Annotated in this window: 54 protein-coding genes (2 of these 54 cut by a window edge); 28 read left to right on the top strand and 26 right to left on the bottom strand. The window is 63.9% G+C overall.

Annotated features, from left to right (window positions below):
• The 19 genes from WA070_RS16770 to WA070_RS16680 form a co-directional block, all read left to right on the top strand.
• Positions 1 to 837 carry the 3' portion of a pyridoxal-dependent decarboxylase, exosortase A system-associated gene (locus WA070_RS16770; RefSeq protein WP_422635064.1) on the top strand. Its footprint begins 396 nt before the window's first position, so only the last 837 of its 1,233 coding nucleotides appear in the window; its start codon lies beyond the left edge, outside the window; the stop codon is at positions 835 to 837.
• Between the two features lie 134 nt (positions 838 to 971).
• Positions 972 to 1,619, top strand: coding sequence for an XrtA/PEP-CTERM system exopolysaccharide export protein (locus WA070_RS16765; RefSeq protein ID WP_422635063.1), 648 nt, complete (start codon positions 972 to 974; stop codon positions 1,617 to 1,619).
• Between the two features lies 1 nt (position 1,620).
• Positions 1,621 to 3,141, top strand: a complete 1,521-nt coding sequence (locus WA070_RS16760; RefSeq protein ID WP_422635062.1) for an XrtA system polysaccharide chain length determinant — start codon at positions 1,621 to 1,623, stop codon at positions 3,139 to 3,141.
• Positions 3,142 to 3,165: 24 nt separating this feature from the next.
• Positions 3,166 to 4,080 (top strand): AAA family ATPase, encoded by a 915-nt coding sequence (locus tag WA070_RS16755; RefSeq protein ID WP_422635061.1) that lies wholly within the window; start codon positions 3,166 to 3,168, stop codon positions 4,078 to 4,080.
• Between the two features lie 2 nt (positions 4,081 to 4,082).
• Positions 4,083 to 5,672: a hypothetical protein gene (locus WA070_RS16750; RefSeq protein ID WP_422635075.1), complete on the top strand. Its 1,590-nt coding sequence runs from the start codon at positions 4,083 to 4,085 to the stop codon at positions 5,670 to 5,672.
• A 22-nt stretch (positions 5,673 to 5,694) separates the two neighbouring features.
• Complete coding sequence (locus WA070_RS16745; RefSeq protein WP_422635060.1) at positions 5,695 to 7,059, top strand: XrtA/PEP-CTERM system-associated ATPase; 1,365 nt, start codon at positions 5,695 to 5,697, stop codon at positions 7,057 to 7,059.
• A 43-nt stretch (positions 7,060 to 7,102) separates the two neighbouring features.
• The gene (locus WA070_RS16740) at positions 7,103 to 7,951 is read left to right on the top strand and encodes an XrtA system polysaccharide deacetylase (RefSeq protein WP_422635059.1); all 849 of its coding nucleotides are present in this window, start codon (positions 7,103 to 7,105) and stop codon (positions 7,949 to 7,951) included.
• A complete protein-coding gene (locus WA070_RS16735) occupies positions 7,948 to 9,018 on the top strand; it encodes a FemAB family XrtA/PEP-CTERM system-associated protein (protein WP_422635058.1) in 1,071 nt (356 codons plus the stop codon). Before WA070_RS16740 ends, WA070_RS16735 begins: the two co-directional genes overlap by 4 nt.
• Before the next feature lie 68 nt (positions 9,019 to 9,086).
• Entirely contained in the window at positions 9,087 to 10,160 is a 1,074-nt protein-coding gene (locus tag WA070_RS16730; protein WP_422635057.1) for a FemAB family XrtA/PEP-CTERM system-associated protein, read from the top strand.
• On the top strand, positions 10,157 to 11,386 hold the full coding sequence (locus WA070_RS16725; RefSeq protein WP_422635056.1) for a TIGR03087 family PEP-CTERM/XrtA system glycosyltransferase: 1,230 nt from the start codon (positions 10,157 to 10,159) through the stop codon (positions 11,384 to 11,386). Before WA070_RS16730 ends, WA070_RS16725 begins: the two co-directional genes overlap by 4 nt.
• The gene (gene xrtA / locus WA070_RS16720; RefSeq protein ID WP_422635055.1) at positions 11,383 to 12,918 is read left to right on the top strand and encodes an exosortase A; all 1,536 of its coding nucleotides are present in this window, start codon (positions 11,383 to 11,385) and stop codon (positions 12,916 to 12,918) included. The genes WA070_RS16725 and xrtA overlap by 4 nt, the downstream gene beginning before the upstream one ends.
• An 11-nt stretch (positions 12,919 to 12,929) precedes the next feature.
• Positions 12,930 to 14,825, top strand: coding sequence for an XrtA/PEP-CTERM system amidotransferase (locus tag WA070_RS16715; RefSeq protein WP_422635054.1), 1,896 nt, complete (start codon positions 12,930 to 12,932; stop codon positions 14,823 to 14,825).
• Between the two features lie 183 nt (positions 14,826 to 15,008).
• Positions 15,009 to 16,358: a sugar transferase gene (locus WA070_RS16710; protein ID WP_422635053.1), complete on the top strand. Its 1,350-nt coding sequence runs from the start codon at positions 15,009 to 15,011 to the stop codon at positions 16,356 to 16,358.
• A gap of 2 nt (positions 16,359 to 16,360) precedes the next feature.
• The gene (locus WA070_RS16705; protein WP_422635052.1) at positions 16,361 to 17,488 is read left to right on the top strand and encodes a glycosyltransferase family 2 protein; all 1,128 of its coding nucleotides are present in this window, start codon (positions 16,361 to 16,363) and stop codon (positions 17,486 to 17,488) included.
• Between the two features lie 88 nt (positions 17,489 to 17,576).
• On the top strand, positions 17,577 to 18,326 hold the full coding sequence (locus WA070_RS16700; RefSeq protein ID WP_422635051.1) for a class I SAM-dependent methyltransferase: 750 nt from the start codon (positions 17,577 to 17,579) through the stop codon (positions 18,324 to 18,326).
• Positions 18,327 to 18,351: 25 nt separating this feature from the next.
• Complete coding sequence (locus tag WA070_RS16695) at positions 18,352 to 19,632, top strand: hypothetical protein (protein ID WP_422635074.1); 1,281 nt, start codon at positions 18,352 to 18,354, stop codon at positions 19,630 to 19,632.
• Positions 19,629 to 20,774 (top strand): glycosyltransferase family 4 protein, encoded by a 1,146-nt coding sequence (locus WA070_RS16690; RefSeq protein ID WP_422635050.1) that lies wholly within the window; start codon positions 19,629 to 19,631, stop codon positions 20,772 to 20,774. Before WA070_RS16695 ends, WA070_RS16690 begins: the two co-directional genes overlap by 4 nt.
• Positions 20,771 to 21,517: an FkbM family methyltransferase gene (locus WA070_RS16685; protein ID WP_422635049.1), complete on the top strand. Its 747-nt coding sequence runs from the start codon at positions 20,771 to 20,773 to the stop codon at positions 21,515 to 21,517. The genes WA070_RS16690 and WA070_RS16685 overlap by 4 nt, the downstream gene beginning before the upstream one ends.
• The gene (locus WA070_RS16680; protein WP_422635048.1) at positions 21,514 to 23,262 is read left to right on the top strand and encodes an MFS transporter; all 1,749 of its coding nucleotides are present in this window, start codon (positions 21,514 to 21,516) and stop codon (positions 23,260 to 23,262) included. Before WA070_RS16685 ends, WA070_RS16680 begins: the two co-directional genes overlap by 4 nt.
• 13 nt (positions 23,263 to 23,275) lie before the next feature.
• On the opposite strand, the gene WA070_RS16675 is transcribed toward WA070_RS16680, so the two are convergent.
• On the bottom strand, positions 23,276 to 24,967 hold the full coding sequence (locus tag WA070_RS16675; protein WP_422635073.1) for an amidohydrolase: 1,692 nt from the start codon (positions 24,965 to 24,967) through the stop codon (positions 23,276 to 23,278).
• Positions 24,968 to 25,011: 44 nt separating this feature from the next.
• Positions 25,012 to 25,881 (bottom strand): NAD(P)-dependent oxidoreductase, encoded by an 870-nt coding sequence (locus WA070_RS16670; protein ID WP_422635047.1) that lies wholly within the window; start codon positions 25,879 to 25,881, stop codon positions 25,012 to 25,014.
• Positions 25,882 to 25,993: 112 nt separating this feature from the next.
• Between WA070_RS16670 and WA070_RS16665 the strand changes: the two genes are divergently transcribed.
• The 3 genes from WA070_RS16665 to WA070_RS16655 all read left to right on the top strand — a co-directional run bounded on the left by WA070_RS16665 (position 25,994) and on the right by WA070_RS16655 (position 30,850).
• Complete coding sequence (locus WA070_RS16665) at positions 25,994 to 27,241, top strand: threonine ammonia-lyase (protein WP_422635046.1); 1,248 nt, start codon at positions 25,994 to 25,996, stop codon at positions 27,239 to 27,241.
• A 128-nt stretch (positions 27,242 to 27,369) separates the two neighbouring features.
• Positions 27,370 to 28,188 (top strand): arginyltransferase, encoded by an 819-nt coding sequence (locus WA070_RS16660; RefSeq protein WP_422635045.1) that lies wholly within the window; start codon positions 27,370 to 27,372, stop codon positions 28,186 to 28,188.
• Between the two features lie 139 nt (positions 28,189 to 28,327).
• Positions 28,328 to 30,850, top strand: coding sequence for an EAL domain-containing protein (locus WA070_RS16655; protein WP_422635044.1), 2,523 nt, complete (start codon positions 28,328 to 28,330; stop codon positions 30,848 to 30,850).
• Positions 30,851 to 30,916: 66 nt separating this feature from the next.
• On the opposite strand, the gene WA070_RS16650 is transcribed toward WA070_RS16655, so the two are convergent.
• The 4 genes from WA070_RS16650 to WA070_RS16635 all read right to left on the bottom strand — a co-directional run bounded on the left by WA070_RS16650 (position 30,917) and on the right by WA070_RS16635 (position 33,773).
• Positions 30,917 to 31,975 (bottom strand): RcnB family protein, encoded by a 1,059-nt coding sequence (locus WA070_RS16650; protein ID WP_422635043.1) that lies wholly within the window; start codon positions 31,973 to 31,975, stop codon positions 30,917 to 30,919.
• A 138-nt stretch (positions 31,976 to 32,113) separates the two neighbouring features.
• Positions 32,114 to 32,599 (bottom strand): GAF domain-containing protein, encoded by a 486-nt coding sequence (locus WA070_RS16645; RefSeq protein ID WP_422635072.1) that lies wholly within the window; start codon positions 32,597 to 32,599, stop codon positions 32,114 to 32,116.
• Positions 32,600 to 32,663: 64 nt separating this feature from the next.
• Positions 32,664 to 33,089, bottom strand: coding sequence for an alternative ribosome rescue aminoacyl-tRNA hydrolase ArfB (arfB, locus tag WA070_RS16640; RefSeq protein ID WP_422635042.1), 426 nt, complete (start codon positions 33,087 to 33,089; stop codon positions 32,664 to 32,666).
• A 6-nt stretch (positions 33,090 to 33,095) separates the two neighbouring features.
• Positions 33,096 to 33,773 carry an RluA family pseudouridine synthase gene (locus WA070_RS16635; RefSeq protein ID WP_422635041.1) on the bottom strand — a complete coding sequence of 226 codons (678 nt, stop codon included), beginning with the start codon at positions 33,771 to 33,773 and terminating at the stop codon, positions 33,096 to 33,098.
• A 75-nt stretch (positions 33,774 to 33,848) separates the two neighbouring features.
• On the opposite strand from WA070_RS16635, the gene WA070_RS16630 reads away from it, so the two are divergent.
• Positions 33,849 to 34,823, top strand: coding sequence for an acyltransferase family protein (locus tag WA070_RS16630; RefSeq protein ID WP_422635040.1), 975 nt, complete (start codon positions 33,849 to 33,851; stop codon positions 34,821 to 34,823).
• A 122-nt stretch (positions 34,824 to 34,945) separates the two neighbouring features.
• Here the strand turns inward: WA070_RS16630 and aguB are convergent, their stop codons facing one another.
• From aguB to WA070_RS16615, 3 genes are read right to left on the bottom strand one after another with little or no spacing between them, the layout of a single operon-like run.
• Positions 34,946 to 35,794: an N-carbamoylputrescine amidase gene (gene aguB, locus WA070_RS16625; RefSeq protein ID WP_422635039.1), complete on the bottom strand. Its 849-nt coding sequence runs from the start codon at positions 35,792 to 35,794 to the stop codon at positions 34,946 to 34,948.
• Positions 35,795 to 35,811: 17 nt separating this feature from the next.
• A complete protein-coding gene (locus WA070_RS16620) occupies positions 35,812 to 36,186 on the bottom strand; it encodes a DUF2501 domain-containing protein (protein WP_422635038.1) in 375 nt (124 codons plus the stop codon).
• Between the two features lie 26 nt (positions 36,187 to 36,212).
• Entirely contained in the window at positions 36,213 to 37,199 is a 987-nt protein-coding gene (locus tag WA070_RS16615; RefSeq protein WP_422635037.1) for an agmatine deiminase family protein, read from the bottom strand.
• A 98-nt stretch (positions 37,200 to 37,297) separates the two neighbouring features.
• Here WA070_RS16615 and WA070_RS16610 point away from each other — a divergent pair, with 98 nt between their 5' ends.
• Positions 37,298 to 37,750 (top strand): DUF6265 family protein, encoded by a 453-nt coding sequence (locus WA070_RS16610; protein ID WP_422635036.1) that lies wholly within the window; start codon positions 37,298 to 37,300, stop codon positions 37,748 to 37,750.
• Positions 37,751 to 37,903: 153 nt separating this feature from the next.
• Here WA070_RS16610 and WA070_RS16605 read toward each other — a convergent pair whose 3' ends face one another.
• From WA070_RS16605 to WA070_RS16595, 3 genes are all read right to left on the bottom strand, one after another.
• A complete protein-coding gene (locus WA070_RS16605) occupies positions 37,904 to 39,580 on the bottom strand; it encodes a M28 family peptidase (RefSeq protein WP_422635035.1) in 1,677 nt (558 codons plus the stop codon).
• A 210-nt stretch (positions 39,581 to 39,790) separates the two neighbouring features.
• On the bottom strand, positions 39,791 to 40,390 hold the full coding sequence (wrbA, locus tag WA070_RS16600; protein ID WP_422635034.1) for an NAD(P)H:quinone oxidoreductase: 600 nt from the start codon (positions 40,388 to 40,390) through the stop codon (positions 39,791 to 39,793).
• 105 nt (positions 40,391 to 40,495) lie between these two features.
• On the bottom strand, positions 40,496 to 41,215 hold the full coding sequence (locus tag WA070_RS16595; RefSeq protein ID WP_422635033.1) for a pirin family protein: 720 nt from the start codon (positions 41,213 to 41,215) through the stop codon (positions 40,496 to 40,498).
• 121 nt (positions 41,216 to 41,336) lie between these two features.
• Here WA070_RS16595 and WA070_RS16590 point away from each other — a divergent pair, with 121 nt between their 5' ends.
• From WA070_RS16590 to WA070_RS16580, 3 genes are all read left to right on the top strand, one after another.
• Complete coding sequence (locus WA070_RS16590; protein ID WP_422635032.1) at positions 41,337 to 42,251, top strand: LysR family transcriptional regulator; 915 nt, start codon at positions 41,337 to 41,339, stop codon at positions 42,249 to 42,251.
• Positions 42,252 to 42,499: 248 nt separating this feature from the next.
• A complete protein-coding gene (gene ctrA / locus WA070_RS16585) occupies positions 42,500 to 43,207 on the top strand; it encodes a response regulator transcription factor CtrA (protein ID WP_422635031.1) in 708 nt (235 codons plus the stop codon).
• A gap of 342 nt (positions 43,208 to 43,549) precedes the next feature.
• Complete coding sequence (locus WA070_RS16580) at positions 43,550 to 44,266, top strand: pentapeptide repeat-containing protein (RefSeq protein WP_422635030.1); 717 nt, start codon at positions 43,550 to 43,552, stop codon at positions 44,264 to 44,266.
• A gap of 136 nt (positions 44,267 to 44,402) precedes the next feature.
• Here WA070_RS16580 and WA070_RS16575 read toward each other — a convergent pair whose 3' ends face one another.
• The 5 genes from WA070_RS16575 to WA070_RS16555 all read right to left on the bottom strand — a co-directional run bounded on the left by WA070_RS16575 (position 44,403) and on the right by WA070_RS16555 (position 47,166).
• On the bottom strand, positions 44,403 to 44,870 hold the full coding sequence (locus WA070_RS16575; RefSeq protein WP_422635029.1) for a hypothetical protein: 468 nt from the start codon (positions 44,868 to 44,870) through the stop codon (positions 44,403 to 44,405).
• 98 nt (positions 44,871 to 44,968) lie between these two features.
• Positions 44,969 to 45,523, bottom strand: a complete 555-nt coding sequence (dcd, locus tag WA070_RS16570) for a dCTP deaminase (protein ID WP_422635028.1) — start codon at positions 45,521 to 45,523, stop codon at positions 44,969 to 44,971.
• Between the two features lie 7 nt (positions 45,524 to 45,530).
• Complete coding sequence (locus WA070_RS16565; RefSeq protein WP_422635027.1) at positions 45,531 to 45,989, bottom strand: cytidine deaminase; 459 nt, start codon at positions 45,987 to 45,989, stop codon at positions 45,531 to 45,533.
• Complete coding sequence (locus tag WA070_RS16560; protein WP_422635026.1) at positions 45,986 to 46,654, bottom strand: GH25 family lysozyme; 669 nt, start codon at positions 46,652 to 46,654, stop codon at positions 45,986 to 45,988. The genes WA070_RS16565 and WA070_RS16560 overlap by 4 nt, the downstream gene beginning before the upstream one ends.
• Positions 46,655 to 46,683: 29 nt before the next feature.
• A complete protein-coding gene (locus WA070_RS16555; protein ID WP_422635025.1) occupies positions 46,684 to 47,166 on the bottom strand; it encodes a UPF0262 family protein in 483 nt (160 codons plus the stop codon).
• Positions 47,167 to 47,285: 119 nt separating this feature from the next.
• On the opposite strand from WA070_RS16555, the gene WA070_RS16550 reads away from it, so the two are divergent.
• A complete protein-coding gene (locus tag WA070_RS16550; RefSeq protein ID WP_422635024.1) occupies positions 47,286 to 48,773 on the top strand; it encodes a replicative DNA helicase in 1,488 nt (495 codons plus the stop codon).
• A 271-nt stretch (positions 48,774 to 49,044) separates the two neighbouring features.
• Here the strand turns inward: WA070_RS16550 and WA070_RS16545 are convergent, their stop codons facing one another.
• The 9 genes from WA070_RS16545 to astD form a co-directional block, all read right to left on the bottom strand.
• Positions 49,045 to 50,856, bottom strand: a complete 1,812-nt coding sequence (locus WA070_RS16545) for a DUF885 domain-containing protein (protein WP_422635023.1) — start codon at positions 50,854 to 50,856, stop codon at positions 49,045 to 49,047.
• Positions 50,857 to 50,950: 94 nt separating this feature from the next.
• Positions 50,951 to 52,252 (bottom strand): chloride channel protein, encoded by a 1,302-nt coding sequence (locus WA070_RS16540; RefSeq protein WP_422635022.1) that lies wholly within the window; start codon positions 52,250 to 52,252, stop codon positions 50,951 to 50,953.
• Positions 52,253 to 52,364: 112 nt separating this feature from the next.
• Positions 52,365 to 53,150 carry a phosphoadenylyl-sulfate reductase gene (locus WA070_RS16535; protein WP_422635021.1) on the bottom strand — a complete coding sequence of 262 codons (786 nt, stop codon included), beginning with the start codon at positions 53,148 to 53,150 and terminating at the stop codon, positions 52,365 to 52,367.
• Entirely contained in the window at positions 53,143 to 53,583 is a 441-nt protein-coding gene (locus tag WA070_RS16530; RefSeq protein WP_422635020.1) for a DUF934 domain-containing protein, read from the bottom strand. The genes WA070_RS16535 and WA070_RS16530 overlap by 8 nt, the downstream gene beginning before the upstream one ends.
• A complete protein-coding gene (locus WA070_RS16525) occupies positions 53,583 to 53,765 on the bottom strand; it encodes a hypothetical protein (RefSeq protein WP_422635019.1) in 183 nt (60 codons plus the stop codon). The genes WA070_RS16530 and WA070_RS16525 overlap by 1 nt, the downstream gene beginning before the upstream one ends.
• Entirely contained in the window at positions 53,758 to 55,389 is a 1,632-nt protein-coding gene (locus WA070_RS16520) for a nitrite/sulfite reductase (protein WP_422635071.1), read from the bottom strand. Before WA070_RS16520 ends, WA070_RS16525 begins: the two co-directional genes overlap by 8 nt.
• Before the next feature lie 2 nt (positions 55,390 to 55,391).
• Positions 55,392 to 55,688: a DUF2849 domain-containing protein gene (locus tag WA070_RS16515; protein WP_422635018.1), complete on the bottom strand. Its 297-nt coding sequence runs from the start codon at positions 55,686 to 55,688 to the stop codon at positions 55,392 to 55,394.
• Entirely contained in the window at positions 55,685 to 56,473 is a 789-nt protein-coding gene (cobA, locus tag WA070_RS16510) for a uroporphyrinogen-III C-methyltransferase (protein ID WP_422635017.1), read from the bottom strand. The genes WA070_RS16515 and cobA overlap by 4 nt, the downstream gene beginning before the upstream one ends.
• Positions 56,474 to 56,543: 70 nt before the next feature.
• A protein-coding gene (gene astD, locus WA070_RS16505) for a succinylglutamate-semialdehyde dehydrogenase (RefSeq protein WP_422635016.1) crosses the window boundary here: on the bottom strand, positions 56,544 to 57,671 show its 3' portion. Its footprint extends 306 nt past the window's final position; 1,128 of the gene's 1,434 nt are visible here — the last part of the coding sequence; the start codon falls outside the window, past its right edge; the stop codon is at positions 56,544 to 56,546.

Here is a 57,671-nt window from a genome sequence, read left to right as displayed (position 1 = left end):
GAAGGCGAAGGGCGCCGCGCGCTCGCTATCGCCGATCGCATTGGGAAGGTGCCGCGTCTTGCCGTGCGTGTGAACCCGGACTTCGATCTGAAAGGATCGGGCATGCGGATGGGCGGCGGGGCCAAGCCGTTCGGCGTGGACGCCGATCGCGCCGCCGCGCTCGCCCGCGCGATGATCGACGGCGGGGCCGACTGGCGTGGCTGGCATCTCTTCGCGGGCAGCCAGAATCTCGATCCGCTCGCCATCATCGAAACGCAGGGTGCGACGATCGCGCTGGCCGCTCGCCTGTCCGACACGGTCGGGGCCACGCCGCCGCTGGTCAATCTGGGCGGCGGCTTTGGCTTGCCCTATTTCCCCGGCGACGTGCCGCTGGATATCCGGCCCATTGGCGTCGCGCTCGACAGCGCGCTGGAATCGCTGCCCGACATATTGACCGACAGCCACTTCGCCCTTGAGCTTGGCCGCTGGCTGGTGGGGGAGGCGGGCGTCTATCTGACCCGCGTCATCGATGTGAAGATCAGCCAGGGCGAAACCTTCATCGTCGTCGATGGCGGCCTGCATCATCAACTGGCGGCCAGCGGCAATTTCGGCACGGTGGTGCGTCGCAACTATCCTATCGCTATCGCCAACCGCTTCGACACGCCCGCCGCATCGGACCCGGTGACGGTCGTTGGCTGCCTCTGCACCCCCATCGACCGGCTGGGCGACAAGGTGGCGTTGCCGCCCGTAAAGGAGGGCGACCTGATCGCGATCTTCCTGGCCGGCGCCTATGGCGCGACCGCTAGTCCTGCGGCATTTCTTGGCCACCCAAGTCCTCGCGAACTTTTACTTGGCTGATCTGCGAAGCACTTAACTCCTAACGGTATTTTTACCCTTTCCCGGCATGAAGAGGTCGCAAGCCTTGTGCTGACGACCCGCCGCGACTCTTCGGCAGGCCAGTGGCGCATGGCCGGACAAAGAGGGTGAGACACATGCGTTTTCGGCGGATTTCCAGGCTCCTGATCGGTGCATCCTTGCCAGCCGTGGCATTGACCGGCTGTGCATCGGGAGTCGCGACCGGCCCGCAATTGCCCTCCGCATCTCTGGTTTCGACGCAGGAAGGACCGGGTGAGGAATATATCATCGGCCCGCTCGATGACCTGACCATCTTCGTATGGCGCAACCCTGAACTGGGCGCAAAGGTGCAGGTGCGGCCCGACGGGCGCATCACCACGCCATTGATCGCCGACATGCCGGCCGTGGGCAAAACGCCCAAGATACTGTCCGACGACATCAAGGCGGCACTGAGCAAATATATCGAAAATCCGCTGGTGTCGGTCATCGTCAATAATTTCAGCGGCACGTTCAGCCAGCAGGTGCGGATCGTGGGCGCGACCGAAAAGCCCGCCTCCATCCCCTATCGCGCGAACATGACGCTGCTCGACGCGATGATCTCCGTCGGCGGCCTGTCCGAATATGCGGCGGGCAACCGCGCGCGCCTTGTCCGCGCCGACAAGGTGACTGGCAAGCAGCAGGAATTTCAGGTCCGCCTGACCGACCTGCTCAAGAAGGGCGATACCAAGGCCAACGTCATGCTCGCCCCCGGCGACGTGATCATCATCCCGGAAAGCATGTTCTGATATGGCCGGTCTGTACGATGAATTGCTGCTGTTGCTGCATGGCATATGGAGCCGCCGCTGGGTCGCGCTGGGCGTTGCCTGGGGCATCGCCATGCTTGGCTGGCTGGGCGTTGCGCTGATCCCCAACAGCTATCAGTCCAAGGCGCGGGTCTATGTGAACACCCAGTCGCTGCTGGCGGACAAGATCGGCATCACGCAGGTCCAGTCGCAGCAGGATCTCGACCGGGTGCGCAACACGCTGGTCAGCGCGGAGAACCTGGAAAAGGTCGTGCGCGACACCGACCTGTCGCAGAGCGTATCCGGCCCCCGCGACGTGGCGGCCAAAATCACCACGCTGCGCGAAAACATCACCCTGATGGCGCAGGCCGACCCCAGCATGATCGACATCAGCGCATCGTCCGCCGACAGCAGCATGTCGGACGGCGCGAATGCGCGCATCGCGCAGCAGGTCGTGCAGAAACTGATCGACATTTTTCAGGAAGAAAATCTGTCGGGCGACCGCACCCAGACGCGCCAGAGCCTTGGCTTCCTCGACCAGCAGATCGCTGTACGCGGCAAGCAGTTGGAGGCCGCCGACCAGCGCCGCGTCGAATTTGCGCAACGCTATGTCGGGTTGCTGCCCGGCGCAGGCACCATCAGCCAGCGCATGGACGCCGCGCGGATGGAGATCAACAATATCGATTCGCAGATGGTGCAGGCGCAAAGCGCATTGAGCGCGATGAACGGCCAGCTGGCTGGCACGCCGCAGACTTTGCCGGGCGTCGGCGCATCGGGGGGCTTGTCCTCGCTGGGTCAGGCGCAGGCCAATCTGGCGTCCATGCGTGCGCGTGGCTGGACCGCCAACCATCCCGACGTGATCGCGGCCCAGCGTGAGGTTGATAGCCTGCGCAAGACCGGCAGCGGTGGGGGCGCAGGCGGCGGCGCGACGGCCAACCCGGCCTATCTGTCGATCAAATCCATGCAGGCCGAACGATCCGCCACGGTGCAGGCGCTCTCGACCCGCAAGGCGCAATTGCAGGCCGACCTCAACACCATGATGTCCAAACAGGTCGATGAACCCGGCGTCGCGTCCGAGCAGGAAAAGCTCGACAGCGATTATGCGGCGATCAAGGCGCAATATGACAAGCTGATGTCCGATCGGGAGGAAATCCGCCTGCGTGGCGATGTGAAGACCGAAACCGGATCGGTCCAGTTTCAGGTCATCAATCCGCCCAGCACGCCGACTTCGCCCATCGCGCCCAACCGGCCACTGCTGTTGCTCGGCGTGCTGTTCCTGGCGATCTGCATTGGCGTGGGCGTGGCTTTCGCCATGGGGCAGCTCAAGGGAAGCTTCCCTACCGCCGCGCGGCTGGAAAAGGCGATCGGCCTGCCGGTCGTCGGGTCGATCAGCCAGACGCTCAATGCCGCGCAGGTCGCGATCGACAGGCAGCGGATGAAATATTTCGCCGGAGCGAGCGGCGCGCTGGCCGTGGTCTGCGTGCTGCTGATCGTGGTCGAATTTGTTCAGCGCGGGATGGCGTGACCTGTGGGCCTGAAGGAAACAGATATGAACCAGCATAGCCCCATCAAGGGTGGATCGCTGATCGAACGGGCGACGGAAATCTATGATTTTTCCGCCGCCCTGCGCGGTCGCGCCGCACCCGCCGTCGATCTGTCCGCCGACATGCCGCCAGCGCCGGTGGTCATGCCAGTGCCGCTCGCCACACCGGCACAGGCGTTCCGCGCCCTGCCATGGACCGGCCCGGTTCAGCCCATCGACCGCATCAAGCTGGCCGAAGCGGGCTATCTGCGCCCCGATAGCGCTGTCACCGCGATGAGCGAGGAGTTTCGCCTGCTCAAGCGCGACCTGCTCGCCCGGATGCAGGTCAGCGAACGGGGCAACCGCATCCTCGTCTGTTCCGCCCACAGCGGCGACGGCAAGACATTCTGCGCGATCAATCTGGCGCTCAGTCTGGCGGCGGAAAAGGATCGCGAAATCCTGCTGATCGACGCCGACTTCGGCAAGCCCGGCATACCTGAAGCCCTGGGGATCGAAGGCGGTCCCGGCCTGATGGATGCGCTGGCCGATCCGACGATTGCGATCGAAGACATCGTGATCCGCACCGACATACCCTCGCTCGCCGTGCTGCCAGCGGGGCAGCGCAGCAACGCGGACACCGAATATCTTTCCTCCGCGCGCACCGAACAACTGCTCGCCCGCCTGACGGAAGGGCGGCCAGACCGCATCGTCATCTTCGATTCGCCGCCCCTGCTGGCGGCATCGTCGGGCGCAGTGCTTGCCAGCCACGCGGCCATCGCGCTGCTGGTCGTGCGCGCCGACAGCACCGCCGAAAGCGCGATCCGTGAAGCGGCAGGCATGGTGAAGGGCGGGGCGCAGCTTCAGCTTCTGCTTAACGCCGTGCGGTTCCGTGGCGGGGATCGCCGCTTCGGCAGCTATTATGCCAAGGGGGAAGCCCAGTGAAGATGTCCGGTTTCTGGATTACGGGCGCTTCGCTCGCTGCGCTGGCCGCAGCGACCCCCGCCATGGCGCAATCGCGCAGCGGCAAGGTCGATGTGACGCCCTATCTGGGTATCGATCAGGTCGTGCTGGCCCCGATCAAGGGGGACGGCGATGTCCTGACCTACACCAATCTGACCGCAGGCATCAGCGCGCAGGTGCAGACCCGCCGCATGGAGGCGGCGATCGACCTGCAATATAATCACAGCTTCGGCTGGGGCAGTCAGGCCACGGATCAGGACGTGATCAGCGGCATCATCAGCGGGCAATATCAGGTCGCACGCGGCCTGACGCTGAACGCTGGCGGCATTGCGTCGCGCGTGCGCAGCGGCGGCCTGTCGGGCGCGGCCACGCTGCGCAACAGCGCCACCAGCCAGGTCTATGCCGGCTATGTCGGCCCATCCTACGCCACCCGGATCGGCGACATCGCCGTCAACGCCTCCTATCGTCTGGGCTATGCACGGGTCGAAGATGGCGCCGATGGCACCGTCTTCAACGATATTCCCAACGGCGCCTATGCCGATAGCTGGTCGCATAATCTGATGGGGTCGGTCGGCTTCGCGCCCGGCACGCTGCTGCCCGTGGGCCTGACCGCCAGCGCAGGGTATGACCGGGAAGATGCAAGCCAGCTGGACCAGCGGTTCGAAGATAAATGGGGCCGGCTCGACGCGACCTTGCCCGTGTCCCGCACGGTCGCTCTGGTCGGCGGCATCGGTTATGAGGATATCAGCATCAGCCAGCGCTCGCCGTTGCTGGACACGAACGGCACGCCGGTCATCCGCAACGGTCGCTATGTGACGGACAGGGATTCGCCACGCGCGCTCATCTATGATTTCGACGACATCATCTGGGACGTGGGCGTGCTGTGGCGGCCCAATCACCGTACCTCGTTCCAGGCGCGGGTGGGTGAACGCTATGGCGGCATGACCTATCAGGGCAGCTTTACGTGGCAGGGCCGGGACAGCAGCTTTTCGCTGGTCGTGTTCGACGGCATCGACAGTTTCGGTCGCCTGATTACCAGCAATGCGGCATCGCTGTCGGGCAGCAATCTCGACGTCGTGCGCAATCCGTTCACCGGCGACATCACCGGCTGTGCCTTTTCCACGACCGGCGGCGGGCAGTGCTTCAACGATGCTTTGACGGGCATCACTGGCACCAACTTCCGCTATCGTGGCGTCGCGGCGCAATATTCGCGTCAGCACGGGCCATGGGGATGGGGTCTGGGTGCTGGCTATTCGCAGCGCAAATTCATCACGCCGCAGGGTCAGGCCGTCCTGATTCGCGGGTCGAAGGACCAGAACTGGTACGGCCAAGCCTCGGCCAGCTATCGCGTCAGCGCCAGCGACACGATCGACACCGCCATCTACGCCAATTATTTCGACGCCAGCGACGGTCGTTCCAATGTGACCAATTACGGCGGCTACACCAGCTACAACAAGACTCTGTCGCGCCGCCTGTCGGCATCGGCATCGGTCGGGTTGGACGGCGTGAAATCCGACGACATCGACACGATCATCACCGCCATGGGCCAGGTCGGCCTGCGCTACAGCTTCTGACGTCGGCTACGGAGACTACAGAATGTACGATCAATTCTACGGATTGCAGGGCCGCCCGTTCCAGCTGACGCCGGACCCGCATTATTATTTCGAAAGCGCGACTCATCGCAAGGCACTGTCCTACCTGGGCTATGGTCTGGCGCAGGGGGAGGGGTTCATCGTCATCACCGGCGACATCGGCGCGGGCAAGACCACGCTGGTCGGCCATCTGATGCAGACGATCGACCCGGCGCGCCTGACGGCAGTCAAGATCGTATCGACGCAGGTGGAGGGCGACGACATGCTGCGCCTCGCCGCGCAGAGTTTCGGCCTTGCCACCGACGGCATGACGAAGGCAGCCACGCTGCAACAGATTGAAGCCTATCTACATGGTCAGGCGCGCGCAGGCCGCCGCACCCTGCTGATCGTGGATGAGGCGCAAAATCTGGCTATCACCGCGATCGAAGAATTGCGCATGCTGTCCAACTTCCAGCTGGGCGGACAATCGCTGTTGCAGATTTTCCTGCTGGGCCAGCCGGAGTTTCGCGATCTGGTCAAATCGCCGCGCCTCGAACAGTTGCGCCAGCGCGTCATCGCCACCCATCATCTCGAACCGATGACGGCGAACGAAATCGAACCCTATATCATCCACCGCCTCAGCATCGCGGGCTGGGCGGGCGACCCGTCCTTCACGCCCGCTGCCTTCGCCGCGCTGTATGACGCGACGGGCGGCGTGCCGCGTCGCCTGAACGCACTGGTCAGCCGCGTCCTGCTGCTGGGTGCGATCGAACAATTGCATGGCATCGACGCGGATGTCGTCGCTGCGGTCGTGAGCGACATGGGGATGGACACCGACATCGCGCCCGAACCGATCGCGCCCTCCATGCTGGACGATGTGGTCGAGCCGGTCGAAGAGGTGATGGAAACACCTGTCGCGGAACCCGAAGAGGAAGCGCAGCCCGAACCCGAAGCGCCCGTATCGACGTTCAGGCCGCTCTTCTCCGCGCCGTTCCCGATGGACGACGATCCGGTCGAAGACGCAGAGGAACCGACGATGCTGCATGAGGAAGTCGATGAGATCGAAACGCCTGCCGAACCGGCCATCGACGCCGAACAGGTCACGTCACTCCGGTCCGACATGATCGCGGAGATCGAAGGGTTGCGCGCCGAAATCGCGTCGCTGCGCGCGGTGCAGGCGCATGTTCCTTTCGCACCGGCTCCAGTCGAAACCATCGATCCCGAAGCGCTCAAGGGCTGCTTCACCCTGATCGAGGAACGGCTGGCGTCGCTGGAGTTTCGTGCCGAGGAACAGGACACCGCGCTGCGCCGCGTGCTGACCCTGCTGGTCGACTGGGTCGAGCGGGAAGAACGCATGGGTGTCGCCCAGCAGGACAGCGTCGCCGCCTGACACGCGCCTTGCCGCGCCCGTCGCCTCAGGACAAGGTAGAGCCATGATTATGAATGCCCTGTCCGTCGATGTGGAGGACTGGTTTCAGGTCGGCGCGTTCGACCGGACGATCCGCCGCGCCGACTGGGACGGCCTGACTCACCGTGTCGAGGGCAATACCGACGCGGTGCTCGACCTGTTCGCGCAAGCCGATGTGAAGGCCACTTTCTTCACGCTGGGCTGGGTGGCCGAACGCTATCCCGCGCTGATGCGCCGCATCGTCGATGCCGGGCATGAAGTGGCGAGCCATGGCTATGACCATGCCCGCGTTTTCACCTTCACCCCCGAACAATGGCGCGCCGACCTGCGCAAATCCCGCGCGATACTGGAAGATACCAGCGGGCAGGCCGTCACCGGCTATCGCGCGCCCAGCTTTTCCATCGACACCCGCACGCCATGGGCGCACCCCATATTGGCGGAGGAGGGCTATCGCTATTCCTCCAGCGTCGCGCCGATCCGGCACGACCATTATGGCTGGCCCGATTCGCCGCGCTTCGCGTGGAAGCCCGTGCTGGGGTCCGATCTGGTCGAACTGCCCGTCACCACGGCAAAGCTGGGCGGACGTACCCTCGCGGCTGGCGGCGGCGGCTTTTTCCGCCTTCTGCCCTATGGCTTTTCCCGCTGGGCGATCCGGCAGGTGAACCGGCAGGCAGGACGACCCGCGATCATTTATTTCCACCCGTGGGAAATCGACCCCGACCAACCCCGCGTCGCCAACGCGCCGCTGCGCTCGAAACTGCGCCATTACAGCAACCTGTCGGTCATGGCCGCCAAGCTGCGCCGCCTGACCCGCGACTTCGCCTGGACCCGCGTCGACGCGCTGGCCGATGCGCAGGCAGCGACGGCGTCATGATGGTGGGTAACGGCGCGGTCATGGCCGTCACGCAAATGGACCTCACCGATCCGGCGCAGGCACGCGCGGTCGATGCCTTCGTGCTGGGCCATGCCGATGGATCGCCCTTCCACCGCCCCGCCTGGCTGCACGCCATGGAACAAGCGACCGGCAATCGCGCGCTTCTGCTGGCAGCAGTCGGGCCATCGGGGCGGATCAGCGGCATCCTGCCCCTGCACTATGTCCGTAGCCGACTGTTCGGCGCGGCTCTGGTGTCCACCGCTTTTGCCGTCGATGGCGGCATATTGGCCGACGACCAGCGCGCGGTCGCGGTGTTGGCGGCAGCGGCCCAGACGCTGGCGAGCGAGCGCGGTGGCCTGTCGCTGGAGTTGCGCGGCGGCCCTGCGCCGGGCGGCCAATGGCAACGACTGGACGGCGCCCATGTCGGTTTCGTCCGTCCGCTGGCCGTCGATGACGAGGCGGAATTGCTGGCGGTGCCGCGCAAGCATCGCGCCGAACTGCGCAAGGCGCTCGCCAATCCCGCGCTGACCTTCATCGTCGGACGCGACAAGGCGCACATGCGTGACCATTACCGCGTCTACGCCCAAAGCGTGCGCAACCTCGGCACCCCCGTATTCCCCGCGCGTCTATTCCGCGAAGTCATGCACCGCTTTGGCGATGACGCCGATATATTGATCGTGCGCGACGGCGATCGCCCCGTCTCGGCAGTGCTGACGCTTTATCATAATGGCCGCGTCCTGCCCTATTGGGGCGGTGGCATTGCCGACGCGCGGCGGCTGCGGTCCAACGAACTCATGTATTATCGCCTGATGGGCCATGGCCGTGCGCGTGGCATGACCCTGTTCGATTTCGGCCGGTCGAAAGCCGGCAGCGGGCAGGCGGCATGGAAAAAGAGCTTCGGCTTCGATCCCCGTCCGCTCGTCTATCATGGCTGGTCGGCGGACGGCGAACGCCGCGACATCGACCCCAACAGCGCGCGCTATCAGCGCCGTATCGCGCTATGGAAAAAATTACCACTGCCGGTCGCCAACCTCATAGGTCCGTTGATTTCGCGCGGTCTTGGTTGAAACGGATACGAAATGTTCAGCCCTGCCGCTTAAACCGGGGCCAGGGGTGGCAACAGGGAATGACGTCCATGAATGTAATGACCGGCCTGGCCGTCATCGTTGAGGAGGCGCGTCTGACCGATGCTGCCTGCGTTGCTGAACTCGACGCTTGGGTCTGCACGCATCCTCGATCGACGCCCTTCCATCGCCCCGCCTGGATCATGGGCGTGGAGGAGGGCACGGGCCAGAAGGCTAGAATGTTGGTCGCCCGGATGGCGGGCGGCGAGATTATCGGCGTGCTGCCGCTCACCTACATCCGCTCCGCTCTGTTCGGCCGCGCGCTGGTGGGCAGTGGTTTTGCCGTCGATGGTGGCCTGCTGACCACCCATCGCAAGGCTGGTCCCGCGCTGGCGGACGCCGCATGGACGCTGGCGGAAAAGTTCGGTTGTTCAACGCTGGAACTGCGCGGTGGAGAAGCGCCCGGTGGTCCGGTCTGGCAGGAAAAGGCCGACGCCTATCTCGGTTTCTCCCGTCTGCTGATGGTGGATGACGAAGCGGAACTCAAAGCCGTACCCAAGCGCCACCGCGCCGAAATCCGCAAAGGGTTAGGCAATGACCTGATCTTTGAATGTGGCCGCAACAAAAGGCTGCGCGACATTCATTACCGGCTCTACGCCCACAGCGTTCATAATCTGGGCACCCCGGTTTTCCCCCGCGCGCTGTTCGACGCGATGCTCGACCGGCTGGGCGATGACGCCGATATTGCTGTGGTGTCGAAGGATGGCAAACCGCTCTCGGCGGTCATCAGCCTCTACCATCGCGGTGCCTGTATGCCCTATTGGCATGGCGCAGCAGAAGGTGCGCGGGCGATGCGGTCCAACGAAGTCCTCTATTTCCTGCTGATGCGTCAGTCGCGCGAGCGCGGCCTCACCACCTTCGATTTCGGCCGGTCAAAGGTCGGTACGGGGCCCGCTGCCTGGAAAAAGACATGGGGCTTTGAAGGCGAACCGCTCGGCTACTATCTGCGTACCGCGCCGGGCAAGGAGACACGCGACGTCAATCCGCTCTCACCGCAATATCGGCGCAAGGTGGAATTGTGGAAGAAGCTGCCCGAATCGATCGCCAACATCATCGGCCCGCATATCGCCAGAGGGCTGGGATGAGCGGCGAGATATTATTCCTGTGCCACCGGATGCCGTTCCCGCCCGATCGGGGCGACAAGATCCGCTCCTTCAACCTGCTCGCGCGGCTGACCGAGATCGCCCCCGTCCATGTCGGCTGCTTTGCCGATGACGATCGCGACATGGGTTTTGCCGACGACATGGCACAGGTCAGCGCCAGCCAGTGTGTGCAACGCCGCGATCGGTCCAAGATCGTCGCGGGCCTGACCGGCCTCGCCAAACGCCAGCCCCTGCTAGTATCCCTGTTCGACAGTCCCGCGCTCCACCGCTGGGTCGCCAGGACCCTGGCGCAGCGCCCGATCCGCGCCGTGGTCGCCTATTCCGCGCAGATGGCGCATTTCGTGCCTACGCTGCCGCCCGGCGTCCGTTTCCTGATGGACTTCGTGGATTTCGATTCGGCCAAATATGCCGCCTATGGCGCGCAGGGTTCCGGCCCGATGGCGTGGATCAACCGGCGGGAAGGGCGCATGCTGCTGAATTTCGAGCGGCAGGTTGCGGCTCGCGCCGACATCAGCGCCTTCGTCAGCGAAGCCGAAGCCGCCCTGTTCCGCACCGCCAGCGGCCTTGGTCCCGACCGGATCGTCGCGATCGAAAATGGCGTGGCGCTCGATTATTTCGATCCCGCTACCGACTTCCCTCCGCAAGATCATGGCGACGGCCCGCTGCTCGTCTTCACCGGCCAGATGGATTACCGCCCCAATGTCGAGGCGGTGGACAGCTTCGCCCGCCATACATTGCCAGCCATCCGCTCCGTCCACCCCGATGCCCGTTTTGCCATCGTCGGGCGCAACCCTGGCAAGGCCGTGACTGCACTCGCGGACCTGCCCGGCGTGATCGTGACCGGCGGCGTGCCGGACGTGCGCGGCTGGCTGGCGGCGGCCGATGTCGTCGTCGCCCCCCTGCGCATCGCGCGCGGTATCCAGAACAAGGTGCTGGAGGCGATGGCCATGGCCCGGCCTGTGGTGGCCTCGCCGCAAGCCGCCGAAGGCATAGACGCCACCAATGATCGCGATTTCTGCGTCGCCGCCAACCCGGCAGAGGAAGCCGCGAAGATCATTGCGCTCCTCGCCGATCCCGCCCGCGCAGCCCGACTGGGCGCGGCGGCGCGCGCGCGCATGGAGGCGCGCTATCGCTGGTCATCCACGCTCGCGCACCTGCCCGATCTGCTCTACGGCCCATCGCCAGCGATCGACACCCACGCCGCATGACCGATCGCGCCCTCTCTTATGATCGCATGCCCATGCTCGACTTCGCGGGCTGGCGCGGCCATCTGGCGGCGCTCGGCGTCGTCGCCTTCGCCATCCTGACGCTCTTCTTCGATGACGTCTGGTCGATGGTGTCGATCTGGTGGAACGCCTCCACCTTCGGCCATTGCCTGTTCATCCCGATCATCATCGCCTGGCTGGTGCAGCAACGCCTGCCCGGCCTGCGCCGGATGGAACCCGTCGCATGGACGCCGGGCCTGTTGTGGCTGGCGCTGGGCGCGCTGGCATGGCTGATCGGCGCGGCGGCAGGCGTGGCGATGATCCGCCATTTCGCGCTGGTCCTGATGCTTCAGGGCGCGTGCGTTTCGCTGCTTGGTCCCGCCGTCGCCCGCGCGCTGGCGTTCCCGCTTTTCTACGCCTTCTTCATGGTTCCGTTCGGCGAGGAAATCGTGCCGCAGCTGCAACTGGTGACGGCACGGCTCGCCATGATCTTCCTCGACCTGTCGGGCGTCCCCGCCCATATGGAGGGGATATTCATCACCACGCCGACCGGCTATTTCGAAGTTGCCGAAGCCTGTTCGGGCGCGAAATTCCTGATTGCCATGACTGCCTATGGCGTGCTCGTCTGCAACGTGTGTTTCCGCACATGGCCGCGCCGCATCATCTTCATGACCGGCGCGCTGACTCTGTCCGTCCTCGCCAACGGCGTGCGCGCCTTCGCCACCATATTGGTCGCGCATCTGACCACCGTGGATGCTGCCGTCGGTTTCGATCATGTCGTTTATGGCTGGGTCTTCTTCGCCATCATCATGGCCGTCGTCATGACCGCCGCCTGGCCCTTCTTCGACCGCAAACCCGATGACCCGTGGTTCGATCCGCGCGCGTTGCAGGGCGCAGTCCCATCCGGCTCGCACGCTGGCGGCGTAGCGGGCTGGGCCTTGGCCCTGATCGTCGCCGCGCCCCTCTGGCTCGCCGCCACCGCCGCCACCGCCGACCCCTTGCCCGACAGGCTGGACCTGCCCACCGTCCCCGGCTGGACGCGCATCGACGCAGCCCAATCCTACCCATGGAAACCCCGTTTCGACGGTGCGGATCATTTCGTCATGGGCAGCTATCGCAACGCAGCCGGGCAGGAGGTCGACCTCACCATCGCCACCTACAACCGGCAGGATGAAGGCCGCAAGCTGGTCGGTTTCGGACAGGGCGCGGTCGATCCCGACAGCGAATGGGTCTGGTCATCCCCCGCGCCCGCGCCCGCCGATGCGCGCGGCGAACAGATTACCGCGCCCGGTCCGACCGTCCGCCATGTCGTCAGCTACTATATCGTCGGACGCGGCGCACCCACCGGCAGCAAGCCAGCGGTCAAGGTCGAAACGATGAAGGCCCGCCTGCTCGGCACCGACCAGCGCGCCGTCGCCATCCTCCTGTCCGCGCAGGAAGGGGAGGGCCGCCCATCCGACCCCGCCATCGCCGCTTTCCTGTCGGATCTGGGCGATGTGAAGGATTTGGCTGACCGCAGCGCGGGCATCCGCTAGGGGGTTAAGCCATGTGCGGAATAGCGGGCATCTTCCACCTCGAAACGGCCAAGCCCGTGGACCCCATGCGGGTGCGCGCGATGCTGGACGTCATGCCGCATCGCGGCCCCGACGGCACCGGTATCTGGACCGCGCCGGGGGTGGGGCTGGGCCATCTGCGCCTCTCGATCATCGACCTGGAATCGGGCGCGCAGCCGATGCTGACCGACGACGGGGCGCTGGCCGTCACCTTCAACGGCGAAATCTACAACTTCGCCGAAGTCCGCGCCGAACTGGAGGCGAAGGGCCATGTCTTTCGCACCCATAGCGACACCGAAGTCATCCTGCACGGCTACCGCCAATGGGGCGAAGCCTGTGTCGAGCGCTTCAACGGCATGTTCGCTTTCGCCCTGTTCGACGCACGCGCGCAATCGCTCTGGCTGGTGCGCGATCGGCTGGGGGTCAAGCCGCTCCACTACACCCTGCTATCGGACGGCAGCCTGATCTTCGGATCGGAACTTAAAAGCCTGCTCGCTCACCCGCTGCTGCGCCGCGCGCCCGACCTCTCCGCGCTGGAGGATTATATGGCCTATGGCTATGTCCCCGACGACGCCTGTCTGGTCGCTGGCGTGCGCAAGCTTGGCGCTGGCGAAACGCTCCGCCTCGTGCGCGGAAGGCCCTTGCCCTCGCCGCAACGCTATTGGGACATCAGTTTCGCTGACCGGACCAAGGCAAAACCCGAAGCCCTGGAGGAAGAACTGGTCGCCCTGATGCGGCAGGCCGTGCGATCGCGCATGGTCGCCGACGTGCCCCTGGGCGCGTTCCTGTCCGGCGGCGTGGATAGCAGCAGCGTCGTCGCGCTGATGGCCGAAGCCTCGTCGCAGGCCGTCAAGACCTGCACCATCGGCTTCGACGTGGCTGCGCTCGACGAAACCGCCTATGCCGAACGCATCGCGCGCCGTTTCGCCACCGATCACCGCACCCGCACCGTATCGCCCGATGATTACAGCCTGATCGACCGGCTAGCCTTCCATTTCGACGAACCCTTTGCCGACGCCTCGGCGCTGCCCACCTTTCGCGTGTGCGAACTGGCGCGCGAGCAGGTGACGGTCGCGCTGTCGGGCGACGGCGCGGACGAAGCCTTTGCCGGATACCGTCGCCATCGTTTCCAGATGCAGGGCGAACGCTTCCGTGGCCTCATACCCGCTGCGGTGCGCCAACCCTTATTCGGCACGCTGGGCAAATATTATCCCAAGGCCGACTGGGCGCCTCGTGCGCTGCGCGCAAAATCCACTTTCCTCGAATTGGCGGGGGAGGGGGGCGAAGCCTATGCCGCGTCGGTCGGCGTGACCCCCCACGCCCTGCGCCAGCGCCTCTATACGCAGGACTTGAAAAGCCGCCTGACCGGCTACCGCGCGGAGGACCGCTATATCAAGGCGATGGCCGACGCACCCGCCCGCGACCCGCTCGACCGCGCGCAATATGCGGACCTGCGCATCTGGCTGCCCGGCGACATATTGACCAAGACCGACCGCATGAGCATGGCCGTCAGCCTGGAAGCACGCGAGCCTTTGCTCGACCATCGCCTCGTCGAATTCGCCGCCCGCCTGCCGGTGAACCAGCGGATACGCGGCAACAGCGGCAAATATCTGATGAAAAAAGCGATGGAGCCGTTCCTGCCGCAGGACATTCTCTACCGTCAGAAAATGGGCTTCGTCACTCCCATCAGCGCGTGGTTCCGTGGCCCGCTGGCCGGCGAAGCGACCGCCATCGCGGGTGGATCAGCCCTCGCTCGCACCGGCTGGTTCGACACAGGCGTATTGGCCAAAGTCGCCGCTGACCATAAATCCGGCCTCGCCGACCATGGCCGCCTGCTCTGGCAACTGCTGATGCTGGACAAGGCGCTGACCCGCCTGTTTGCGGTGTGAGGAGCATTATGAACCCGTTCGCCCTGAGCGAAGTCGAAGGGTGCGGCTGAGCGCAGCGAAGCTACTTCGCCAAGCTCAGTAGAGGGCTTCGACTGCGCTCAGCCCGAACGGGTGAGTTCGAACCCCTTGCAACGCCGCCCGCACAGTGCCAACGGGAAGCATGGCGATAATCGGGGCGCATCGGTGACAGTTTCCAAGGAAGTCGTGCGCCTGCGGCTCTATGCGCTGTGTCTGGCTGGCGATATGGCCGGGCTGTTCTGCGCCTTTCTCGCCGCCAACTGGTTCGTGCTGGGCGCGCTCTGGGGCGAACCGGGCAAGCCCCATGGCCTCGTCATGTTCGCGATGATCGCCCCGCTCTATGCGCTGCTCGCGGTGCAGGGCGGCGCTTATGGCATTAACACGCTCGACCGGGTCAGGCGTGGCATCGTCCGCGCGCTGCTCGCGCTGGCGCAGGCGGCGATGCTGATGCTGCTGATCGTCTATCTGGGCAAGATTGCCGAGCAACTCTCGCGCCTCACCTTCGTCACCGGTCTGGTCCTCAGCGCCATCGCGGTCACGCTCGTTCGCATCGCGGTCGTCCGTCTCGCGGGACTGCTGCTGGACGACGTGCCGCATCTGACCGCCGTCATCATGGATGGCGTCACGATAGACACCGGCCCGCACATGGCCGTGCTGCACGCCGACGCCGCCAATCTCCACCCCGACCGCCATGATGCCGACATGGCCGCGCGCCTCGCCGCTGCCGTGGGCATGGCCGAACGCGTCATCGTCGCCTGCCCGCTCGACCGGATGGCGGACTGGTCCGCCGCGCTTAAATCGCTGTCAGCGCGCGGCGAGATTGTCGTCCCCGAACTGCTGCGTTTTGCGCCTGCCCGCATCGACCAGTTCGATGGCCAGCCCACCATCATCGTCGCGGGCGGCCCGCTCCATTTCCGCGATCGCCTGATCAAGCGCCTGTTCGACGTCATCGTCGCTGCTATCGCCACCATCCTCCTCTCGCCCATGCTGATCGCTGCCGCACTCGCGGTAAAGCTGACCAGCCCCGGCCCGGTCCTCTTTCGCCAGCCGCGCATCGGCAAGGACGCACGCTCCTTCTCCATCTACAAATTCCGCTCGATGCGCAGCGACGCCAGCGACCGTCACGCCACGACTCTCACCAAGCGCGACGACGCCCGCGTCACCCGCGTCGGCGCTTTCCTGCGTCGCACCAGCATCGATGAATTGCCGCAGCTTTTCAATGTGTTGAAGGGCGACATGAGCATCGTTGGCCCGCGTCCCCACGCCGCCGCGGCCAAGGCAGGCGACAGCCTCTATTGGGAAGTCGACGCGCGCTATTGGGGCCGCCACTGCATCAAGCCGGGCATGACAGGCTTGGCGCAGGTGCGCGGCCATCGCGGATCGACCGACCATCATCAGGATCTGATTGACCGGCTGCAATCGGACCTTGAATATGTCAGCGACTGGTCGATCTGGCGCGACCTGCGCATCATCGTCGCGACGCTGGGCGTCCTCGTCCACCACAAGGCCTATTGAGCATGATCGACCCGTGGCTGGCCGCAATCCTGCTCGTTTCGCTGATCGCCGTGCTATGGCCCTTCGCCTTCTATCCACTGATTCTGCGCGCCCTGCCGACCCGCCCCGAACGCCCCACTGCCGCGCCGCCACCCAGTGCCTCGTTGATCTTCTGCGCCTATAATGAAGCCGCCGCGATGCCGGAAAAGCTGGCCAATCTCGCCATGCTGAAACAGCGCCACCCCGCGCTCGACATCCTCGCCTTCGACGACGGATCGTCCGACGGCACGGCCGGGCTGATCGCAGCAGCAGGCAACCTCCTCACCCTTGTCAAAGGGCCGGGACGCAGCGGCAAGGCGCACGGCATGAAGCAACTCGCCGCCCAGGCGCGTAGCGACGTCCTGATCTTCACCGACGCCAACGTCCTGCTCGACCCGGACGCCGTCGACAATCTGCTGACCCGCTACGCCGACCCGGAAGTCGGCGGCGTCCTTGGCTCGCTCCATTATGTGGGGGAGGGGGAGACCGCGACCGCCGCCGTCGGCTCGCTCTACTGGCGGATCGAGGAAAAGTTGAAGGACGAAGAATCGCGCACCGGCAATGTGCTGGGCGCAGACGGCTCCATCTTCTCCATCCGCCGCAGCCTCTATCCCACCTTCCCCGACGACGTGCTGGACGACCTCACCGTCTCCATGGCCGTCATCTTTGCGGGCAAACGCCTCATCAAGGCGAAAGACGTCATCGCCCGCGAACGTCTCGTCACTGGCCGCACCGACGAATATCGGCGTAAGGTCCGCATCGCCGCCCGCGCCTGGCACACGCACCGCCATCTGCGCCCGCAACTGCGCGCGATGGCCGCGCTCGACCGCTTCAAATATGCCTCGCGCAAGATCATCCGCTGGTTCGGCGGCCTGTTCATCCTGACCGGCGCGATCGCGGCGGGGACGCTCGCCATGCGTATCTCGCCGATGTTCTACATGGTCGGCGCGCTGGGCGTCGCGCTCGTCATCTGGCTGGGGGTTCGCATGAAAAGCGGCCCGTTCGCGGCGATCGTGGACGTGCTGATCGCCTATGCCGCGACAATGCAGGGGGTGTTCCGGGCTATGACCGGACGCACAGTAACGACATGGAATCCGGCCAAGTCCCGCTGATCGGCCCCAATGCCCCTCGTCAAAGCCCCGCAATCTAGTATAGGCCGGTCCCACTACATCCGGCGATGATCGCGAAGCGGAGAATGACGTGATTACTGTTCAGCGGGTGGCCAAGGCTGCCGGCAAGCATCTGACCCGCACCGCCCTGAAACTGCGCAAGGCTTTGGGCGCGCGACCCACCCGCGCCTGTCCGGCCTGCGGTGCGATGGTCGTGGGCTTCTTCCGCTATGGCGACAATGGCGAATGGGGTTGCCCCCAATGTGGCGCATCCCCGCGCGAACGGCTGATGAACTGGCTGATCGCGCAAGGAACGCTGACGGTCCCCGCCGATGGCGCTGTGCTGCACATGGCCCCCAACGAAGCCAGCCTCGTCCGCCGCTTTTCCGCTGCCGCCGATTATGTGCCGGCCGATCTGGATCCGTCGCGCTACACAGTCCCCCACATGCGCCGCGTGGACCTGATGGAACTGGCCGACACCGACCGTTACGACCTCTTCTACGCCAGTCATGTGATGGAGCATGTCCCCGACGACATGGCCGTCCTGCGCAACATCCTGCGCGCATTGAAGCCCGGTGGCGAAGCCTGGTTGATCGTGCCCCTGTGGGACAAGCCGACCGAGGACGGCAGCTTCGACATACCCCCGCGTGAACGCGAACGGCGTTTTGGCCAGTGGGATCATGTCCGCCAATATGGTCCCGATTTCGCCGACCGCATCCGCGCCGCCGGTTTCGATCTGGAAGAGATCGACGCCATCAGCATCGACGCAGACGTGCGCCATTTCCATGGCCTCGACGACCGGCTGTTCCGCGCGCGCAAACCTGCATCCATCGCGCGGTGACGATCGCGTGAGCATCCTCGCCCGGATGGAGGGGTCCGCCCGCATCCTCGCGCTGGTCAAGCTCGCCAGCGTCGGCCTGATCCTCATCTGGGGCTTTGCCGTCACTTTCGTCTTCGTGCGCGTGCTACCGATCGCGGAGTTTCAGGCGTTCCTGCTGCTGGTCGCTTTCGGCAACTTCACCATTTCGGCGGAGTTTGGCGTCACCAGCATCATCTACGCCCGTCTGCGTCGGCACTGGTTGGGCGACGGCATCCCGGACGATGGCGGTTTTCGGCTGGAGGAAATGGGCGTCCTCTTCCTGTTCCTGGGGCTGTTGATCGCGGGGGGGGCGCTTATCCTGCTCGGCGCACTGGCGACCGGCCTGCTCAAAACGCAGATGCCTTTGCTTTTCCTGCTCTTCTTCTTTTCCGCCTGCCTCAACCTGCCGGGACTGCTGGCCAAACGCGCGCTGGCGGCGATAGACGGCAATTTCCTGTGGGAAGCGCTCGATTGCGGGCGGCGGATCATCACCATCGGCCTGTTGCTCGCGATCCTTTACGGCATGGACCCGCGCCTCTCGGTGGCGCTGCAACTGGCGGTCAGCATCCTTATCATCGGCTGGGCCATCGGCCATGTCCACCGGCGGCTGGACATGCGCGCGCGCCACTGGTTCGCCTTCCGCGTCGGCAGCGGCCATGTACGCGCCCATTATCTGCGCGATATCGGCGCGTCCGCTGCCTTCACCATGTCCGACATCATCGCCTATAATGCCCCCTATTTCACCATCGCCATGGCCACGGGGCAGGCGCGCCCGATGCTGATCTTCGACTTTTTCTTCAAGGCGTCCCGGTCGCTCTCCATGTTGGTGCGCGCCGTGGTGGAGGCCGCCTTGCCCCGCATCACCCGGGCCTATCATGCCGGCGATACTATCCGCCTGCGCCAGCTTCTCGTCCGCGCGACTGGCGCCGCGCTGCTGTTCGCGGTGGCGCTGTCGGTCCTGCTGCTGGTGGCGGGGGAGTGGCTGTTCGCCCAATTGTTCGACGGTCGCGCCAGCATCGACCGGGCGGACATCATCCTGATCGTCATTGCACTGCTTGGCCTGACGATCCTCTGCGTGTCGGTCTATGTACAATCGGCGCTCGGCCATTTCTCCTATCTGCTTGCCCGATCCTTGCCCTTCCTCGCCGGATCGCTGGCCAGCGTCCCGCTCGCCATGTTGCTCTGGCCCGCCCGCTTCGACCTCGCCTTTCTTTGTTTCTATGCCGTAACGATGGTCGGCGTGGCGCTCCTGCACCTCGTCTCGCTCAAGCGGCTGGCTCGGCTGTGAAGATCGCGATGGTCGATCCCTCGCTCTTCACCGGGCGCTATGATGACAGCCTGTGCGCCGCGCTGGCGGGGCAGGGGATGGAGGTCACTCTTCATGGCCGCCCGATGCGCCCGACCGACGCGATCGTCCCTGACGGCTACACCTACGCCCCCCGCTACTTCCGCCGCAGCGAAGCCCTGCGCGCCCACCTTGGCGAAGGCCGCGCCTTTCGCCTGGCCAAGGCCGCCGAATATGGCCTGACCTGCGCGCTGGGCGACATCTCGCCGCTCACCAGCGCCGACATCGTCCACATCCAATGGCTCCCCCTCGCACCCGCCGACCGCCTCGTTGTCAAACGATTGCAGGGCCGCGCCACGCTGGTCCACACCGTCCACAATGCCGACGCCTATCACGCCGATGCGGGCGTTCAGGGGCGCGGCTATCGCACCCTGCTCGACAGCTTCGACGCCCTCATCGTCCACGGCGACACGACCCGCAAAGCGCTGGAGGGGCAGGGGGTCGATCCCCGCCGTATTCACCTCACCCCACACCCCCCAATGCAGCTTGCGCCCGCCACCCCCGCCGACCTCGCCGCCATCCCGAAACCCGCTGTCCCGCGCATCCTCTTCTTCGGCACCATCCGCCCCTATAAGGGCGTCGACATTGCCGTACATGCCTGTGTCTCACTCTGGAAATCGGGCCATGATTTCGAACTGGTTCTGGCGGGAAAACCCTTCATGGACATGGCGCCCATCCTCGATCCTGTCGCTCAGGCTGGCTTCGCCCATCGCCTCATCACCGACTTCGGTTTCCTGACCGAACCCCGCCTCGACGCGCATATGGCCAGGGCCGACATGATACTCTTCCCCTATCGCCACATCGATTCGAGCGGCGCGTTCCTCTCCGCGCTCCATCATGGCAAGGCGATGGTGACATCGGACGCAGGCATGTTCGGCCAGTTGCCGCAAGGCGTCGCCGCCCGCGCGCAAGCGGGAAATACGGATGCGCTCGCCCAAGCCCTCTTGCCGCTGGTCCAAAGCGCCGCCATCAGGCAGGATTATGGGAACCGCGCGCGCGCCTATGGGAATGATATGGGGAACTGGACAGACATGGCCGTGGCGACGATCGGCATCTACCGCAATGTGATGGCCGCCCGCGCATGAACCGCTATCTGCGCGAAATCGGCGATCGCACTTTGGCCCTGCGCCTCGCCATGGCGGGCCGCGTGCATCAATATCCCGAGATACAGGCGCTCAAGCGTTTCCTGTCGACCTTCGCGATCGACTGCCTATTCGACGTCGGCGCCAATCGTGGCCAATATGCGTTGATGGCCCGCCGCGACGCAGCCTATCGGGGGCTGATCCTCTCCTTCGAACCCAACCCCACCGTCTTCGCTGAACTGGAGCGCCGCGCCGCGTCCGATCCCAAATGGCATGTGTTCAACATGGCCCTGTCCGACTTTGACGGCATGGCTAGTTTCAACATCATGGCCGCCGACCAATTCTCCTCGCTCAAAACGCCATCGGGCGCGCAGGACGCGATCTTCGCCGATCGGAACAGGGTGACGCAGACGGTCGATATGCAATGCCGCCGCCTCGACACGCTGCTGCCCGAACTGATCGCTGCCCACGGCTTTGCGCGCCCATTCCTCAAAATGGATACGCAGGGCCACGACATGTCCGTGTGTGAAGGCGCAGGCGACATCTTGTGCCAGATGCTCGGCGTCCAGACGGAACTCGGCGTTCGCCCCATCTATGACGGCGGCACCGGCTATCGCGCGATGATCGACTGGCTGGAGGCGCGCGACTTTCTCCCTTCCGCCTTCTTCGCCAATAATAAGGGGCATTTCCCCCTGCTCGTCGAAATGGACGGCATCTTCGTCAACCGGACGCTGGTATCGGCATGACCGCGCAGGACGTCCGCCGTGCCGTCAGCGCCCGCCGCCTCTTTTTGGGCGGCGCGATCGGGCTGACGCTGTGGCTGGGCGCGACCTTTATCTGGCACGTCACCTTTCGGCAGGGGATCAGCCTGCCGGTCATCATGTTTCTGGATCAGGACTTTCCCGCCCTGATCGTCGGCCTGCTGCTGCTGGCGCTGGCCGCACCCTTTGCCGAAGGACGCGGCATCGTCCTGCCACGCCCCACGCCCTCCATCGTCGTGCCGCTCATTCTGTTGATGGGCCTCGCCGCATGGGCAGGCCATTATTCGCTGTTTCAGGATTATGCGATTTCCCGTGACGAGGAAGTCGCCCGCTTCGCCGCCGCCTATATGCGCGAAGGATTGTTTGCGCGCCCCATCCCGGTCGAATGGGAACCCTATCGGCGCGCGATCATGCCCGAATTCTTCTCCCCCTTCGGCGCGGCGGATTATTGGACGGCGGCCTACCTGCCGGTGAACAGCGCGATCCAGGCATTGTTCTGGCAATTGGGCGATCCCAATCTGGCCGGGCCGGTGCTGCTGATGGCCGGGCTGGTCGCCCTGTGGCGCGTTGCGCTGCGCCTGATGCCGGATCGGCCAGATGCCGTGTGGGTCACGGTGCTGCTGGGCTGTTCGTCCAGCCAGCTCTGGGTCACGGCCATGACGCCCTATGCCATGACCGGCCATTTCGCGCTCAACATGGTCTGGCTGGCGCTGGTGCTACGCGGCGGCGCGCTTGGTCATATCAGCGCCGGTCTTGTCGCCCTGGTTGCAGCAGGCCTCCACCAGTGGCATTTTCCACCCATCTTCATTGCGCCCTTCATCCTGTGGATGCTGTTGGCGCGGCGCTGGGCGGTTGCCGCCTTCCACGCGGCGACGCTGGTCGCCATCGTCATCGTCTGGGCCAAAATCTGGCCGGGTTTTCTGCTCCACGCACTGGGCGCACCCATGGACGTGCGCCCGTCGGCAGGTGTCGCGGACAAGGTGGGCAGTCTGTTCGAACGACTGGGCGATCGCTGGCAGCCGCTGGTAAATCTCAGCCGCTATGTTGCCTGGAACAATATCCTGATGGTGCCGCTCGCCGTGCTGGGGATAGCCGCGATGCGCTGGCGGCGCGCCATCCGGGGGCAGGAAATCGCGTTGCCGCTGGCGCTCGGCTGTGTGGCCGGATGCTTGCTCGCGCTGGCGCAAGGCTATGGCTGGGGCTTTCGCTACGCCCACGGCTTCATCGGCCCCTTCTGCCTGCTCGCCGGGCTGGGATGGGCGCGGTTCAGGCCGCAGGGTGCGCTGCGCCCACTGGTCATCGGTCTGGTCATTACCGCCATGGCCAGCGCCTTCCTTGTATGGCGTACCCACGCCTTCGTCGCGCCCTACGCCGCGAGCCATAAACTGATCGACTCCAGCGAAGCCGACGTCGTGCTGATTGACCCGCGCGGCGGGCTCTACGTAACCGACCTTGTACGGGGCCGCGATGGCGTGCCGGGCAAGCCGATGGTGATGAACCTTGCGATGTTGACCCTGCCGCAGGTCGATCAGCTCTGCGAAAACTATGTGGTGCAACTGTTCGACCGCGCCGACTTCCGCCCGCTGGGCGTGCCGCTGGCCCGCTGGAACCTGGGCCGCATGGATGCCCTGCGCGCGCATATGAAGGAAGAGGGCTGCGACGAGCCGGTCCAGCCGCCGCTGCCCGAAACATTCGACGACGCGCTCAACGCCGCCGACAACGCCATGTGAAGGGGAAGGGGCGTCACTGCCCCTTCATATACACCCGCTTGCCGCCGATCCATGTTTCCATGACCTGCGTGCCCCGAATGTCTGCGGCACGCGCCGTCGAAATGTCCCGGTCGATCAGCACGAAGTCCGCGCGCTGCCCCGGCACCAGACTGCCAAAGCGCTTCTCGGCAAAGCCCGCATAGGCGGCCTGCCGCGTAAAGCCGTCCAGCGCCGCTTCGAAACTCACCCGCTGCTGGGGCATCCACCCACCAACCGGCTCGCCCTTGCCATCCTCCCGGCTCATCGCGACAGCGATCCCGGCAAAGGGGTTGGGGCTTTCCACCGGCACGTCCGATCCAAAGGCCAACGGCACCCGATTGTCCAGCATCGCCTTCCACGCATAGCCACCCGCCAGCCGCGCCTCGCCCAGCCGCGTGGTCGCCATGCGCCAGTCCGACGCCTCATGCACCGGCTGCATCGACGCGACGACGCCGAACTGGCCAAAGCGGGGCAGGTCGGCAGGCGATACGATCTGCGCATGTTCGATGCGCCAGCGGCGGTCACCCTTATAGGTTTCCGACAGTTCCTGAATGGCGTCCAGCACTTCGCTGTTCGCCGCATCGCCGATTGCGTGGACGGCGATCTGGAAATTGTCCATCGACGCCCGGCTCATGATGTTGCGCAACTGCGTATCGCTGATCATCGGCAACCCGCGCTGGCCCGGCGCATCGGCATAATCCGCCTTCAGCCACGCCCCGCGCGACCCAAGCGCCCCGTCCAGCACCAGCTTCACGCCGCCTAGCCGCAGCCGATCGTCATACAGCCATGGCGTCGGCTCCGGCCCGGCGATCGTCACCATATTTTCCAGCCCGGCGGCATAGGCCATGATCCGCACGCGCAGCGCGCCGCGATCGGCTGACCGGCGAAACGCCTGCCAGTCGTCGATGCTCGTCCCCATGTCGGCGATGCCGGTGATGCCGGTCGCCAGCAAAGCGCGCTGCGCCTTTTCCAGCGCGATGTCGCGGTCCTTGGGCGCGGGCGCCGGCACGACCTTTTCGATCAGGCTCATCGCCTGATCCACGAACACGCCCGCAGGCTTGCCGCCTGTTATCTCGATACGCCCGCCCGCAGGCGATTTGGTCGCGGAAGTGATTCCCGCAGCCCGGATCGCCGCGCTGTTGGCCCAGCCCGCATGGCCGTCGATCCGCGACAGCCACACCGGAATATCGCCCACCGCCGCATCCAGTTCAGCCGCCGTCGGGAAGCGGCCCAGACCCCAGGCCTCCTGATTCCAGCCTGTTCCGATGATCCATTTGCGACCCGGATTTTCCTGCGCATAGGCGCGGATCTTCGCCTGCGCGTCCGCCAGTGACGTCGTGCCAGACAGGTCCAGCGTGATGAATGACAGCCCAAACGCCATGACATGCCCATGCGCATCGATCAGGCCGGGGATCATCGTCTTGCCCCCTGCGTCCAGCCTGAACGCCAGCCCCTTGGGCGGCTGCGGCCAGGGCTGGCCCTTCTTCGGCTTGGGCGGCCGCTTATATTCGGGTTCCTGATAACGGCCCGCAATCAGCTTTTCGACCTTGCCCTCATCGTCGATCAACAGCGCGCCGAAATGCACGACCTTGCCCTGTGGATCGATGGCGATGCCGTTCACATTGTCGATCACGCCAGAAGCGTAGGACGGGAGTGCGGCCGAAAGCGCCAGCGCCGCGATGCCCAGCCGTGCTCCCGCGACGGCGGGAGCACGCTGCTCAAACAAACTCCTCACGCCCGCGTAATCCGTCGCACCAGCGCGCTGGTATCCTGCCGATTGCCGCCCATCGCCTGCACGTCGGCATAATATTGATCGACCGTTGCGGTCATCGGTAACGTCGCGCCATTGGCCCGCGCTTCTTCCAGCGCCAGCCCCAGATCCTTGCGCATCCAATCGACGGCGAAACCGAAATCGAAACTGTCCTGCGCCATCGTCTTCCATCTATTGTCCATTTGCCAGCTTTGCGCCGCGCCGCCCGAAATCGCCTCGAACACGGTATCCAGGTCCAGTTCCGCCGCCTGCGCGAACCGCAGTGCTTCGGACAGTCCCTGCAACACGCCCGCGATGCAGATCTGGTTTACCATCTTGGTCGTCTGGCCCGCGCCCGCGCTGCCGACATGCACGATCCGCGCGGCATAGGCCTGCATCACGATCTTGGCCGCATCGACCGCTGGCTGTGTGCCGCCGCACATGATCGACAGCCTGCCGTTCTCCGCGCCCGCCTGTCCGCCCGACACCGGCGCATCGACGCTATGGATGCCCCGGCTTTCGCCCTCCACGAACAATTGCCGCGCGATTCGCGCCGATACGGTGGTATGGTCGATGAACAGGCTACCCGGCTTCATCGTGCGGAACACACCTTCGCGGCCCAACGTGATCTGCGACAGATCATCATCCGTGCCGACGCAGGATATGACGATGTCGGCTTCCTCGGCCGCCTTGGCCGGGCTGATCGCCACCATGCCGCCATAGGCCTCCGCCCAGCTTTTCGCTTTGCCGATGGACCGGTTATAGACGGTCAGGCTATGCCCGGCCTTCGCCAGATGCCCGGCGACAGGGCCGCCCATGACGCCCAGGCCGATAAACGCGATGTTAGCCATATGCCTCGTAAGGATGAGTGGTTGAAGGCCAGCCATAGGGCCAGTTTTCCGTCAGTGCCAGTTTCTTCACGCCGGTTTATTCATTGGCAAATTTCGTTTAGGGGCTTGGGCCATGAACACGCTAACCCGGATCGAAAGCGCCTTGCCGCTGCCCATCACCGTCGATGACGTTCTTGCCGCGCGGACTCGCATCGCGGGCGCCATCGTCAAGACGCCGACGCTGATTAGCCAGACGCTGTCCGACATGCTGGACTGCAAGGTCTATCTGAAGTTCGAAAATCTTCAGTTTACCGCCGCTTATAAGGAGCGCGGCGCGCTCAATCGCCTGCTGCAGATGGATGAAGCGTCCAAGGCCAAGGGCGTCATCGCCGCATCGGCGGGCAACCATGCGCAGGGGCTGGCCTATCATGGCAAGCGGCTTGGCGTGCCCGTCACCATCGTCATGCCGCTGACTACCCCGATCATCAAAGTGACGCAGACGCGCGGCCATGGCGCGACAGTCGTGCAATTTGGCGAGAAATTCGACGATGCCTATGCCCATGCCCGCCAACTGGAGGTGGAACAGGGGCTGACCTTCATTCATCCGTTCGACGAACCCGCCATCATGGCCGGGCAGGGCACCGTCGCGCTCGAAATGCTGGAAGACGCACCGGAAATCGACACGCTGGTCATCCCGATCGGTGGTGGCGGCCTGTTTTCCGGCATGGCGACGGCGGCGCGCGCGATGAAGCCCGACATTCGGCTGATCGGCGTGCAGGCCGAACTCTATCCGTCCATGTATTCTTATCTCAAGGGCGCGGGGATGCCGTGTGACGGCGACACGCTGGCCGAAGGGATCGCCGTGCGCGAACCGGGCAGCAACACCCGCCGCGTGGTCGAACATCTCGCCGACGACGTGCTGCTCGTCACCGAACGCGGGCTGGAAGAAGCGCTCAGCCTGCTGCTCCAGATCGAAAAGACGGTCGTGGAGGGCGCCGGTGCCGCTGGTCTGGCCGCGCTGCTCGCCCATCGTGAACAATTTGTCGGGCGCAACGTCGGGCTGGTGCTGACTGGCGGTAATATCGACACGCGGCTGCTCGCCAATGTGCTGCTGCGCGATCTGGCGCGGTCCGGGCGTCTGGCGCGCCTGCGTATCATCCTTCAGGACCGGCCCGGCGCGCTGTTCAACGTCGCGCGCATCTTCGACCAGGAAGCCGTCAACATCCTGGAACTGGCGCATCAGCGCATCTTCACCAACCTGCCTGCCAAGGGGCTGACGCTGGACGTGGAGTGCGAAACGCGGGACCGCGCGCATCTTCAGCGGCTCATCGCGGCGCTGGGTGAAGCGGGCTATGAAGTCGCCCCGATCGAGGTCGCCTGACGCCATGGCTGCGTCATGGAAAACGCGCGTTAACTTTTCGTGGTAAACGCTCTTTTCACGGGCGCGTCGCGTCGCCATAGTCTTGTCATGAACCACCCGCGCCGCCGCCACGAAAGGGATATTGGAGCGTGACCGCACCTTTTCGCTTCCCGCGTTTCTTCGTGACGAACCCCTCGCCCTGTCCCTATCTGCCGGGCCGGAACGAGCGAAAGGTGTTTACGGAACTCAGCGGCGACAATGCCGCTGAACTCAACGACGCGCTCGGCCGCATCGGCTTTCGCCGCAGCCAGAACGTCGCCTATCGCCCAAGCTGCGCCGATTGTTCGGCCTGCGTATCGGTGCGCGTCGTGGCGGACGAATTTCGGCCCAATGCTACCCAGCGCAAGCTGATCCGCCGCAACAGCGACCTGACCGTCACCGCCTGCAAACCATGGTCGACGGAGGAGCAATATGCACTGCTCCAGCGCTATCTGACGGCGCGCCATCCCGGCGGCGGCATGACCGAGATGGATGAGATGGACTTCGCCGATATGGTCGAACAGACCCCGGTCGATAGCCACATCGTCGAATATCGCGAACCCGGCATCGACGGGCGCGTGGGCAAGCTGGTGGGCGCATGCCTGACCGACCGGCAGGGCGACGGGCTGTCGATGATCTACAGCTTCTTCGACACCACGCTCGAACATCGGCCTAGTCTGGGCAATTTCATCATCATGGACCATATCCTGCGCGCATCCGCCGCCGGATTGCCTTATGTCTATCTGGGCTATTGGGTCGATGGGTCGCAGCGGATGCAATATAAGGTCCGCTATCGCCCGCTCGAAAAATTGAGCCGCACTGGCTGGGTCCGTTTCGATCCAGACGAACAGGCGCAGGCTATTCGCGAAGTCGTCACCCGCGACGAACCGCCCCTGCCACTTGAGTTGGCGAGCATGTTCCGCAAGTAAACAGCGCATCTGTTGGCGTATTTTGTCCATTCACCATAAAATTAACGCAAAATCCTGCGGCGTTGGGAAGTTTGTTTAACGTCTTGCGCTATGCATGGCTGCATGAGCGGAACGGCTATGACAATTTGGGGAGCGGGCGATGGATCGCTTCGCTGAGCGCCGTTTTGGCGATTCCCAACATATGGCGGCGGATCATTACCGCGCGGCTGACCCGTCCTTCTATGGCTACGACACTTTATTGTCGCCGCTTTTCAATCATATATCCCCGCCGACGCTGCGCTGGCTAGCCGATGCGCGCGGCCGCATAACGGCGGTCAGGCAGGATGGCGGAGGCGATGTCTTCCGATTCGCCTGCACCCCTTTGGATTGGGGCTGGACCGGCCTGCTGGATCGCGAAGACCGACGGGCGTTGCTGCGCGCCACTCTCTCCGCCACGCCGGCGCCCGTGACATTGCGCCTGCTGTGCGCGGACGGCCAGCGCCGCTGGTGCCTGGTGCGCTCGATGCGTCATGCGGGCGCGGACGGGCAGGCGCGTTATCTCGGCACGGTCGAGGATATTGACGACCGTCATATTCGCGAAGCGGACGCGCTGAAAAATGCGCTCACCGAAAGCCGCGAACATTATCGCTGGTCGGTCGATCTCAGCCCGCAGGTGCCCTGGACAGCTTCGCCCGATGGCAGCGTCGAAGAAGTCGGTCCCATGTGGCTGAACTTGACGGGTCTAACGCCGGAAAGCACGCTCGGCATGGGCTGGTTGTCGGCGGTGCATCATGACGATGCGGCACGGGTCGTTCAGACATGGACCCGTCATCTCGCCAATGGCGCGCCGATTGATATCGATTATCGCATTCGCCTGCAGGATGGCGATTATCGCTGGATGCGCGCGCGCGCCGCCGCCCGGCGTGATGCACATGGCGCCATCGTCCGCTGGTACGGCACGCTGGAAGACGTGCATGCGCAAAAACTGGCGCAGCAGGCATTGGCCAACAGCGAGGAGCGCCTGCGCCTTGCCGTACAATCCGCGCGGCTGGGCATATGGGATTTCGATCTGGCCACGGGCGCGCGGGCATGGTCCATCGAATTGCGCCAGATGTTGGGCGTGGATGACGATCGTCCCGCGACTGCCGACCTGGCCTTGTCGCTGGTCCATCCCGACGATCGTAGCAGGCTGGCCACCATGCTGAACGCCGTCGCTACCGGAGCAGTACCGCCTCATTTCGAAGCAACGATGCGCATTTACCGCGCGGACACCGGCGCGCTGCGATCCATCCGCAGCACTGGCTGGACCACCTGCGCCGAATCCGGGCGCATATTGCGTGTCATCGTCACCTTTCAGGATGTGACCGAACAACGCGACGCAGAAGATCGTATTCGGTGGGCCGCTACTCATGACCCCATGACCCGGCTACCCAACCGTGCCCTGTGGCAGGCGACGCTGGACGACATGACGGCCCATGCGGACAAGACGGGCGAAGGGTTCGGCCTGCTGCTGCTCGATATCGATGACCTCAAGCGGATCAATGATTCGCTGGGCCATGATGCGGGCGACGCACTTTTGGCGGCCTTTGCCCAGCGTCTTGCCGCGCTCGCGCCGCTCGATGCTGCGATCGGTCGGCTGGGTGGCGATGAATTCGGCGTCATTGCGCCCTCGCTCACCGACAGCGCCGCACTCGAAGCCTGGAGCGCGCGCCTGATCGCCAGCGTGCGCGCGCCCTATATGCACAAAGGCCGAACGCTCCATTGCGGCGTCAGCATCGGCGCGGCGATCTACGGCGACCATGGCGATCAGGCGGAGGATCTGTTCAAGGCGGCGGACCTGGCCCTCTATGCGTCAAAGTCCGGCGGACGCTGCCGCCTCACCCTGTTCCATTCGGCCTTGCGCGCCGATGCGCAGCAGCGCAGTTCGATGATCCGCATGGCGCGTCAGGTCGTCACGGAAAATCTGGTTACGCCCTATTACCAGCCCAAGGTCGATCTGCTCAGCGGCCGGGTGCTGGGCTATGAAGCGCTGCTGCGCTGGCATCATCCACGTCTGGGCGTGCAACTGCCCGGCAGCATCCACGCCGCATTTGACCATGGCGAAATCGCGGTCGCACTCACCCGGCAGATGGTAGATGCCGTGCTGGCCGACGTACATAGCTGGCTGCAATCGGGCGTTGATCCGGGCCGCGTCGCGATCAACACCAGCGCCGCCGACTTTGCCAACGGCGATTTCGCCGAACGCTTGCTGGAGGATCTCGATCGCTTCGACGTGCCGCCCGCCCATATCGAAATCGAAGTCACCGAAAGCGTGTTCCTGGGGTCGGGGGCGGAACAGGTCGGTCGGGCGCTTCGCCATTTCGCCCAATCGGGCATCCGCATCGCACTGGACGATTTCGGCACTGGCTTCGCCTCGCTCAGTCATCTCAAACAATATCCCGTGGACATCCTCAAGATCGACCGCAGCTTCGTCAGCAACATCGAACACGATGCAGGCGACGCCGCGATCGTCGATGCCATCGTCAAATTGGGCGCGAGTTTCGGCATGGACGTCGTGGCCGAAGGTGTTGAAACACAGGCGCAGGCCGACTTGCTGATCGGCCATGGCTGCGGCATCGCGCAGGGCTATTATTTTGGCCGCCCGCAGCCTTTCGCGCTCGTCACGCCACCCACAGGCGCCTGACGCCACCCGGCAAAAAGGGCCACGCCCGGCACGGCGCAGCCCTTTCCAACCTTCGTCAGCGATGGATTATTTACAGTGGCAGGTCGCCCGAACCCGGCGAACCGGTCGGCGGGCAACCCGTTCCGTGACATAGCTGGTCGTGGTCGTCGTGGTAACAGCGGGCTGTACCGTCACGGTCGTGACGACCGGCGCGGGATAATAATATCCGCCCGACACATAGCCACCGTCCGGCATCGCGCCATAGGGCGCGCCATTGCCCTGCGACCAATGGGGCGCGCCGCCATAGGCTGGCGGATCATAATCCACGCCGCGTCCGCGCACGTCACCCTCGAATTTGCCTTCATAGGTGCCGCTGGTCTGGCGGCCATCCTCGGTCGTCCAGGTGCCGCTCCAGCGGCCTTCATATTCGTTGCCGCCGGTAACACCGTCGTCGTCATAGGGTGCGCCATAGCCCCGGTGATGCGGCGGCGGTGGTCCGCGACGTGGACCGTCTTCCGCCTTGTCGATCGCCATGCCAGCTACTGCGCCGACGCCTGCACCGATCAACGTGCCCGCCGTCCGGTTGCCGCGTCCCGCAATACGGTTGCCTGCAACGCCGCCGACCACGGCGCCAATCGCCGCGCCGCCGACACCATTGTCGCCACGCCGCTCATCGCGCTCGTCATAGTCGCCATCCGGGCCATAGCCGCCTTCATAACGATCCCACGCGACATCACTGCGGCTGTCATAGACCCGGCCATAGCGATCGGTCATCACCGCATCGTCATAATAGCGCGACCAGCCGTAGCCATAGGCCGGGGTGGGCAGGCCGTATGCGCCGTAATTGGCGATATAATAGTTGGGGCTGACCCAATAGCGCGGCAGGACATAGCCATAGACCGGGCGCTGATAGCCGTTCCAGCCACCCGGCGCGCGCCATCCGGCAAACCAGCGACCATTCTGGCGCGGTCCCCAGCGATGACCGCCATTCCAGTTCATGCCCGGACGCGGGGCATTCATGCCATGGGTCATGCCGGGGCGGGGACCACTCATGCCGGGCCGTGGTCCGCCATCTGCCAGTGCGGGGCTGGTGATGCCCATCAGCGCAACGCTCGCGCCCAAAAGAAGAAGGCCGGATGTCCGCATGGTCGATGCTCCCTGTTTCCCGGCGCGCATGGCGGCGCACGGATCGAATATTAACGCATCGTTTAGCATGACGATCCGCGCCTATCCATCGGTGCAGACGCACGCGCCTGTCCCGAAACGGGGCGCAGCGGGCTGATTTTAGCCTATCCGCGCAGCCACCCGCGCCACCAACGCCTCCAGCCCATTCCTGTCATCGGCATCGAACCGGGCAGGGATGGGACTGTCCAGATCGAGCACCGCAACGACATGCCCGTCCACGATCACCGGCACGACGATCTCCGACGCGCTCGCCGCGTCGCAGGCGATATGGCCGGGAAAGGCATGGACATCGGCAACCAGCTGCGTCTGCCCCCGCGCCGCCGCCGTGCCACACACGCCCCGACCGATCGGGATGCGAATACAGGCAGGCTTCCCCTGAAACGGCCCCAAAACCAGCTCACCATCGACCATGCGATAGAAACCCGCCCAGTTCAGATCAGGCAGATATTGCCAGATCAGTGCCGCCAGGTTCGCCATATTGGCAACCCGGTCAGGCTCATCGGCAGTCAGCGCATCGGCGGCAAAGAGCAGGTCGGCGTAAAGCGTCGCCTTATCGGCAGCGGCGGAGGGGACGAAATCATACATGGGGTCCATATAGGGCTGACCACGCGATGCGGCCATAGGGGTTTGAGCAAGACCGACGCGACCTCTAATCCATCTGCACCTTGCCACGCCCCTGCTTCACTGATCCGCGCGCTTTCTTGCTGTCCACGCGGCGCGCTTTGGCCGCTTTGCCCGGCTTGGTCGGGCGGCGCTTTCGTGGCACGATCGTAGCTTCGCGGATCAGGGCGATCAGCCTGTCGCGCACATCCTGCCGGTTCAGCAATTGCGATCGCGCGCCTTCGCTGCGCAGGATCAGCACGCCGTCGCGCGTCATGCGCGATCCGGCCAGTTCCGCCAGCCGGTTCTTCACCGCATCGGGCAAGCCGGGTGAATTGGCGACGTCGAAACGCAGCAGCACCGCGCTGTCGGTCGTGTTGACATGCTGCCCGCCCGGACCCGACGCGCGGGTGAAGCTCTCGACGATCTCGTCGCTATCGATCGCGATGGAACGGGTGATGGCGATGGCCGTCATGGCGCATCAAAGCCCCGCATCGTCCAATATATCCTGACCAAAGCCAGCAGCGACGAAGGTCGCGGGCAGGGGCGCGGTTGCCTGCGCGGCGGGCTTTTCGCCTCGGTCGATGCTCAGGAACCGGCTGTGCAGCAACATCGCGCCCTCGCCATTGCCATAGACCGGATCGCCCACGATGCCAAAGCCCAGCCCATGTTGCGCATGGACGCGAATCTGGTGCGTACGCCCGGTCTGCGGCGTGAAGGCGATCAGCGCGCGGCCATCCTTTTCCGCCACCTTGCGCCACGCCGTCACCGCGACCTTGCCCGCCTTGGCCGGGATCATGCGCCATCCTTCCGATGCGCTGCTGATCTTCGACAGCGACAGTTCGATCACGCCTTCATCCTCGACCGGCACGCCCTCGATCACCGCAACATAGCGTTTGGCGACGGTGCCCGCCTCGAACGCGGCGGCGAAGCGCTTGTGCGCCTTGGGATTGCGGGCGAGCAGCAGGCAGCCGCTCGTATCGCGATCCAGCCGGTGGACTGGCAGCGGCCAGCGCGCAAAGCCGAAGGTCAGCGATTGCAGATGATTTTCCAGCGCCATTGATCCGTCGCGCGGCGCATCCACCGGCAGGCCGGCGGGCTTGTCGAGGATGATAGCCTCGCCATCAATGAACAGGACATGGTCGGTAAGCAGGGCCAAGAAAGGGGTCCGATCGGGAAACAGGAAGTGAGCGGCAATTGACGCGCGCGCGCCTTCCTATAGGGCGTGGGGACGATGGAGAATAGGGGGGTAGCCAGCGTAAACGCTGCCGATCGGCTGGACTGGGTCGATGTCGCGCGCGGTATCGGCATCATGGCCGTTGTGATAGGCCATGTGTGGACGCATGGACCCGTGCGCGACGCGATGTACAGCTTTCACATGCCGCTCTTCTTCCTGCTGTCGGGCATGTTGTCCCGTCCACAAGCTATCCTGCGTTTCACTCGCCGCCAGTTTGTCGGTCAAATTCGCCCTTACGCGGCTTTCCTGCTCCTGCTCATACTGGCCGACCAGATCATCGAACCGCTCAAAGGTGGCCGCCCGATCTTTCACGATTGGCCGCGCGACATCGTGCCTATCCTGTTGGGGGGCACATGGCTGCGCGGTCCCTATACCATCTTCTGGTTCGTGCCATGCCTGATGGTCGCGCGCATCGCCTTCAACGCCGTGCTGACGCGCTGGCCCGACCCGTTCGACTGGCATTGGGCGCTGCTCCTGCCGCCGCTGCTTTTGCTGGCCTATGCGTTGGGTTCGCTCTTGCCGGAATCGCCATGGGGATTGGCGGCGGTGCCAATGGGCCTCTTCCTGTTATGGACGGGACTCGCTGCGTCCCGCGTCCAATGGCGCACGTCTATGCTCTGGCTACTCGCACCGTTAGCGCTTGCGGGCTTAGGAGGCGTGGTCCCGACGCTCAACATGAAGATCGCCGACTATGGCTGGCCGCTGCTGTCGATCGGCGCGGCAATTGCGACGTCGCTGCTGATCGTCCAGCTTTCACGCCGCATCGCATCCCATGCAGCCCCGCTCGCTGCCCTGGGCCGCGCATCGCTCGTCATCATGTATCTGCATGTCGCGCTGATCCATTATTGCACGCCGATATTGGGCGGCACCATGCCGGGCAAGATCGCTCTCGCCCTCATCGCCCTCGCACTACCCTTCGCGATTGACCGCCTGATCCGCCTGTCACCTCGCGCGCGCAGTTGGCTGCTTTAGAGCGCGATGATTTCACTTATATCCGTTCGTTTCGAGCGAAGTCGAGAAACCCAGGAACAGCGCTATCCACTTCTCGACTTTGCTCGAAGCGAACGGAGGGGTGAAGTATTAGTCCCAAGCCTTCAGATATCCTGCGCGATCCGCCCGTAAAGTTCGGGCCGCCGATCACGGAAAAATCCCATACCGGCCCGGTGCATCCGCGCCTGCGCCAGATCCAATGTCGCAACCAGCGCACCATGATCGCGCGCGCCGGATTCCGCCACGAAATCGCCCCACTGGTCGCTGATGAAACTATGCCCGTAAAAGACCTGCCCATCCTCGTCGCCGATCCGGTTGGCGGCAATCACCGGCATGCAATTGCTGACCGCATGGCCCACCATCGCGCGCCGCCACATCCGGCTGGTGTCGAGTTCCGCGTCATAGGGTTCCGACCCGATCGCCGTGGGATAGAACAGCATCTCCGCGCCCATCAGCGCCATCACCCGCGCACATTCGGGATACCACTGGTCCCAACAAATGCCCACGCCGATCGTGCCATATTTCGTGCCCCACACCTTAAAGCCGGTGTTGCCGGGGCGGAAATAATATTTCTCCTCATATCCTGGCCCGTCGGGGATATGGCTTTTGCGATACACGCCCATCACCTCGCCGGAATCGTCGATCATCGCCAGCGAATTATAATGATGCTGTCCGTCGCGTTCAAAAAAGCTGGTGGGGATATAGACGCCCAGATCCTTGGCCAGCTTTTGCATTTCGAGCACGGCGGGATGGCTGTCGACCGGTTGCGCCGACGCGAACAGCGCTTCATCCTCGACACGACAGAAATACGGCCCCTCGAACAGTTCGGGCGGCAGGATGATCTTGGCCCCGCGCGCGGCGGCCTTGCCCACATGGTCGGCGACCTTGGCGATATTAGCGCCCATGTCGTCGGAAAAGCCGAGCTGCAATGCGGCGACGGTAACTTTGGTCATGCTAACTCCAAACCCTCTTACAGCAGCGACGTCGCATGGCGCAGCACCATGTCGCACAGCTTCGTCTTGACCTTGCCCTTCAGGCTGGCGATCGGCAGCACGCCCTGATCGTTTTTCAGCGTGCCGGTCTGGCCAAGCTGAAACCCGTTCGATTCCTTGACGCCCGGCTGCCCTGTCAGCTTGCCCAGCACCGAACTGGCGCTGGTCGCATTGACCAGCTTGTTCTTCACGCAATAGCTCAGCACGCCCGCTGCATTACCCGCGCCCGTGGATGCGACATTGGGCAAAGCGCCGCCCAACAGCCCGCCCAGATCGCCAAGCTGCGCGAAGGATGCGCTCGATCCCATCAAGGCGAGCGCGGGCAGGGCGATACGAAGGGACGTGCGGATCATGGACATTCTCCTGCTGGATCGTTCTATTAGAGCGAAGGCATCTGCTGGCTGCAACAATGGAAACTGCCACCGCCCGACAATATGGCGTCGCTACGCAATCCGACAATATCGCGCCCCGGAAAGAAGGGTGCAAAGGCATCGAGCGCCGCCTGATCGTTGGGCTGGCCATAGATCGGCACGATGACAGCCGCGTTGCCGACATAGAAATTCATGTAGCTGGCCGGAATCGCTTCCCCATCCACGATCACCAGACCGGGCGAGGGTATGTCCGTGACCTCGACGCCATGCGCTTTGGCCCGCACCCGCGCGTCGGCGTAGATCGCCGCGTTGGGATCATCCTGCGTCGTCGCGATCGGCAAAGCCAGCAGCCCCGGCGCAACGAAGCGCGCCAGATTATCGACATGCCCATCGGTATGATCGTTCAGCAACCCGTCGCCCAGCCACAGCATGTCCGACAGGCCCAGACTCCCCGCCAGCAACGTCTCGATCTTGCCCCGGTCCAGATCGGGGTTGCGATTGGGGTGCAGCAGGCATTGCTCGGTCGTCACGAACAGCCCGCTACCATCGGTATCGACCGCGCCGCCCTCGAACACCCAATGCTGGGTAGACACGGCCATGTCGGTGGTCGCCGCCAGCCGCGCGCCGATATCCTCATCGCCTGCCATCTGATATTTGCCGCCCCAGCCATTGAAGCCGAAATCGACCAGCGCCCGGCCCCCTGTGCCGTTCAATACCGCGATCGGCGCAGTATCGCGCAGCCATACGTCGCCCAGCTTCTGTACCACGATGGTGACGCCCGGTGCGACCAAAGCCCGCGCCGCCGCCGCATCGTCCTCATTCGCGACGACCAGCCGCACCTCTTCGCCCCGTCCGTCTGCATGCAACGCGCGGGCGAAGGCGGCGATCTGCCGCCGCGCATCCTCGAACGCGCCGGGCCATTCGGCGGGGTTGGTCGGAAACCCGATCCAGGTCCAGTCGTGCGGCGCCCATTCGGCGGGCATGCGGAAAGTCATGGCTTTTGTCCTTGCTCGACCGGGGGCCGATCCGTGATAGCGGGGATTATGCGCGCTCCATAGCGCGGCGCACCGCGTCTGGACAGAGGGCTGAGGCGATGAAGACACAAGTGGCGACGATCGCGGCGGCCCTGTTGCTGGGCCTGTCCGGCAACGTCCGCGCGGGCGAACTGCCCGACTGGCTGACCGGCGAATGGCAGCAGGAGCGGGCCGACCGCTGGAGCGAGGAAGTGTGGACGCTTCCACGCGGCGGCACGATGATCGGCGTGGGCCGAACCGGGCGCGGCGAAAGCCTGCGGTCCTGGGAAGTGATGCGCATCATACGCGCTGCTGACGGATCGCTGGCGCTCCACGCCGCGCCCGATGGTGGACCGGCAACGATCTTCCCCGCCATCGAACAGGGCATCCGCGACATCAGCTTCGCCAACCCCGACCACGACTATCCCCAACGCATCCGATACTGGCGCGAAGGCCGCCTGCTGATGGCCGAAACGTCGAAAATGGACGGCACCAACATCCAAAACTGGACCTACGCCCCGGCCGGGAAGTGAGGTTTGGGGACAGCGCCCTAAAAAATCCTCCCCTGTAAAGGGGAGGGGGACCGCCAGCGAAGCTGGTGGTGGAGGGGTGTCGCCCTCTCGATAGGGCTACACCCCTCCGTCTGGCCTTCGGCCATCCACCTCCCCTTGCAGGTGAGGATGAATTTACTTCCCCGCCCGGTCCTTATCCCGAATAGCCCGGAACTCGTCACCCGCGACCCAATTGGGCCAGTCGCTCGTCGTAGCCAGATCCCGCCCTACGCCATAATAGAGCTTCAAGTCCGCCAGCACCCCGGTCCAGTCCCAATTGGGATCATATTCATCCTTCGGCCCATGATAGCGGTTCTTGGTATAATCCTCCGCAGCCGCCATGCCCGCTGCGGTGCCGCCCTTCACCAGATCTTCGCCGCCCTCGAAATACAGCATCGGCAGGCCGTGTTTGGCGAAGCTGAAATGATCCGACCGGTAATAATAGCCCTTCTCCGGCGTCGGCTCCGAAGTCGCGACCCGGCCCTGCGCCGCCAGCGCCCGGTCCAGATAGCTGTCCAGTTGCGACTTGCCCTTGCCGATCACCACGACATTCTTGGCCAGCCCCGCCACTGACAGCGCATCCATGTTCACGCCGCCCACTGTCTTTGCGAAGGGGAACACCGGGTTCTTGCCATAATAGTCCGAACCCAACAGCCCCGATTCCTCGCCCGTCACCGCCAGGAACACCTGACTGCGATCGGTCGGCCCCGCTTTCACATTCGCCTGCGCCAAAGCGACCAGCGCCGCCGTGCCGGTGGCGTTGTCCACCGCCCCGTTGCAGATATCGTCGCCATCGGGCGCGGCCTGACAGTGGCCCAGGTGATCCCAATGCGCGCTGTAGAGGACATATTCGTCCGGCCGCGTCTTGCCGGGCAGCAACGCCACGACATTCTTCGACATATGTTTGCGCAGGTCGTTGTCGAACGACACGTTGGCCTTCACGCCGGTCAGCGGCACCGCCCTGAAGCCCGCCTTCTTCGCCGCCGCCATCTGCGCGTCGAGGTTCAGGCCCGCACTGGCGAACAGGGCCTGCGCCTTGTCCTTCTGAATCCATCCGATCGCGGACGATTGCTTTGCATTGCCGTCCGCGCTGTCGGCGACATGCTGCGCGCCGGTCCAGCTCGACTGCACGACATTCCACCCATAGGCCGCTGGCACCGTGTCATGCACGATGATCGCCGCCGCCGCGCCCTGCCGCGCTGCTTCTTCATATTTATAGGTCCAGCGGCCATAATAGGTCATCGCCCGGCCATTAAACGGCCCGGTCAGCCCCTGCGTCTCATAATCGGGGTCGTTGACCAGAATGATGACCGTCTTGCCCTTGACGTCCACCCCGGCATAATCGTTCCAGCCTTTTTCAGGCGCGTTGATGCCATAGCCCACGAACACCACCGGGCTGTCCTTGATCGCGATCCTGGGCTGCGTCGTGCGGTATGTGCCGATCACCATTTCCGGGCCATAGGCAGCCGACACGGCGCTCTTGCCGCCGGTGAAGGTCAGCGGCGACACATTCTTCGCGTTGATCTCGACCAGCGGCACGTCCTGGAACCAGCTACCCTTATTGCCGGGCTTCAGCCCCAGCTTGCCGAACTCGGCGGCCAGCAGCGCCAGCGTCTTTTCCTCGCCCACCGTACCGGGCGCGCGCCCTTCATAGGCGTCGGACGACATTTCCTTTACCAGCCGCTTCATCGTGTCGATCGACGGTTCGACCGCGCCAGCTTTCTTGGCAACGGACGGCGCGGCGAGGGCAGGGGAGGCGGCAGGAACGGAAAGGGCTAGAACGGCGGCCATCGCCACAATGGAACTACGCATCAGGGCAAATCCCTCAAATCGTTAAGATGAAAGGGGTGATGCCACCGCGCGCGATCAAGGGCAAGCGAGGCGCTGCCGCTTGCCTGACAAACGTACAATAAAGGAGCCGGCGCATAGTCCCGATGCGTCGGCTCCTGCCGCTTGTCCTATGCCTTTGGTGCGACCCGAAGGCTTGAGCAGGCTGCACCGTTCAGACGGCGCAGCCAATGATTACCCGTGCAGCTTGATCGCGGTTTCGGCGATCTTGCGTCCCTGATAGCGCGCACCGTCCAGTTCTTCGGCGCTTGGCTGGCGGCTGCCGTCGCCATCGGCCAGTGTCGTTGCGCCATATGGCGATCCGCCCTTCACGACATCGACGCCCATCTGCCCCTGAAAACCATAATCCAGCCCGACGACGGTCATGCCGAAATGCAGCAGGTTGGTGATGATCGAAAACAGCGTGGTTTCCTGCCCGCCATGCTGGCTGGCGGTGGACGTGAACGCGCCGCCGACCTTGCCGTTCAGCGCGCCGCTGGCCCACAGGCCGCCAGCCTGATCCAGAAACGCCGCCATCTGGCTCGACATCCGGCCAAAGCGTGTCCCGGTGCCGATGATGATCGCGTCATAATTGGCCAGTTCGGCAACGGTCGCGACCGGGGCATCCTGATCCAGCTTGAAATGGGCGTTCTTGGCCACTTCCGGCGGCGCTGTTTCGGGCACGCGCTTGATATCCACCTGCGCGCCCGCTGCGGCTGCGCCTTCGGCCATGGCCTTGGCCATCGTTTCGATATGGCCGTAGGAGGAATAATAGAGAACCAGAACTTTTGCCATGCGACGTCTCCTGTTGGGAAGGGGAAAAGAAGGTGGCCGCCCGCCAGGGGAGGGGGAGAGGCGGACGGCCTGCCGACCCGTCGCTGGACAGGTCGGCAATGGGGTTTATTCGCTGTCCACCAGGACGATGTCGGCGTCCTCGATGGCGGTGATGGTGATCGGCTGGCCACCGATGATCGCCGCACCGTCGCGAGCTTCGAACGTCTGTCCGTCAATCTCGATCCGTCCGGTAGCCGGAACCAGATACAGGTGCCGCCCTTCGCCGCTTTCATAGGTCACGCTCTCGCCCGCCCGGATCGTGCCACCCAACAGCCGGGCATCGGCCCGGATGCGCAGCGCTTCCTTGTCGTCGTCATGACCGCTGGCCAGCACGACCAGCTTGCCCGACCGATCGCCACTGGGGAAAGGCTTCGCGCCCCAGCTTGGCTGGCCACCGCGCGTGCGGGGGATCACCCAGATCTGGAACAGCGTGGTGGTTTCATCTTCCAGATTATATTCGGCATGGCGGATGCCCGTGCCGGCCGACATCACCTGAACATCGCCCGCTCCGGTGCGGCCCTTGTTACCCAAACTGTCCTGATGCGTGATCGCGCCGGTGCGGACATAGGTGATGATTTCCATGTCGGCATGGGGGTGCGGCGGAAAGCCCGAACGCGGGCCGATCTCGTCGTCGTTCCACACCCGGATGGCGCCCCATCCCATGCGATCCTCGTCATGATAGTCCGCAAAGGAAAAATGGTGCCGCGCGTTCAGCCAGCCATGGTTGGCGTGACCCAGCGAGGCAAAGGGACGGCGCGTGATGCGGCTTGTCGTAGTGGTGGTCATGTGCTGTGCCTTTCGCTATCGAACCTTCCGGTCATTTCCGCCCTGGTCCGTCTTGCTTTCCTCCTATCTAGCGATCAGGATCGTTTCTTGAATAAGCAGCATCGAAACGGATTGTTTCCTTATGCGTCTCCCTGATTTTGAGGCATGGGCCATCTTCGCCGCCGTGGTCGAACATCGCAGCTTCACCGACGCCGCCAAGGCATTGAGCGTGTCGAAGGCCACCGTGTCCAAGGCCGTGACCCGCCTTGAACAGCATCTCGACACCAGCCTGTTCAGCCGCACCAGCCGCCGCCTCGCGCTGACGGAAAGCGGTAAGCGCCTCGCCGACCATGCCCAGCGCATCATGGCGGAGGGCGTCGCGGCGGAGGAAGCCGCGCATGACGAAACAGCAGACCTGTCCGGCGTCGTCCGGCTGGGCGCGCCCATGACCTTTGGCCTGCTGCGGATCGCACCGCTGATCGCACAGTTCACGCGGCAAAACCCGCTGGTCGATGTCGATCTGCATCTGTCGGACGCCCATATCGACATCATCGAAATGGGTCTGGATGCCACCATCCGCATCGCCGACATGCCCGACAGTTCGCTCCGCGCGCGGCGGCTGGCCGACGTCACATTACATGTTGTCGCGTCCCCCGCCTATCTGGCGGAGCGCGGTCGTCCCAATCACCCGTCGGACCTGGGGTCGCACGACTGCCTCTGCTATTCCAACGCCACTACGCCCGACATCTGGCGTTTCAGTGGGCCGGGCGAACAGAATGTCGTCGTGCAGGTGCGCAGCCGGATCACCGTCAACAGCGGCGAAGCGATGCTGCCCGCCCTGCGCGAAGGGGTCGGTATTGCGCGGCTGCCCGATTTCATCGTCGGCGACGCGCTGGCGGCGGGCGATGTTGAGGAAATACTGGCCGACTGGCGCGCCCCGCCTTTTGGCCTGCATCTCGTCACGCCGCCATCGCGCCTGCGCCCTGCGCGGGTTGATGCGCTGCTCGATTTCATCACGCGCCACCATGGCTGCCGAAAAATGAATGATCATGTTTAACAGGTTGGTCTAACCACAGCCTGAACGCCGGACGCCTGGCAGTCGTTTCGCAGGTGAATCTACCTTGACTCTATAGGGAATGTTTCGGCTTCAACTCTTTGTAAATAGATTCCTATTTGCACGACTCGTGGAATCCTGCGGGTTAGCGAAAAATTAACCTTTGTCCTTCATTAGTTTTTTGGTTAATGAATTGGAGCAGAAGCCGTTCTGGTGGGGTGAACGGACCTGCGACGTAAAGGGGCTTCACAATGCGCGTGCTGTTGATTGAGGACGAACCAACCACCGCCAAGGCGATTGAGCTTATGCTCACGACCGAAGGCTTCAATGTCTACACGACTGATTTGGGTGAAGAAGGCCTCGATCTGGGCAAGCTGTATGATTACGACATCATCTGCCTCGACCTGAACCTGCCCGACATGCACGGCTATGACGTGCTGAAAAAACTGCGGGCGGCCAAGGTGCAGACCCCGGTGCTCATCCTGTCCGGCATTGCCGAAATGGACAGCAAGGTGCGCTCCTTCGGTTTCGGTGCCGACGATTATGTGACCAAGCCTTTCCATCGCGAAGAACTGATCGCGCGCATCCATGCCGTCGTTCGCCGGTCGAAGGGGCATTCGCAATCGGTCATCCGCACGGGCAAGCTGGCCGTGAACCTGGACGCCAAGACCGTGGAGGTGGACGGCAACCGCGTTCACCTGACCGGCAAGGAATATGCCATGCTGGAGCTGCTGTCGCTTCGCAAGGGCACGACCCTGACCAAGGAAATGTTCCTGAACCACCTCTATGGCGGCATGGACGAACCCGAACTCAAGATCATCGACGTCTTCATCTGCAAACTGCGCAAGAAGCTGGCGCTGGCCTGCAGCGGCGACAATTATATCGAAACTGTCTGGGGTCGCGGCTATGTGCTGCGCGATCCTGATGAGGTGGAGGAGGAGCAGGCCAAGGTCGCCTGATCCGTCCTCTATGCAATCGGGGGGTGAAAAGGCCGGTGGTCCGAAAGGATCGCCGGCCTTTTTCTTTGGCGGGGGTTTCCAATCAGTAAAAGGCCTCGCATTACACATCGTCATGCTGAACTCGTTTAGCTACGCTGGCCTTCGGCTTAGCATCCATTCCGCCTCGAAAAATGTCCCTCTGCGACGAGAAATGGACCCTGAACCAAGTTCAGGGTGACGAGATGGGAAAGCAGTTCTCCCCCGCCGTTCGTTTCGAGCGAAGTCGAGAAACCAAGGCAAAGGTTCCCCCCCCATCCAAAACGAACGGATCAAAGTGAAATCATCATGCTATAGGCCGAGCCTATGGACGACCTCTTCTCCACCCACGCCGCTACGCCCGACCCGGTCGATCGCACTATCCGCGACCGCAAGCTCACCCGCGCCCATATCGAACAGGCGCAGTCCGCGTCACCCGCGCATCTGATCGACTGCGATCTGGAGGAGGCCGACCTGTCGGGCCTCGACCTCACCGGCTGGACCTTCGAACGCTGCCAGCTACGCCGTACCGACCTGACCGGCGCAACGCTGGAACGGACGCGCTGGACCGCCTGTCGCGGCGCATTTGCCGATTTCACTGGCGCGGACCTGCGCGAAGCCCGCTTCCTGTCCAGCGATTTCAACAACGCCGCCCTGCGCCGCACCCGCCTGTTCGCGGCCCATGTCGAACGTTGCAAGCTGACCGGAGCGGACCTGTCGGACGCCAGTACGCTCGACATGCGCGTCGTCGAAACCCTGCTCATCAACGCTCGACTTCCCGGCTTTTCCTTCCACAAACAGCATCTGACCGCGATAGACTTTGGGCAGGCCGACCTGCGCAAATGTGACTTTCGCGGCACCAGCTTCGATGGATGCAGCCTGCGCGACGCCATGCTCGATGGATGCCGCTTCGACGGGGCGGACCTGCGCGGCGCGGATCTGGGCGGCCTGCGCCTGATCGACGCCCGCCTGTTTCGTGGCGCGACCATTTCGCGCGATCAGGCCGGGCAACTCTTGAGCGAACTGGGCCTCAACGTCCGTTAAGGCATGATGACTTTAAGCTGGTTCACACCACGTCCGTTCATTCGAGCGAAGTCGAAAAACGCACGCACAGCACCAAAGCCTTCTCGACCTCGCTCGAAACGAACGGATAAGGGTAAGGTCATCATGCTCTTATCGGCTAAGCAATGACGCTGCCATGCCGGTTACACGCCACCATCAGCGACGCGGGAGCAACAAAGGCCGTAGCATGACCATCCGCCGCGCCTTCATCCCATGGCACCACCGACAGCGGCTTGGGTCGCCGTACGGCGCGACCCGGCGCGGCGAGCGCAACGACGCCGACTCCCGCCTGCGCCATTTTCAGGCTGGTCCCCGCCAACAGTCGTTTCAGCGCATCGCGCGTCGACAGCCACCCCTCGACCCGCCGCCCCCGGATCGTCGCGACCGCATCATAGGGAAACAGGATGCGTACGCCCGATTGGGTAGAAAGCTGGCGCAATCCACTATCGAGCGGCTGGACATGAATGTCGAACCTGTGCCGCTGATCCAGGCTGGTATCCCGTGGCGGGGCGGCAAAAACGGGGGTAATCGGCACAAGGCAGAAGGCCAGGCACAGCCGGACCAGCACATGAATTGCACGCATCATAGGATTTCGTCGGATGGCACCCTCCCTGCGGCCTCATCCCCCAAAACGATTCTGCCGCCCTGATCCGCCATGCCTCTGCGCCTCCGCGCCCGCTTTGATTACAGCTTGGGCAGGGTTACTCCCTGCTGCCCCATATATTTGCCGGCCCGGTCGGCATAGCTGACCTCGCACGGCTCGTTGCCTTGCAAAAACAGGAACTGGCACGCCCCTTCATTGGCGTAGATTTTCGCGGGTAGCGGCGTCGTGTTGGAAAATTCCAGCGTCACATGCCCCTCCCAACCCGGCTCCAGCGGCGTGACGTTCACGATGATGCCGCACCGCGCATAGGTGGATTTGCCCAGACAGATCACCAGCACATCGCGCGGCACCCGGAAATATTCCACCGTCCGCGCCAGCGCGAAGCTGTTGGGCGGAATGATGCAGCAGTCGGTTTTGCGATCGACGAAGCTGTTTGCGTTGAAATCCTTGGGGTCCACCACCGCGCTGTCGATATTGGTGAAAATCTTGAACTCGTCCGCCACCCGCGCGTCATAGCCGTAAGAGGACAGGCCATAGCTGATGCACCCATCGCGCTTCTGGCTCTCCACGAACGGCTCGATCATGTTCGTGGTCCGCGCCTGTTCGCGAATCCACCGGTCGGACATTATGCTCATGATGCTCTCAGTCTCTTTGCGTAGGGGCCATGCCAAGGTCCGCCGGACCAAAGGCATGGGGAAGAAGATCGGCGATGCGATGCTCGCTCACGATGCTGCCGGAGGGTGTCGCGCAGTAGATGGCGATCGGGCGGCCCGCCATTTGCTCGGCCTCGTTCATGACCTGACGGCATCGGCCGCACGGCGTCACCAGCGCTTCGTCCGCAGCATCCATCGCGCCGCCCACGACCGCGATCGCCGCGACGTCGGCGAACCGCCCCTGCGCATTGACGGTCGCCAGCGCGACCGTTTCTGCACATAGCGACAGGCCGTAGCTCGCATTTTCGAAATTGCAGCCAGTCACGATACTCCCGTCGGTCAGGCGCACCGCCGCGCCCACGGCAAAGCGACTGTAGGGCGCATGAGCATTCGCCATCGCCCCGCGCGCCGCCGCGACCAGCGTCGCAATCTGCGTCTTATCCGTCATGGCGTCACCACATTCCATCGTACTGGTCCCTCGACCCCGTCGATATGGCGCATGTCGCTGGCTGTCCACATTACCCACTGACGGGTCGCATAATCGGGCGGAAAGAAATTCTGATCCAGCCACAGCGTCCGATTGATCCCCGATCCGACGTCATAGCGTTTGTCGAAATCCTCGGTCACGTTCAGCAGCACCGTCTTGCCCGCATGGCTTTCGACCAGATTGATGAGCGTATTGAGGTCCGACAACACCCTGTCGCGCGCTGGTCGCTGCGCGCAGCCCGGATCGAACGCCAATCGGATCACCGGGGGCAGGGCGGCATTGTCGCGCGGCACGGTCGTCATGAAACGCGTCCCTTGCGCCCCCGCCGTCCCGCACAGGCTGAATTCCAGCATCGCGCCATAACGCATCCCGGCCGCCTTCACCCCGCGCAGGTTCAGCGCAAACGCCGCATCGCGCCGTTCGTCGCCGCGCACCGCGCGCACATAGGCAAAGTCCGTCCCCTGCGCCGCCAGCGTACCCCAATCGACCTTGCCCGCGTCGGACCCGATCGTCACGCCCTGCACCGGATACTCGTCGCGCCCCGGCGCCCAGTCGCGCGCATAGATCAGCAGCGCCGCTGCTACCGCCGCCATCAGCGCCAGCACTATCCCCGCCCGCACGAGCATCTGCGTTACAGTCAGCCCCCTGATGATCCCTATCCCTTGATATGTAGTACGCAGATCAGCGTGAACAGGCGGCGGGCCGTGTCGAAATCGACCGTGATCTTCCCCTCCAGCCGCTCGATCAGCATCTCTGCCGCGTCATTGTGAATCCCCCGCCGCGCCATGTCGACCGTCTCGATCTGCTGGGGCGATGCGTTGCTGATCGCCTGATAATAGCTGTCGCAAATGGCGAAATATTCGCGAATCGGTCGGCGGAACCGGCCCAGCCCCAGGATGATCGCCTCCAGCGGTCGGTCGTCCTCCCGGTTGATTTCGATCACCAGCCGCCCATCTTCAACCCGCAGCACGACTTTGTACGGTCCGGCATAGCCGTCGTCATGCGCGCGCTGTGGGGCGAAATGATTATCCTCCAGCAGGTCGAATATCGCGATCCGCCGCTCCTGCTCGACGTCCGCATTGCGCCACAGGATCGTCCGCTCGTCGAGCTTGATGTCTATGATGCGCGGATCGGCCATGGGGTCTGCCTCAGTGCGGCGGCAGGGGGCGAAATGCAAGCGGGACTTATCCACAGCTTGGGTGCATCGTTTCGACCTTGCCCCTTGCGCGCACGCGCCGTGGGGACGAATAGAAGCAGATGGCCGAACTCGTAAAACTCACCACCCCCGCCCCTGAAAGCGGCCTTCAATTGCCCCGCAATGTTGAGGCGGAAGCCGCGCTGCTCGGCGCGATCATGATCGACAACCGCATTGCCGAAGACGTGCAGTTGCGCATGAAGTCGGAACATTTTTTCGAGCCGCTGCATGGCCGCATCTACGACGCGATCATGAAGCTGCTGGACCGCGACATGGTCGCCAATCCCGTCACGCTCAAACCCATGCTCGACATGGACCCTGCGCTGAAAGAACTGGGCGGCGCGGCCTATCTGGCGCAATTGACCGGCAACGGCGCAGCGCTGATCGGCGCGCGCGACTTCGCCACGCAGATTTACGACCTCGCTTTGCTACGACAGCTTGTCAGTGTCGGGCGCGAACTGGTTGAAAATGCACTCGATACCAGCGAGGATGTCAACCCGCGTGAGCAGATCGAAGCCGCCGAAGTCGCCCTCTATAAAGTGTCGGAAGGGGAGGGCGAGACCGGCTCGATCAAGAGCTTCCTCATGGCCTCCACCGCCGCCGTGCAGGTCGCCGAACGCGCGCTCAACAGCGGCGGGCATGTGTCGGGTATCACCACTGGCATCAACAGCCTGAACGCGAAAATCGGTGGCCTTCATAATTCCGATCTCATGATTCTGGCCGGGCGTCCGGGCATGGGCAAGACGTCTCTCGCCACGAACATCGCCTATAATGCCGCGTCCCGCTGGCTGCGCGACAATGCCGACGGCATCCCGCCCGAAAAGAATATGGGCGCGAAAACCGCCTTCTTCAGTCTGGAAATGTCCGCCGACCAGCTGGCCACCCGCGTCCTCGCCGAACAGTCGGGCATCAGCGGCGAAGCGCTGCGCATGGGCAAGATCAGCCGCGCCGATTTCCAGAACCTGTCCCGCGCCGCGCGAGAATTGCAGGAACTGCCGCTGTTCATCGACGATACGCCGGGTCTCACCATCGCCGCGCTGCGCACCCGCGCGCGCCGTCTGAAACGCCGTCACGATATCGGCTTCATCGTGGTCGATTATCTGCAACTGTTGCAAGGCACGGGCCGCGCCAACGAAAACCGCGTCAATGAAATTTCGGAAATTTCCCGTGGTCTCAAGACCCTGGCGAAGGAATTGCATGTCCCGGTGCTGGCTCTGTCGCAGCTGAGCCGTGCGGTCGAACAGCGGGAAGACAAGCGCCCCCAGCTATCGGATCTGCGCGAATCCGGCTCGATCGAGCAGGACGCCGACATGGTCTGGTTCGTTTTCCGCGAAGATTATTACGAAGCGGCCAAGGAACCCAAGCCCGAAGACGAATCCGCCTATGCGATCTGGAAAGAGAATATGGAGCGGATTTATGGTCTGGCCGAAGTCATCATCGCCAAGCAGCGCCATGGTTCGACGGGCCGCATACGCATGAAATTCGACGCCAAGATCACGCGCTTCTCGGATCTGGCCGACGACAGTTATCAGGATAATGATTACGAATAGGGGCGGTAGGGCGAAAATCGCGCTCTACTCCAAGCCGAATGCCACCCAACCTCCGTTCGTTTCGAGCGATGTCGAGAAACCCAGGCACTACTTCTCGACTTCGCTCGAAACGAACGGGGGGGGGGAAGTGATCCTACTCTAAAGGCCGGGGCGCCTATCCATCTAACCGCACAACCCCTCCTCAACGCCGCCCAACGCACTCCTCCGTTCATTTCGAGCGAAGTCGAGAAACGCAGGCCAACCCGTCCGCCTCCCGACTTCGCCTGCTCCATCACCCGGCCTTAGCCGCCTTGGCCCGCGCCGCCACCCGCGTCTCCAGCATCGACAACGGCATAGCCCCTTCCTCAAGAATGGCATGGAACTGCTTGATATCAAAGCGATCGCCCAGCATCGCCTGCGCATCTTGCCGCGCCTTGTTCCAAACGCCATGCCCAACCTTGTAACTGGTCGCCTGACCCGGCTGCGTGCAGTAACGCTCGACCTCACGTTGGCAGCGGGGGCGGGCAAAGCCGCTCTTGTCGACCATATAATCGGTCGCCTGCTTTACGTCCCATTTCTTGGCATGGATGCCGGTGTCCACCACCAGTCGCGCCGCGCGGAACAGGAAGGATTGCAGGTATCCCGCCCGGTCGATCGGCGTCGCATAGCCCTTCAACTCGTCCGCCAGCTGCTCGGCGTAGAGCGCCCAGCCTTCCGAATAGGCGCTCATGAACCCGGTCTTGCGCAGCATCGGAATGTCGCCCGCCGTCTGCGCGGTAGAAATCTGAAGGTGATGTCCCGGCACGCCCTCATGATAGGTCAGCGCAGGCAGGCCATATTTGGGCCAGTCGCCCATATCCTTCAGGTTGATGAAGTAGATCGCCGGTCGTGATCCATCCAGCGCCGCGCGATTATAATAGCCGTTGGACGCGCCATCCTGAATCTCCACCGGCACCGCCCGAATTTCCAGCGCCGTGTCAGGAATCGTCGCGAACATATTGGGAAGTTTGGCTTTCATACCGTCCAGATCGCGGTTCAACTGATCCAGCAACGCCGCGCGCCCTTCGGCACTATCGGCATAAAGCTGCGCTGGCTCGACGTTCAGCGCCGCCAGCCTCTCGCCCACGCTCCCCTTGCTATATCCCGCGCCTTTCAGGATCGTGTCCAACTGCGCGCTGATGTCCGCCACCTGCTCCAGCCCCATGGCGTGAATCTGCGCCGCGCTCATGTCTGTCGTCGTCGCGCTTTTGAGCGCCGCTGCATAAATCTCGTCGCCACGCGGCGTCCGCCACACGCCATCGCCCGCCGCAGTCTTGGGCCGCAAAGCCTCGACCGCTGCAATCTGCTCGTCCAGCGCCGGATAGACGGACTTCTCCACGATCGCCGCCGCCTTGCCCTGCCAGTCGCCCGCGATTCCCTTGGCCGCCGCGCGCTTCACCAGCGATTGCACCATGCTGCTGCTCGCCGCTGGCTGCCCGCGCAGCTTCTTCATCTGCCCCAATGTCAGGTCCAGCGACCAGCCCGGCGCGAGGTATCCGCGCGCTGCTTCGTCCCGCTGCATCGCCGTGTCGGTGCGCAGGTTGCGCGCGAACGCCTCCAGCCGCGCCAGATAGGCGTCGCAATCCGCCTGCACGTTGATCGTGTGCGCGGTATTCAGGAAATCGGGCGTCGAAAAATAGCTGCCCCCCTGTTGGAAGATGCGATAGGGGCGCACCGCGCTGTTCAGCCCAAAGCGTCCCGGCGCGACCGTCTGCTGGTCCAGCAGATACAGGATGACGTCCAGATTCAACCGCTGCGCATCCGACAGTCTGGCTTCCTTGAACCCGTTTAACTCCCCGATCGCCGCCTGCGTCTGCGCCAGCCGCTTCATCATGGCCGATTTGCTGTTATCGTCCAATTGGCTCTTCGCCCCGGCGCGCGCGCCCTTGTCCAGACCAAGGCTGGTGACGAAGGCCGGCGACATGTCCAGTTGCCGTTCGAATATCGCGGCAAAGGCGGCGGACAGGCGCGCATCGTCGCCCCCTGCGGCCTGCGCAAACAGACGCTGACTGGCCCCGGTCATCGCAACAGCGCCCGACGCGGCAAGAAATTGACGGCGGTCCATGGTCCACTCCTTTGTTGAATCGTGGCTCTGTTTATTGCGTGTCAAACAAGCCTCGTCCAGCGCCTTGTAACATTGTTACGCAAGCGGGACAGATTCAGGCAGGCGGAACCGCGAACCTCTTGGCCAGCCCGTGATAGAGCCGCTCCTTGCTCACCAGTTGCGCGGAAAAATCGGCGACCAGTGCTGCGGCCAGCAGTGGCAGCATCAAACCCCGGCTCGCAGTGGTTTCGGAAATGATGATGACCGCCGTCAACGGCGCGCGCACCACGCCTGTAAAATAGGCGACCATGCCGAGCAGCACGACCGCGCCCTGCGGATAACCGGGGAACAGGCTGCCCAATATATCGCCAATGCCCGCCCCCACCGACAGCGACGGCGCAAAAATCCCGCCGGGCAGGCCCGATGCCGCCGTCGCCAGCGTCGACAGGAATTTGGCCGGCCCAAACCACAGCGGCACGTCCTTGCCCGTGATGATGGCCTGTGCCGCTTCGTAACCGGTTCCCCATGTCAGGCCAGTCGCCACGCCGACCAGCGCGACGAGGATACCGCAGCCCAGCGCCATGCCGACCGGCCGCGCGCGCAGCCACGCGACCGGCGCGAAATTCGTGCGGCCCGACGCCAGCATCAATCGGGAAAACAGCCCGCCCGCGATCCCCCCGAAAAATCCAGCCACCGGCGCCGCCACCAGAGCATCGCCGACGCTCAACGTCTGGCGCATGACACCGAAATAGACATAATCGCCCGCCAGCCCCAAACTGACCATGCCCGCGATCAGCACCGCCGCCATCACCAGCAACGTCATCCGCTGCTCATAGGCGGCCGCCAGTTCCTCGATCGCAAAGGCCACGCCCGCCAGCGGCGTATTGAACGCACCCGCCACGCCCGCCGCGCCCCCGGCGATGAACACCGACGCGCGCAACGGGACGCGCATGATCCGATGTGCATATCCCATGATGCTCGCGGCGATCTGCACCGTCGGCCCTTCACGCCCGACCGACGCGCCGAACAACAATGTGCCGATCGTCAGCCAGAATTTGACGAAGACAGTGCGCGCCGACACCAATTCTTTCATGCCCGCTTCGGGGTTGCGGGTGGCAGCGATGACTTGAGGAATACCCGATCCTCTGGCGGCAGGGGCCAGCTTCATCGTGATCCACGCGAACGCGGCAAAGCCCAATGGCGTGATAATCAGCGGCAACCACCAGCACCATGCGACCATATGGTGAAATATGCCGCCCGCCCGGTCAGCCAGTTCGGCAAAGAGCAGCGCGGTCAGCCCGACCAGCACCGCGCCGCTCAAAATGGCGACGCGCCGCCGCCAGATCATCGCGTGTGGGCCATGGCGACGCGCCATGATGCGCGCGCGGCGCTGAAGCAGGCGAAGCCGTTCCATCATGCTGGTCGATCGTCCGCCTGTATAGCGACCGCTTTGGCCGGGGACCGACCCATAACGTCCCGCGCACCGGGTGAAAACCCCGTGCGCGCAAATCTATCAGGCGATGCCCCGATCAGAAAACCGGCATGTTCGCCGGATCTTCGGGATCAACCACAGGGGTCGGCGTCACCGGCGAATGGATGCCACATTCCACCTTGTCCCACCCACGCCAGCGGCCCGCACGCGGGTCTTCGCCCGGCGCAACCTTGGACGTGCATGGCTCGCATCCGATCGACAGATAACCCTGCGCCTCCAGCGGATGGCGGGGCAGGGCGTGCGCCTCGAAATAGGCGTCCAGATCGGCCTTGGTCCAATCGCCCAGCGGATTGATCTTCAACCGCCCATCCTCGACCTCGAACCGGGGCAGGTTCTGGCGCGTCACCGACTGGAACGCCTTGCGCCCGGAAATCCACGCGTCCAGCCCGGCCTTCGCCCGCTTCAACGGCTCCACCTTGCGAATTTCGCAGCAGCCATCGGGGTCGTAAGACCAGCGCAACCCTGTCTCGTCCTTTGCCGCGATCACCTCGGCGATCGGTCGGATCGTGCGGCTGTCGGTAAAGCCAAATGCGCTCATCAACGTGTCGCGATAGGCCAAAGTCTCGTCGAACATCTTCATCGTATCGACGAAAATCACCGGCACCCGCTTGTCGGCCTGCGCCACCAGATGCAGCAGCACCGCGCTTTCCGTGCCGAACGACGACACCACACCGACATTCCCCGCCAGCCCTTGCGCAAATACCGCCTTGAGCATGTCCAGCGTATCGACCCCCGCGAACCGCGCGTTCAGTGCATCAGCGTCCGCCTGCGTGAACAGGGGACGGGTGTCGATAATGTCGATCTGGCGCGCGGCTTCAGCCATTCTGGGTCTCCGGGTGCCGCCTGGCCCAAATCGGGCTGCGGCCATCGATCGTCTTTTGATAGACGTCGTCATAGCGGTTGAGCGCGCGATCGACCGCTGCGTAGTCCAGCGCCTTGGCGGGGTGAAAACTGTCGAAGCCGCATCGGCGCATCGCGACGATCTGGTCCACCAGCACGTCGCCGACCGCGCGCAATTCGCCCGCATAGCCCGCCTCACGCAAAATACGCGCCGCCGAATAGCCGCGCCCGTCGCCGTAAACCGGGAAGTTGACCTCCACCAGCGACAGCCGCTCCAGATGCGGCAGCAATTCGCGCGCATCCTCACCCGGCTCGATGCGGACGGCCGTGGCGTTGGACTGGCCGGTAAAGGCCTCGACCGTCACGGACGGTTCCTGCGTGGGTTCACCATCACGAAAGGACAGAAATTCAACCATCAGATAATTCCCCGTTCGGGCTGAGCCCTTCGACTGCCTGCTTGCAGCAGTCGCTCAGGATAAACTTCATCAAAGATGAAGTCGAAGCCTTCACCTGAGCGCAGCGAAGGCGCTTCACTTCGTTCAGCGGAACCCTTCGACAAGCTCAGGGCGAACGGACGTTGGTGATAAGGCTCACCCATAAATCGCCTCCTTGAACGGCTTCATGCCGATCCGGCGATAGGTATCCAGAAACCGCTCACCGCTCTCCCGCTCTGCCAGATACAGGTCCGTCACCTTCTCGATCGCATCGACCACGCCATCCTCGGAAAAGCCCGGCCCGGTGATCTGGCCCAGCGATGCATCCTCCGCGCCCGAACCACCCAGCGACAACTGGAAATTCTCCACACCCTTCCGGTCCACGCCCAATATGCCGATATGCCCGGCATGATGATGGCCACAGGCGTTGATGCAGCCGGAAATTTTCAGCTTCAACTCGCCCAGTTCCGCCTGCCGCTCCGTCGCCTTGAACCGCTGGGCGATCTTCTGCGCCAGCGGAATGGAGCGCGCGTTGGCGAGCGCGCAATAGTCCAGACCGGGGCAGGCGATGATGTCGGTGATGAGGTCCAGATTGGCTTCGGCCAGACCCGCCTCGTCCAGCTTCTGCCAGATGGCGTAGAGGTCCGCCTTCTTCACATGGGGCAGCACCAGATTCTGCGCATGGGTGACACGCAGTTCGTCCAGCGAATATTGCTCCGCCAGGTCTGCCGCCAGCGCGATCTGCGCCGCCGACGCGTCGCCGGGGATGCCCTCGATCGGTTTCAGACTGATGTTGACGATGGCATAGCCGGGCGCCTTGTGCGCTGCGACTTGCCGATCGACCCACAGCGCAAACGCCGGATCGCTCCGGTCGATGGCGTCGCTCAGGCCCGTTTCATAAGCCGGTGGGGCGAAGAAAGCACGGATGCGCGCCAGTTCCTCGACCGGCGGATTGAGGCCCAGTTCCCGCATATGCGCAAACTCTTCCTCAACCTGCCGCTTATATTCCTCGACGCCGATTTCGTGGACCAGTATCTTGATCCGCGCCTTGTACTTGTTGTCGCGGCGACCGTAGCGATTATAGACGCGCAGGCACGCTTCCAGATAAGATACAATCTCATCTTCGCCCACGAAGTCCCTGATAAGTGGCGCAACCATGGGCGTGCGCCCCATGCCGCCACCGGCATAGACCTCCGCGCCGATCGCACCATCACGCTCGACCAGCTTCAACCCGATGTCATGCAGCCGCATCGCCGCGCGATCATCCTCGCTGGCGATCACGCAAATCTTGAACTTGCGCGGCAGATAGGTGAACTCCGGGTGGAAACTCGACCATTGGCGCAGCAATTCGGCCCAGGGGCGGGGGTCCGCCACTTCGTCCGCGCTGACGCCTGCATATTGGTCGGACGAGATATTGCGGATGCAATTGCCCGACGTCTGAATCGCATGCATCTCCACCGTGGCCAGTTCGGCCAAAATGTCGGGCGCATCGGCCAGCTTGATCCAGTTATATTGCAGGTTCTGGCGTGTGGTGAAGTGGCCATAGCCCTTGTCATATTTGTCCGCAATCTCGCCCAGCTTGCGCATCTGCTTACCCGACAGCGTGCCATAGGGGATGGCGACGCGCAGCATATAGGCGTGGAGTTGCAGATAGAGGCCGTTCATCAACCGCAACGGCTTGAATTGGTCCTCGGTCAGCGCGCCGGACAGGCGACGTGTCACCTGATCGCGAAATTCATCGACGCGGGCATCGACCATCGACTGGTCATAACTGTCATAACGATACATGGTCAGATCACCCACTTGCCGATGTCGGCCTCGGCGGTTTGCGGAATAAGGTCGGGGCGCACGGTCGGTCCCAATGCGCGGATGCGGTCCTTGATATGGGCGGGGCGCACGCCAGCGTCGGTGATGGTCGCGTCGATGACATAGGCGCCCACGACGCGCAGCGCCGCTTCCTCGGTCCGGGCGAGGTCGTCGCCCCTGTCACCCACATCGACCGACTCCGCCACCTGCCGCGACCAGCCATCGCCAGCCCACCAGATCACGTCGCCCGACGACAGATCATTCCCCGTAAGTATCTTCACGAACGCATCTCCGCCCCAATATCCTGTCTTTGCGCCCAACCGGCCAGCACATCTTGCGCCAGCGCATAAGTCGCCACTTCGCCCACGACGATCAGCGCCGGGCTTTTCACATTCTCACGTACCACCATGTCGCCAAGGTCCGCGAGCAGCGTGCGCAGCGTGCGCATATCCGCGCGCGTTCCGTTTTCCAGCACGGCGACCGGCACGTCCGGCGCGACACCATCGGCGATCAGCTTGTCGGCAATGTCCGCCGCGCTCGCCACGCCCATATAGATGACGAGCGTGCGCCCTTTACCCGCCAGCCCCGACCAGTCCTGTGTCGTGAGCCCCTTGCACTGGCCCGCGACGAAGCTCACCGCGCTCGACGCCGCCCGATGGGTCAGCGGCAACTGCGCCTGCGCCGCGCTGCCCATGGCCGCGCTGATACCCGGCACCACCTCGACCGGCACGCCCGCCGCGCGGCACGCATCGACTTCCTCGCCGCCACGCCCGAAAATGAACGGATCGCCACCTTTCAGCCGCACCACGTTGCGTCCCGACAGCGCAATCTCCACCAGCAGGGCGTTGATCGCCTCCTGCGGCATGGAATGGCGGCTGCGCTTCTTGGCGACGCAAATCATCTCTGCGTCCGGCGACGCCAGCGCCAGTATCTCCGCCGACACCAGCCCGTCATGCACGATGACGCTGGCCGATCCGATCAGGCGCGCAGCCTTGATCGTCAGCAGTTCAGGGTCGCCCGGTCCCGCGCCCACCAGATGGACGGTAGCAGATACAGTGTCAGCCATGCTTGCCATGTGGCGAAAAGGCGGCCCAAGTTCAATTCAGAATGGGTATGGGGTCCGTTAGGAAATCTATTCAGTCGCCCATGGCGGATATGTCGATGTCTTTCAGCCCGATGCCGATCGACGCGCGCGGCGTCTCTATTTCCGACGACACCACCGGATAGGCGCAATAATCGGCCGCATAATAGGCGCTTGGCCGATGATTGCCCGATATGCCGACCCCGCCGAACGGCGCGGAGGACGACGCGCCATTGGTCGGCCGGTTCCAGTTGATGACGCCCGCCTGCACATTGGCCCAGAACTGGTTATATTCTTCGGGCGATCCCCCGATCAGCGACGCCGACAGCCCGTATCGGCTGGCGTTCGCCTGCGCGATCGCCTCCTCGAACGTCGTGACCCGCACGACCTGCAACAAAGGTCCGAACAATTCGACATCGGGCCGGTCCTGCATCGCCGTCACGTCGATGATCGCTGGCGATACGAACGGCAGCCCCGCTTTGGGCCGCACCATATGCTTGATCGGTCTGCCGCCATTGCTCATCAGCCACAGGAAACTTTCGGTCAACCCGTCGGCGGTCGCCATGTCGATCACTGGTCCCATGAACGGCGTAGGGTCGGCATGGGGGTGATCGACGATCAACCGGTCGGCCAGTTTCTTGACCTCCGCGATCAGCGCATCGGCCATGCTGTCCCGCACGATCAGGCGACTGGCCGCCGTGCAGCGCTGGCCACTCGACAGGAAAGCCGACTGCACCACGATCGTCGCGGCGGCGTTGATTTCGGGCGTGTCCCACACCACGATCGGATTATTGCCGCCCATCTCCAGCGCCAGTATCTTGCCCGGCTGCGTCCCGAACTGGCGATTGATGGCGATGCCGGTCTGCGCCGATCCGGTGAACAATATGCCGCCCACATCGTCATGCGCCGCCAGCGCCTTGCCCTCGCTCGCGCCGCCCTGAACGACGCGCATCGCGTCGATCGGCACGCCCGCCTCATGATAGAGCTGCACCAGCATTGCGCCCACCGCCGGGGTCTTTTCCGACGGCTTGAACACCACCGCATTCCCGGCCAGCAACGCAGGCACGATATGCCCATTGGGCAGATGCGCGGGGAAATTATAGGGGCCAAGCACCGCCATGACGCCATGGGGCTTGTGCCGCACGGATTGCCGCGCGCCCAGCGCGCCCTCCAGCCGCCTTTG

Source organism: Sphingobium sp. (assembly GCF_049304695.1).
GTDB lineage: Bacteria > Pseudomonadota > Alphaproteobacteria > Sphingomonadales > Sphingomonadaceae > Sphingobium.
This window is presented reverse-complemented; position numbering and strand designations above follow the sequence as displayed.

Coding starts and splice junctions, on each gene's coding strand:
- WA070_RS16765 (WP_422635063.1), top strand. CDS start 972: ATGCGTTTTCGGCGGATTTCCAGGCTCCTGATCGGTGCATCCTTGCCA.
- WA070_RS16575 (WP_422635029.1), bottom strand. CDS start 44,870: ATGATGCGTGCAATTCATGTGCTGGTCCGGCTGTGCCTGGCCTTCTGC.
- WA070_RS16550 (WP_422635024.1), top strand. CDS start 47,286: ATGGCCGAACTCGTAAAACTCACCACCCCCGCCCCTGAAAGCGGCCTT.
- WA070_RS16745 (WP_422635060.1), top strand. CDS start 5,695: ATGTACGATCAATTCTACGGATTGCAGGGCCGCCCGTTCCAGCTGACG.
- WA070_RS16605 (WP_422635035.1), bottom strand. CDS start 39,580: ATGCGTAGTTCCATTGTGGCGATGGCCGCCGTTCTAGCCCTTTCCGTT.
- WA070_RS16610 (WP_422635036.1), top strand. CDS start 37,298: ATGAAGACACAAGTGGCGACGATCGCGGCGGCCCTGTTGCTGGGCCTG.
- WA070_RS16655 (WP_422635044.1), top strand. CDS start 28,328: ATGGATCGCTTCGCTGAGCGCCGTTTTGGCGATTCCCAACATATGGCG.
- WA070_RS16670 (WP_422635047.1), bottom strand. CDS start 25,881: ATGGCTAACATCGCGTTTATCGGCCTGGGCGTCATGGGCGGCCCTGTC.
- WA070_RS16560 (WP_422635026.1), bottom strand. CDS start 46,654: ATGCTCGTGCGGGCGGGGATAGTGCTGGCGCTGATGGCGGCGGTAGCA.
- dcd (WP_422635028.1), bottom strand. CDS start 45,523: ATGAGCATAATGTCCGACCGGTGGATTCGCGAACAGGCGCGGACCACG.
- WA070_RS16545 (WP_422635023.1), bottom strand. CDS start 50,856: ATGGACCGCCGTCAATTTCTTGCCGCGTCGGGCGCTGTTGCGATGACC.
- WA070_RS16520 (WP_422635071.1), bottom strand. CDS start 55,389: ATGTATCGTTATGACAGTTATGACCAGTCGATGGTCGATGCCCGCGTC.
- WA070_RS16750 (WP_422635075.1), top strand. CDS start 4,083: ATGTCCGGTTTCTGGATTACGGGCGCTTCGCTCGCTGCGCTGGCCGCA.
- aguB (WP_422635039.1), bottom strand. CDS start 35,794: ATGACCAAAGTTACCGTCGCCGCATTGCAGCTCGGCTTTTCCGACGAC.
- WA070_RS16665 (WP_422635046.1), top strand. CDS start 25,994: ATGAACACGCTAACCCGGATCGAAAGCGCCTTGCCGCTGCCCATCACC.
- WA070_RS16740 (WP_422635059.1), top strand. CDS start 7,103: ATGATTATGAATGCCCTGTCCGTCGATGTGGAGGACTGGTTTCAGGTC.
- WA070_RS16730 (WP_422635057.1), top strand. CDS start 9,087: ATGAATGTAATGACCGGCCTGGCCGTCATCGTTGAGGAGGCGCGTCTG.
- WA070_RS16555 (WP_422635025.1), bottom strand. CDS start 47,166: ATGGCCGATCCGCGCATCATAGACATCAAGCTCGACGAGCGGACGATC.
- WA070_RS16705 (WP_422635052.1), top strand. CDS start 16,361: ATGATCGACCCGTGGCTGGCCGCAATCCTGCTCGTTTCGCTGATCGCC.
- WA070_RS16715 (WP_422635054.1), top strand. CDS start 12,930: ATGTGCGGAATAGCGGGCATCTTCCACCTCGAAACGGCCAAGCCCGTG.
- WA070_RS16695 (WP_422635074.1), top strand. CDS start 18,352: ATGGAGGGGTCCGCCCGCATCCTCGCGCTGGTCAAGCTCGCCAGCGTC.
- cobA (WP_422635017.1), bottom strand. CDS start 56,473: ATGGCTGACACTGTATCTGCTACCGTCCATCTGGTGGGCGCGGGACCG.
- WA070_RS16540 (WP_422635022.1), bottom strand. CDS start 52,252: ATGATGGAACGGCTTCGCCTGCTTCAGCGCCGCGCGCGCATCATGGCG.
- WA070_RS16650 (WP_422635043.1), bottom strand. CDS start 31,975: ATGCGGACATCCGGCCTTCTTCTTTTGGGCGCGAGCGTTGCGCTGATG.
- WA070_RS16735 (WP_422635058.1), top strand. CDS start 7,948: ATGATGGTGGGTAACGGCGCGGTCATGGCCGTCACGCAAATGGACCTC.
- arfB (WP_422635042.1), bottom strand. CDS start 33,089: ATGACGGCCATCGCCATCACCCGTTCCATCGCGATCGATAGCGACGAG.
- WA070_RS16685 (WP_422635049.1), top strand. CDS start 20,771: ATGAACCGCTATCTGCGCGAAATCGGCGATCGCACTTTGGCCCTGCGC.
- WA070_RS16620 (WP_422635038.1), bottom strand. CDS start 36,186: ATGATCCGCACGTCCCTTCGTATCGCCCTGCCCGCGCTCGCCTTGATG.
- WA070_RS16535 (WP_422635021.1), bottom strand. CDS start 53,150: ATGGCTGAAGCCGCGCGCCAGATCGACATTATCGACACCCGTCCCCTG.
- WA070_RS16645 (WP_422635072.1), bottom strand. CDS start 32,599: ATGTATGATTTCGTCCCCTCCGCCGCTGCCGATAAGGCGACGCTTTAC.
- xrtA (WP_422635055.1), top strand. CDS start 11,383: ATGACCGATCGCGCCCTCTCTTATGATCGCATGCCCATGCTCGACTTC.
- WA070_RS16760 (WP_422635062.1), top strand. CDS start 1,621: ATGGCCGGTCTGTACGATGAATTGCTGCTGTTGCTGCATGGCATATGG.
- WA070_RS16580 (WP_422635030.1), top strand. CDS start 43,550: ATGGACGACCTCTTCTCCACCCACGCCGCTACGCCCGACCCGGTCGAT.
- WA070_RS16565 (WP_422635027.1), bottom strand. CDS start 45,989: ATGACGGATAAGACGCAGATTGCGACGCTGGTCGCGGCGGCGCGCGGG.
- WA070_RS16590 (WP_422635032.1), top strand. CDS start 41,337: ATGCGTCTCCCTGATTTTGAGGCATGGGCCATCTTCGCCGCCGTGGTC.
- WA070_RS16680 (WP_422635048.1), top strand. CDS start 21,514: ATGACCGCGCAGGACGTCCGCCGTGCCGTCAGCGCCCGCCGCCTCTTT.
- WA070_RS16725 (WP_422635056.1), top strand. CDS start 10,157: ATGAGCGGCGAGATATTATTCCTGTGCCACCGGATGCCGTTCCCGCCC.
- WA070_RS16525 (WP_422635019.1), bottom strand. CDS start 53,765: ATGGGTGAGCCTTATCACCAACGTCCGTTCGCCCTGAGCTTGTCGAAG.
- WA070_RS16630 (WP_422635040.1), top strand. CDS start 33,849: ATGGAGAATAGGGGGGTAGCCAGCGTAAACGCTGCCGATCGGCTGGAC.
- WA070_RS16755 (WP_422635061.1), top strand. CDS start 3,166: ATGAACCAGCATAGCCCCATCAAGGGTGGATCGCTGATCGAACGGGCG.
- ctrA (WP_422635031.1), top strand. CDS start 42,500: ATGCGCGTGCTGTTGATTGAGGACGAACCAACCACCGCCAAGGCGATT.
- wrbA (WP_422635034.1), bottom strand. CDS start 40,390: ATGGCAAAAGTTCTGGTTCTCTATTATTCCTCCTACGGCCATATCGAA.
- WA070_RS16595 (WP_422635033.1), bottom strand. CDS start 41,215: ATGACCACCACTACGACAAGCCGCATCACGCGCCGTCCCTTTGCCTCG.
- WA070_RS16615 (WP_422635037.1), bottom strand. CDS start 37,199: ATGACTTTCCGCATGCCCGCCGAATGGGCGCCGCACGACTGGACCTGG.
- WA070_RS16530 (WP_422635020.1), bottom strand. CDS start 53,583: ATGGTTGAATTTCTGTCCTTTCGTGATGGTGAACCCACGCAGGAACCG.